The organism is Planomicrobium sp. CPCC 101079 (assembly GCF_007859275.1).
GTDB lineage: Bacteria > Bacillota > Bacilli > Bacillales_A > Planococcaceae > Planococcus.
Genome location: NZ_VOHC01000004.1, coordinates 1 through 57671, shown reverse-complemented (window position 1 = coordinate 57671; position 57671 = coordinate 1). Strand labels below are relative to the sequence as shown.

General features: G+C 44.6%; 58 protein-coding genes and 1 riboswitch (1 of these 59 running past the window's edge). Of the genes, 41 read left to right on the top strand and 17 right to left on the bottom strand.

Going from position 1 to position 57671, the window contains the following annotated elements; genetic code table 11:
* From FQV28_RS02085 to FQV28_RS02045, 10 genes are all read left to right on the top strand, one after another.
* Nucleotides 1-484 carry the 3' portion of a thioredoxin family protein gene (locus FQV28_RS02085; RefSeq protein ID WP_146493952.1) on the top strand. Its footprint begins 77 nt before the window's first position, so only the last 484 of its 561 coding nucleotides appear in the window; its start codon lies beyond the left edge, outside the window; it ends in the stop codon at nt 482-484.
* 116 nt (nt 485-600) lie between these two features.
* Nucleotides 601-1569 carry a diacylglycerol kinase gene (locus FQV28_RS02080; protein ID WP_146493951.1) on the top strand — a complete coding sequence of 323 codons (969 nt, stop codon included), beginning with the start codon at nt 601-603 and terminating at the stop codon, nt 1567-1569.
* A gap of 412 nt (nt 1570-1981) precedes the next feature.
* Nucleotides 1982-3334, top strand: a complete 1353-nt coding sequence (locus FQV28_RS02075; protein ID WP_146493950.1) for a cytochrome ubiquinol oxidase subunit I — start codon at nt 1982-1984, stop codon at nt 3332-3334.
* Entirely contained in the window at nt 3331-4359 is a 1029-nt protein-coding gene (locus FQV28_RS02070; protein ID WP_146493949.1) for a cytochrome d ubiquinol oxidase subunit II, read from the top strand. The genes FQV28_RS02075 and FQV28_RS02070 overlap by 4 nt, the downstream gene beginning before the upstream one ends.
* Before the next feature lie 29 nt (nt 4360-4388).
* Nucleotides 4389-4499 (top strand): cytochrome bd oxidase small subunit CydS family protein, encoded by a 111-nt coding sequence (gene cydS, locus FQV28_RS19690; RefSeq protein ID WP_483312753.1) that lies wholly within the window; start codon nt 4389-4391, stop codon nt 4497-4499.
* Nucleotides 4500-5123: 624 nt separating this feature from the next.
* Nucleotides 5124-6488: a 23S rRNA (uracil(1939)-C(5))-methyltransferase RlmD gene (gene rlmD, locus FQV28_RS02065; RefSeq protein ID WP_146493948.1), complete on the top strand. Its 1365-nt coding sequence runs from the start codon at nt 5124-5126 to the stop codon at nt 6486-6488.
* 147 nt (nt 6489-6635) lie between these two features.
* Nucleotides 6636-7613, top strand: coding sequence for a tRNA dihydrouridine synthase (locus FQV28_RS02060; RefSeq protein ID WP_146493947.1), 978 nt, complete (start codon nt 6636-6638; stop codon nt 7611-7613).
* 243 nt (nt 7614-7856) lie between these two features.
* The gene (locus FQV28_RS02055; RefSeq protein WP_146493946.1) at nt 7857-8621 is read left to right on the top strand and encodes an ion channel; all 765 of its coding nucleotides are present in this window, start codon (nt 7857-7859) and stop codon (nt 8619-8621) included.
* Between the two features lie 143 nt (nt 8622-8764).
* On the top strand, nt 8765-8917 hold the full coding sequence (locus tag FQV28_RS02050; protein ID WP_146493945.1) for a Fur-regulated basic protein FbpA: 153 nt from the start codon (nt 8765-8767) through the stop codon (nt 8915-8917).
* Nucleotides 8918-8982: 65 nt separating this feature from the next.
* Entirely contained in the window at nt 8983-10437 is a 1455-nt protein-coding gene (locus tag FQV28_RS02045; RefSeq protein ID WP_146493944.1) for an amidase family protein, read from the top strand.
* Nucleotides 10438-10470: 33 nt separating this feature from the next.
* Here the strand turns inward: FQV28_RS02045 and FQV28_RS02040 are convergent, their stop codons facing one another.
* Nucleotides 10471-11328: a TetR/AcrR family transcriptional regulator gene (locus tag FQV28_RS02040; RefSeq protein ID WP_146493943.1), complete on the bottom strand. Its 858-nt coding sequence runs from the start codon at nt 11326-11328 to the stop codon at nt 10471-10473.
* A gap of 164 nt (nt 11329-11492) precedes the next feature.
* Between FQV28_RS02040 and FQV28_RS02035 the strand changes: the two genes are divergently transcribed.
* The 4 genes from FQV28_RS02035 (at nt 11493) to FQV28_RS02020 (ending at nt 16378) form a co-directional block, all read left to right on the top strand.
* On the top strand, nt 11493-12962 hold the full coding sequence (locus FQV28_RS02035) for an MDR family MFS transporter (protein WP_146493942.1): 1470 nt from the start codon (nt 11493-11495) through the stop codon (nt 12960-12962).
* A 102-nt stretch (nt 12963-13064) separates the two neighbouring features.
* A complete protein-coding gene (locus FQV28_RS02030; protein ID WP_146493941.1) occupies nt 13065-14219 on the top strand; it encodes a DEAD/DEAH box helicase in 1155 nt (384 codons plus the stop codon).
* Nucleotides 14220-14221: 2 nt separating this feature from the next.
* Entirely contained in the window at nt 14222-15451 is a 1230-nt protein-coding gene (locus tag FQV28_RS02025) for an aminopeptidase (RefSeq protein ID WP_146493940.1), read from the top strand.
* Nucleotides 15452-15463: 12 nt separating this feature from the next.
* Nucleotides 15464-16378: an SGNH/GDSL hydrolase family protein gene (locus FQV28_RS02020; protein WP_146493939.1), complete on the top strand. Its 915-nt coding sequence runs from the start codon at nt 15464-15466 to the stop codon at nt 16376-16378.
* Nucleotides 16379-16425: 47 nt separating this feature from the next.
* On the opposite strand, the gene FQV28_RS19105 is transcribed toward FQV28_RS02020, so the two are convergent.
* Nucleotides 16426-16566, bottom strand: coding sequence for a hypothetical protein (locus tag FQV28_RS19105; RefSeq protein ID WP_186763759.1), 141 nt, complete (start codon nt 16564-16566; stop codon nt 16426-16428).
* Nucleotides 16567-16636: 70 nt separating this feature from the next.
* Nucleotides 16637-17707 (bottom strand): M20 family metallopeptidase, encoded by a 1071-nt coding sequence (locus FQV28_RS02015; protein ID WP_146493938.1) that lies wholly within the window; start codon nt 17705-17707, stop codon nt 16637-16639.
* A gap of 112 nt (nt 17708-17819) precedes the next feature.
* A riboswitch (TPP riboswitch) is annotated at nt 17820-17919 on the top strand.
* A gap of 104 nt (nt 17920-18023) precedes the next feature.
* Between FQV28_RS02015 and thiT the strand changes: the two genes are divergently transcribed.
* Entirely contained in the window at nt 18024-18599 is a 576-nt protein-coding gene (gene thiT, locus FQV28_RS02010; protein WP_146493937.1) for an energy-coupled thiamine transporter ThiT, read from the top strand.
* A gap of 262 nt (nt 18600-18861) precedes the next feature.
* A complete protein-coding gene (gene map, locus FQV28_RS02005) occupies nt 18862-19611 on the top strand; it encodes a type I methionyl aminopeptidase (RefSeq protein WP_146493936.1) in 750 nt (249 codons plus the stop codon).
* Between the two features lie 15 nt (nt 19612-19626).
* On the opposite strand, the gene FQV28_RS02000 is transcribed toward map, so the two are convergent.
* Nucleotides 19627-20349, bottom strand: a complete 723-nt coding sequence (locus tag FQV28_RS02000; protein WP_146493935.1) for a DUF3810 domain-containing protein — start codon at nt 20347-20349, stop codon at nt 19627-19629.
* Between the two features lie 216 nt (nt 20350-20565).
* On the opposite strand from FQV28_RS02000, the gene FQV28_RS01995 reads away from it, so the two are divergent.
* The 3 genes from FQV28_RS01995 (at nt 20566) to FQV28_RS01985 (ending at nt 23482) form a co-directional block, all read left to right on the top strand.
* Nucleotides 20566-22365, top strand: a complete 1800-nt coding sequence (locus tag FQV28_RS01995) for a M3 family oligoendopeptidase (RefSeq protein WP_146493934.1) — start codon at nt 20566-20568, stop codon at nt 22363-22365.
* Nucleotide 22366: 1 nt separating this feature from the next.
* The gene (locus FQV28_RS01990; protein WP_146493933.1) at nt 22367-22915 is read left to right on the top strand and encodes a GNAT family N-acetyltransferase; all 549 of its coding nucleotides are present in this window, start codon (nt 22367-22369) and stop codon (nt 22913-22915) included.
* An 84-nt stretch (nt 22916-22999) separates the two neighbouring features.
* Nucleotides 23000-23482, top strand: coding sequence for a DinB family protein (locus FQV28_RS01985; RefSeq protein ID WP_146493932.1), 483 nt, complete (start codon nt 23000-23002; stop codon nt 23480-23482).
* 532 nt (nt 23483-24014) lie between these two features.
* Here the strand turns inward: FQV28_RS01985 and FQV28_RS01980 are convergent.
* From FQV28_RS01980 to FQV28_RS01970, 4 genes are all read right to left on the bottom strand, one after another.
* Nucleotides 24015-24578, bottom strand: a complete 564-nt coding sequence (locus tag FQV28_RS01980) for a beta-class carbonic anhydrase (RefSeq protein ID WP_146493931.1) — start codon at nt 24576-24578, stop codon at nt 24015-24017.
* A gap of 103 nt (nt 24579-24681) precedes the next feature.
* Entirely contained in the window at nt 24682-25689 is a 1008-nt protein-coding gene (mreBH, locus tag FQV28_RS01975) for a rod-share determining protein MreBH (RefSeq protein ID WP_146493930.1), read from the bottom strand.
* A gap of 215 nt (nt 25690-25904) precedes the next feature.
* Entirely contained in the window at nt 25905-26069 is a 165-nt protein-coding gene (locus tag FQV28_RS19100) for a hypothetical protein (RefSeq protein WP_186763758.1), read from the bottom strand.
* A gap of 86 nt (nt 26070-26155) precedes the next feature.
* Nucleotides 26156-27388 carry an aminopeptidase gene (locus FQV28_RS01970; protein ID WP_146493929.1) on the bottom strand — a complete coding sequence of 411 codons (1233 nt, stop codon included), beginning with the start codon at nt 27386-27388 and terminating at the stop codon, nt 26156-26158.
* 208 nt (nt 27389-27596) lie between these two features.
* Here FQV28_RS01970 and FQV28_RS01965 point away from each other — a divergent pair, with 208 nt between their 5' ends.
* Nucleotides 27597-28904, top strand: coding sequence for an FAD-dependent oxidoreductase (locus FQV28_RS01965; RefSeq protein WP_146493928.1), 1308 nt, complete (start codon nt 27597-27599; stop codon nt 28902-28904).
* A complete protein-coding gene (locus FQV28_RS01960) occupies nt 28901-29887 on the top strand; it encodes a class I SAM-dependent methyltransferase (protein WP_146493927.1) in 987 nt (328 codons plus the stop codon). Before FQV28_RS01965 ends, FQV28_RS01960 begins: the two co-directional genes overlap by 4 nt.
* A 194-nt stretch (nt 29888-30081) precedes the next feature.
* Here the strand turns inward: FQV28_RS01960 and FQV28_RS01955 are convergent, their stop codons facing one another.
* On the bottom strand, nt 30082-30303 hold the full coding sequence (locus FQV28_RS01955; protein ID WP_146493926.1) for a DUF1128 domain-containing protein: 222 nt from the start codon (nt 30301-30303) through the stop codon (nt 30082-30084).
* 154 nt (nt 30304-30457) lie between these two features.
* Nucleotides 30458-31819 (bottom strand): alanine/glycine:cation symporter family protein, encoded by a 1362-nt coding sequence (locus FQV28_RS01950; protein ID WP_146493925.1) that lies wholly within the window; start codon nt 31817-31819, stop codon nt 30458-30460.
* Between the two features lie 197 nt (nt 31820-32016).
* On the opposite strand from FQV28_RS01950, the gene FQV28_RS01945 reads away from it, so the two are divergent.
* Nucleotides 32017-32577 carry a YtxH domain-containing protein gene (locus FQV28_RS01945; RefSeq protein ID WP_255472761.1) on the top strand — a complete coding sequence of 187 codons (561 nt, stop codon included), beginning with the start codon at nt 32017-32019 and terminating at the stop codon, nt 32575-32577.
* 65 nt (nt 32578-32642) lie between these two features.
* Nucleotides 32643-33500: a YihY/virulence factor BrkB family protein gene (locus tag FQV28_RS01940; RefSeq protein WP_146493924.1), complete on the top strand. Its 858-nt coding sequence runs from the start codon at nt 32643-32645 to the stop codon at nt 33498-33500.
* Between the two features lie 52 nt (nt 33501-33552).
* On the opposite strand, the gene FQV28_RS01935 is transcribed toward FQV28_RS01940, so the two are convergent.
* Complete coding sequence (locus FQV28_RS01935; RefSeq protein WP_146493923.1) at nt 33553-33753, bottom strand: SE1561 family protein; 201 nt, start codon at nt 33751-33753, stop codon at nt 33553-33555.
* A gap of 483 nt (nt 33754-34236) precedes the next feature.
* Between FQV28_RS01935 and FQV28_RS01930 the strand changes: the two genes are divergently transcribed.
* Nucleotides 34237-35430, top strand: coding sequence for an MFS transporter (locus FQV28_RS01930; protein WP_146493922.1), 1194 nt, complete (start codon nt 34237-34239; stop codon nt 35428-35430).
* 44 nt (nt 35431-35474) lie between these two features.
* Here FQV28_RS01930 and rlmD (FQV28_RS01925) read toward each other — a convergent pair whose 3' ends face one another.
* A complete protein-coding gene (gene rlmD, locus FQV28_RS01925) occupies nt 35475-36839 on the bottom strand; it encodes a 23S rRNA (uracil(1939)-C(5))-methyltransferase RlmD (RefSeq protein WP_146493921.1) in 1365 nt (454 codons plus the stop codon).
* 40 nt (nt 36840-36879) lie between these two features.
* Nucleotides 36880-37779 (bottom strand): TIGR01777 family oxidoreductase, encoded by a 900-nt coding sequence (locus FQV28_RS01920; RefSeq protein ID WP_146493920.1) that lies wholly within the window; start codon nt 37777-37779, stop codon nt 36880-36882.
* A gap of 93 nt (nt 37780-37872) precedes the next feature.
* On the opposite strand from FQV28_RS01920, the gene recX reads away from it, so the two are divergent.
* Genes recX through FQV28_RS01905 form a run of 3 tightly spaced genes read left to right on the top strand, consistent with a single transcriptional unit; the run spans nt 37873 to nt 39266 of the window.
* Complete coding sequence (recX, locus tag FQV28_RS01915; protein ID WP_146493919.1) at nt 37873-38679, top strand: recombination regulator RecX; 807 nt, start codon at nt 37873-37875, stop codon at nt 38677-38679.
* A complete protein-coding gene (locus FQV28_RS01910; protein ID WP_146493918.1) occupies nt 38672-39004 on the top strand; it encodes a YfhH family protein in 333 nt (110 codons plus the stop codon). Before recX ends, FQV28_RS01910 begins: the two co-directional genes overlap by 8 nt.
* Before the next feature lie 4 nt (nt 39005-39008).
* Nucleotides 39009-39266 (top strand): YfhJ family protein, encoded by a 258-nt coding sequence (locus FQV28_RS01905; protein ID WP_146493917.1) that lies wholly within the window; start codon nt 39009-39011, stop codon nt 39264-39266.
* A 194-nt stretch (nt 39267-39460) separates the two neighbouring features.
* Here FQV28_RS01905 and FQV28_RS01900 read toward each other — a convergent pair whose 3' ends face one another.
* Entirely contained in the window at nt 39461-40441 is a 981-nt protein-coding gene (locus tag FQV28_RS01900) for a metal-dependent hydrolase (RefSeq protein ID WP_146493916.1), read from the bottom strand.
* A 128-nt stretch (nt 40442-40569) separates the two neighbouring features.
* Between FQV28_RS01900 and mutY the strand changes: the two genes are divergently transcribed.
* The 9 genes from mutY to nikC all read left to right on the top strand — a co-directional run bounded on the left by mutY (nt 40570) and on the right by nikC (nt 50626).
* The gene (gene mutY, locus FQV28_RS01895) at nt 40570-41640 is read left to right on the top strand and encodes an A/G-specific adenine glycosylase (protein WP_146493915.1); all 1071 of its coding nucleotides are present in this window, start codon (nt 40570-40572) and stop codon (nt 41638-41640) included.
* A 2-nt stretch (nt 41641-41642) separates the two neighbouring features.
* The gene (gene fabL, locus FQV28_RS01890; protein WP_146493914.1) at nt 41643-42389 is read left to right on the top strand and encodes an enoyl-[acyl-carrier-protein] reductase FabL; all 747 of its coding nucleotides are present in this window, start codon (nt 41643-41645) and stop codon (nt 42387-42389) included.
* Between the two features lie 103 nt (nt 42390-42492).
* Nucleotides 42493-43038, top strand: a complete 546-nt coding sequence (gene ntdP, locus FQV28_RS01885) for a nucleoside tri-diphosphate phosphatase (protein WP_106534784.1) — start codon at nt 42493-42495, stop codon at nt 43036-43038.
* A 59-nt stretch (nt 43039-43097) separates the two neighbouring features.
* Complete coding sequence (locus tag FQV28_RS01880; protein WP_146493913.1) at nt 43098-44843, top strand: ABC transporter ATP-binding protein; 1746 nt, start codon at nt 43098-43100, stop codon at nt 44841-44843.
* Nucleotides 44844-45004: 161 nt separating this feature from the next.
* A complete protein-coding gene (locus FQV28_RS01875) occupies nt 45005-46024 on the top strand; it encodes an ABC transporter ATP-binding protein (RefSeq protein WP_146493912.1) in 1020 nt (339 codons plus the stop codon).
* The gene (locus tag FQV28_RS01870) at nt 45999-46982 is read left to right on the top strand and encodes an ABC transporter ATP-binding protein (protein WP_146493911.1); all 984 of its coding nucleotides are present in this window, start codon (nt 45999-46001) and stop codon (nt 46980-46982) included. Before FQV28_RS01875 ends, FQV28_RS01870 begins: the two co-directional genes overlap by 26 nt.
* Before the next feature lie 67 nt (nt 46983-47049).
* Nucleotides 47050-48633: an ABC transporter substrate-binding protein gene (locus tag FQV28_RS01865; RefSeq protein ID WP_370455097.1), complete on the top strand. Its 1584-nt coding sequence runs from the start codon at nt 47050-47052 to the stop codon at nt 48631-48633.
* Nucleotides 48634-48716: 83 nt separating this feature from the next.
* Nucleotides 48717-49721 carry an ABC transporter permease gene (locus FQV28_RS01860; protein ID WP_146493909.1) on the top strand — a complete coding sequence of 335 codons (1005 nt, stop codon included), beginning with the start codon at nt 48717-48719 and terminating at the stop codon, nt 49719-49721.
* A gap of 17 nt (nt 49722-49738) precedes the next feature.
* Nucleotides 49739-50626 (top strand): nickel transporter permease, encoded by an 888-nt coding sequence (nikC, locus tag FQV28_RS01855; protein WP_146493908.1) that lies wholly within the window; start codon nt 49739-49741, stop codon nt 50624-50626.
* Nucleotides 50627-50660: 34 nt separating this feature from the next.
* Here nikC and FQV28_RS01850 read toward each other — a convergent pair whose 3' ends face one another.
* Complete coding sequence (locus FQV28_RS01850; protein WP_146493907.1) at nt 50661-51746, bottom strand: FUSC family protein; 1086 nt, start codon at nt 51744-51746, stop codon at nt 50661-50663.
* A 46-nt stretch (nt 51747-51792) separates the two neighbouring features.
* The gene (locus FQV28_RS01845) at nt 51793-53079 is read right to left on the bottom strand and encodes a glutamate-1-semialdehyde 2,1-aminomutase (protein ID WP_146493906.1); all 1287 of its coding nucleotides are present in this window, start codon (nt 53077-53079) and stop codon (nt 51793-51795) included.
* 119 nt (nt 53080-53198) lie between these two features.
* Between FQV28_RS01845 and bcp the strand changes: the two genes are divergently transcribed.
* The 4 genes from bcp to perR all read left to right on the top strand — a co-directional run bounded on the left by bcp (nt 53199) and on the right by perR (nt 55756).
* A complete protein-coding gene (gene bcp, locus FQV28_RS01840; RefSeq protein ID WP_146493905.1) occupies nt 53199-53675 on the top strand; it encodes a thioredoxin-dependent thiol peroxidase in 477 nt (158 codons plus the stop codon).
* 18 nt (nt 53676-53693) lie between these two features.
* The gene (locus tag FQV28_RS01835; RefSeq protein ID WP_146493904.1) at nt 53694-54635 is read left to right on the top strand and encodes a D-2-hydroxyacid dehydrogenase; all 942 of its coding nucleotides are present in this window, start codon (nt 53694-53696) and stop codon (nt 54633-54635) included.
* A gap of 2 nt (nt 54636-54637) precedes the next feature.
* Nucleotides 54638-55192, top strand: a complete 555-nt coding sequence (locus FQV28_RS01830) for a cob(I)yrinic acid a,c-diamide adenosyltransferase (RefSeq protein WP_146493903.1) — start codon at nt 54638-54640, stop codon at nt 55190-55192.
* Nucleotides 55193-55312: 120 nt separating this feature from the next.
* A complete protein-coding gene (gene perR, locus FQV28_RS01825) occupies nt 55313-55756 on the top strand; it encodes a peroxide-responsive transcriptional repressor PerR (protein ID WP_146493902.1) in 444 nt (147 codons plus the stop codon).
* A 102-nt stretch (nt 55757-55858) separates the two neighbouring features.
* Here the strand turns inward: perR and FQV28_RS01820 are convergent, their stop codons facing one another.
* Complete coding sequence (locus FQV28_RS01820; RefSeq protein WP_146493901.1) at nt 55859-56206, bottom strand: YgzB family protein; 348 nt, start codon at nt 56204-56206, stop codon at nt 55859-55861.
* Between the two features lie 186 nt (nt 56207-56392).
* Between FQV28_RS01820 and FQV28_RS01815 the strand changes: the two genes are divergently transcribed.
* Nucleotides 56393-57259 carry a nucleotidyltransferase-like protein gene (locus FQV28_RS01815; protein ID WP_146493900.1) on the top strand — a complete coding sequence of 289 codons (867 nt, stop codon included), beginning with the start codon at nt 56393-56395 and terminating at the stop codon, nt 57257-57259.
* The last annotated feature ends 412 nt before the right edge of the window (nt 57260-57671 follow it).

The window sequence follows — 57671 nt, the reverse complement described above, 5'->3', positions numbered from 1 at the left end:
AACAACCTATTCAATCTATGAAAAATTCGAGCTTCCGGAAGATCCGGAGTTTATCAACCTTCTAAAAGAAAAACAACCTAATGTGCTGGTCATTACAGAAGATTGGTGCGGTGACGCAATGATGAACAACGCAATTCTCCGCAGAATCGCTGAAGCGGCCGATCTTGAAGTGCGCTGCGTTTACCGCGATCAAAACCCGGAATTGATGGATCAATACTTGACGAATGGCGGGCGTTCGATTCCAAAATACATCATCCTTTCAAAAGAAGGAGAAGTGCTGGGACATTGGGGGCCGCGTGCTCCGAAAATCCAGGAATTTGTCATGGAGAAAAGATCGACATTGCCAGAAAAAGACGATCCGCGCTATGCTATCAATCATGAAACTATGATTGGTGAAATTTCTGATGCGTTCACTTGGAACACAGAATTCTGGCAAGCTGTCTATGAAGATTTGCGCAAAACATTTGTAGAAGCGTTAAGATAAAAGCAGTAGAGTAGAAGCGGAAAATGGGCCGGCCAGTAGTCGGCTTTTTTCTTGGGAACTTTTTATAGTTCTTTTCTGTCTTATTTTTATAGAACGATCAGAAAGGCTGAATTCGCATGAAACGTGCACGCATTATATACAATCCTACTTCCGGGCGCGAATTGTTTCGCAAACATTTGCCCGAAGTTCTAGAAAAGATGGAAAAAGCGGGATATGAAACGTCATGCCACGCTACAACAGGAGAAGGAGACGCAGTTTCCGCTGCAAAACTTGCGGTAGAGCGAAACTTTGACTTGGTTGTGGCGGTTGGAGGAGATGGGACATTAAACGAAGTGGTATCCGGTATTTCCAAATTTGAAAAACGCCCAAAAATCGGGTTGATTCCCATGGGAACAACGAACGATTTTGCGCGCGCCGTTCACATCCCCCGCGATATCAACAAAGCGGTGGACATAATTTTAGAAGGCGAGTCGATTCCTGTAGACGTTGGACTGATGGACAGCGATCGTTATTTCATCAACATTGCTGGAGGCGGCAGGTTAACGGAATTGACATACGAAGTGCCGAGCAAACTAAAAACGGTATTGGGGCAGCTGGCCTATTATTTGAAAGGGATTGAAATGCTTCCTTCCATCCGGTCGTCAAAAGTCCGGATCGAATACGACGGCAATGTTTTTGAAGACCAAGCGATGATGTTTTTGATCGGCTTGACCAATTCGGTCGGCGGCTTTGAGAAACTGGCTCCAGACGCCAGCATCAACGACGGCAAATTTACCTTGATGATTTTGAAAGAAGTCAATATGGCTGAGTTTATCCGCTTGGCTTCGCTTGCGCTGCGCGGTGAACATTTGTCGGATCCTCATGTGATTTACACGAAAGCGAGCAAAATTTCCGTCACTTCCGAAGAAACCGTCTTGCTCAATCTGGACGGAGAATACGGCGGCATATTGCCCGCAAGGTTTGAAAACCTTTGCCAGCACATTGAAGTGCTAGTGCCTATTTCTTCGATCAGTGAAAAAGACCGGAAACAAGACCGTCTTGATGAAGAAACCGAGTTAGATTCATATGAAGAAACAGCATTTTAATAGTTAACGTTAAAAGACCAAATCAATACCGGATTTGGTCTTTTCTTATGCCTTCTTTAATTCTTTTAATGAATGTCGCTATTCATAACAAGCATATTATAGAAGAAAAAAATCAAGCAATACACAAATTGCAGAGAACTTTTCCAGTGCAATAGCTGCCGAAAAGATAGCGGAAATACAATTTAAGCCTAGTTGGCAACCGGTTTTGACCCTTGCACCAAGTTCTGTATTTGTCCATAAAATGAGCTTCTTTTCATGTAAGTGTTCGGGTGGGATGTCACATGTTATTCAAAGATGACGGGAAAATATAAGCTTTATGGAGCATAGCAGAAGTTTCAGTAACTATGAATGAGGTACAATAAGGGTAGTAAAAGGATGAGCTTGATAAAAGTTTTTGAAAGGGGACAAACAAATGGGATTCGAAGAAACAGCTTTCTTGAGTCGCATCTTGACTCTGATGACGCTGTCGTTCCATATACTTTATGCAACAATCGGCGTAGGGGTTCCGCTCATGATCATGATTGCCCAGTGGGTGGGAATCAAGAAAAAAGATGATCATTATATTTTAATGGCACGTCGCTGGGCGCGCGGATTTGTCATTACAGTGGCTGTAGGGGTTGTGACCGGGACGATTATCGGATTGCAATTATCACTGCTTTGGCCAAACTTCATGCAAGTGGCGGGCAATGTAATCGCCTTGCCGTTATTCATGGAAACTTTTGCGTTTTTCTTTGAAGCAATTTTTCTTGGCATTTACTTGTACACATGGGATCGGTTTGAAGATCAGCGCAAGCATTTGCTGCTGTTGATTCCAGTTGCACTGGGAGCAGCTGCATCTTCGGTCTTCATCACGATTGTCAACGCGTTTATGAACGCTCCACAGGGATTTGAAATGTTGAATGGGCAGCTTATTAATGTACAGCCGCTGCTTGCAATATTTAACCCTGCGATGCCGACAAAAGTCGCGCACGTTGTGGCTACAGCTTTCATGACTTGTGCATTCTTGCTAGCTTCCATTGCCGCTTTGCGGATTCTCAGTGGATCAAAGCATGTCTACCATAAAAAGGCGTTATATTTGATGATGAAATTGGGCTTAGTATTTTCAATCGCCACTGCGTTGATCGGCGATTTCTCCGGTAAATACTTGGCTGAATACCAGCCAGAGAAACTGGCTGCGGCAGAATGGCATTTTGAGACGGAAGCCAATGCCGGATTAGTAATGTTCGGGGTTCTTAACGGGGAAGAAGTCAAGTACGCCATTAGAGTTCCGTATGCGTTGAGCATTTTGGCGCACGGCGTTCCGAGCGAAGAAGTGATCGGCATCAACGAATTGGCAGAAAACGATGTTCCAATTCCGCCTCTTTGGATCCATTATCTCTTTGACACAATGGTCACGATCGGCATGAGTTTGGCAGCCTTATCTTTTGTTTATGTAGTGGCTGCATGGCGCGGCTGGTCCTTTATCCAAGCGAAATGGTTCAGATTCCTGTTGTTGCTGGGCGGCCCATTAGCTTTAGTGGCAATAGAAGCCGGTTGGTGGTTCACTGAAGTCGGGCGGCAGCCATGGATTCTGCGCAACTTCATGACAACGCAAGAAGCGGCTACAACGAGCGGCAATGTTGACTTGATGATCATTTTGTTTGGCGGACTGTACATCATTTTGGGAATCGGGACGATTGTCGTCTTGACACGCATGTATCGCCGCAATCCGGTCGAACAGGAGCTGGCTCAGCGACAAGTACAAAAAGGCGGTGAGCAAGGATGACACTTGAAATTCTAGGGATAGCGGTCCTTTGGTTGTTCTTGTTCTTTTACGTCATTGTAGGGTCAATCGATTTTGGCGCCGGCTTCTTTAACGCTTATAGCGCGTTCACCAATAAACAGCATATTTTAACCAATATCATTCAGCGTTACTTATCGCCTGTATGGGAAGTCACAAACGTTTTCTTCGTGTTCTTCTTTGTCGGCATGATCGGCTTTTTCCCGCTGACGGCTTATTATTACGGAACAACGCTTCTGGTTCCGGCGAGCCTTGCATTGATTTTGTTGTCAATTCGCGGTTCTTATTACGCATTTGCGACATACGGTGCCAAAATCAACCACCGGGGCTATATTTATATGTATGGATTATCGGGCTTGCTTTTGCCGGCGTCTCTTTCGCCGGTGCTTGCCATGTCTGAAGGCGGCTTTATCAATATGGTCAACGACTCGCCGCAATTGGATTACTGGGCTTTGTTTACAAGCCCGCTGACTTGGAGCATCGTCGTGCTGAGTTTGACTGCGGTATTATATATTTCCGCTGTCTTCCTGACTTGGTACGCCAATAAAGCAGGAGATGAAAAAGCGACCGACTTGCTTAGGAAATATGCACTCGGCTGGGCGGCTCCCGCCATCATTACGGCGACGGGCATCATCATTGAATTGCGGACACATAACGCCGAGCATTTTGCACGCATCATGGATCTATGGTGGCTGTTCGGAATATCGTCCTTATTGTTCCTTGGTACCGTGTTCTTGATTTGGAAGCGAAGAAAATATGGATTGGCTTTTATCCTATTGGTCGGGCAATTTTTCACAGCCTTCTTCGCTTATGGGGTCTCCCATTATCCGTATCTTCTTTATCCGCACTTGACGATTTATGATAGTTTCACGAATGAATCGATGGCGATTTCATTGATCATCGCGTTTGTTGCAGGCTTGGGTTTATTGCTTCCATCGCTTTACCTACTCTTCCGCTTGTTCTTGTTCGATAAAGATTACGTAAAAGGGAAATCGGATTATCACGCCTGATTTTGGCGCTAAAGGAGGAGACCGTTATGCTGCAAGATTTCTTGATCTTTTATGCACCATTTTTAGTGTTATTCACATCTATCGCTTTTGGATTCTGGTTTTCGTTGAAAGATGGGCCAGCAACAAAAGATGAAAAATAATCAGCGAGGCTGTCCCGAAAGGTCATGAAAATGATTTTGGGGCAGCCTTTTTTCTGTTTCTAGAGAAGTTGCAGCTTAGAGGGAGAAAGTTGGAACTCAGACGAAAAAAGTTGTAACTCAAGGCCATAAGGTTGTAACTCGGCACTCAAAAGTCGCAACTCACCAGCCAAGGGAAAAATATCTAGCAGTTTCCTGGCTGTCGAGCCTAAACGGCCACTTCCGCTTTTCTTTTGTCCAGCTTTGGCGCCTAGCTCCTCAAGGTCACTTCGATTTTGTGGCTATAGCAGCCATAGCCACAAAACCTCCAGCGCTTGTCGGAGCTGACACAGGCGCCTCCGCCTTTCTTCGTGTCAAGGCTGCAGTGGCCAGGCTCTCGGGGCATAAGCCGTTCTGCTGCGGCGGCAACAGCCTCCTCGCAGCCCGTCTTATGCCTGTCGAGCCTAAACGGCCACTTCCGCTTTTCTTTTGTCCAGCTTTGGCGCCTAGCTCCTCGAGGTCACTTCAGACTGGAAGCAGTGGCAAAATGCGCCACAGCTACCAGTCTTCCAGTGCTTGTCGGAGCTGACACAGGCGCCATCGCCTTTCATGTGTTATAATACGAAAAGTTGAAATGGAGTGAACACTTTGAAACCAGTACAAAAAAATGATCGCTTGCTTGTTCATGTGGAAGATTTGACGCATGACGGTGCAGGTGTTGCTAAAGTAGAGGGCTACCCGCTTTTTATCCACGGCGCGCTGCCGGGGGAAGATGTGGAAGTCCATGTCCTAAAGACCTTGAAATCCTATGGCTTTGCCAAAATGCTCGAAATCAAACAAGCGTCACCTTTCCGAGTGACGGCTCCTTGCCCGGTCTTTGACACATGCGGCGGCTGCCAGATCCAGCATCTGTCTTATGAAGGGCAGATGACATTCAAACGCAAGTTAGTGCGCGACGCCATTACGCGCATCGGAAAGTTGCCGGACGTGCCGGTCCATCCGGTCAAAGGCATGGAAAACCCGTGGCGCTACCGCAATAAATCCCAAATTCCGTTTGGCTCTGATAATGGACGCGTAGTTGCCGGTTTTTATCAGAACCGTTCGCATGATATTGCCGATACCGACATCTGCATCATCCAGACACCGGAAGCGGATGCCATCATGGCTGCCCTGAAAAAAAGAATGCCGGAAATGGGCATTGAACCTTATGATGAGCAAACGCACCGCGGCATGCTGCGCCACGTCGTGGTCCGCAAAGGGCGTGCGACAGGCGAGATCATGGTTGTCCTTGTCACGAAGAAAAAGAAATTCCCGCAAGCGGAAAAAGCGATTGAACTGATCCGGACGCTTGTGCCGGAAGTGGTATCGATTGTCCAAAACGTTAACGGCGAAAAAACCAATGTCATTTTTGGCAATGAAACCATAACCCTTTGGGGCAACGATGTAATCGAAGACCGTATCGGCGATGTCCGCTTTGAAATTTCTGCTCGGTCATTCTACCAAGTCAATCCTGAACAGACAGATATTTTGTACGGCCAAGCGCTCGAATACGCCCAGCTGACTGGCGATGAAACGGTGATTGATGCATATTGCGGCATCGGAACGATTTCGTTGTTCCTTGCGCAAAAAGCAAAATTCGTGATGGGTGTCGAAATTGTGCCGCAGGCGATTGAAGATGCAAAGCGCAACGCAGAATTGAATGGCTTTACGAATACCTTATTTGAAGCAGGACCGGCGGAACAAGTGATTCCGCGCTGGTATACAGAAGGCAAGACTGCAGACGTTCTGATGGTTGATCCGCCTCGTAAAGGCTGCGACGAACAGCTGCTGCAAACCATTTTAAAACAGCGTCCGAAACGCGTTGTCTATGTATCCTGCAATCCCGCAACTTTGGCGCGTGACTTGCGCATCTTAGAAGATGGCGGCTACCGAACGCAAGAAGTCCAGCCCGTCGATATGTTCCCTCAATCCACGCATTGCGAAGCGGTGGCTTGGCTGGAACTAGCTGAATAACTATAATCTAAACATGTTTTATTAGGTTGTTTTTTATAGATGTCTAATTAATATTTGCTGAAGAAGTAAAGCGGAAAATTTAGAAGTGCGAACATGCCTCTTCTAAATCATCTGCTTTTGCTTTGGAACGGGAGGATATGAAATTTAATGAAAGAAAACTTTTGGCAAGACTTGCCGAAGCCATTTTTTGTGCTTGCGCCAATGGAAGATGTAACGGATGTGGTTTTTCGCCATGTAGTAAGTGAAGCAGGCCGGCCGGATGTGTTCTTCACTGAGTTTACAAACACAGAGAGCTATTGCCACCCGGAAGGAATGAAAAGCGTGCGCGGCCGTTTGCTGTTCACTGAAGATGAACAGCCGATGGTTGCACATATCTGGGGAGACAAGCCTGAATTTTTCCGTCAAATGAGCATCGGCATGGCAGAGATGGGATTCAAAGGCATAGATATTAATATGGGCTGTCCGGTGCCGAATGTTGCATCCAGAGGCAAAGGAAGCGGCCTTATACTCCGTCCGGAGGCTGCTGCAGAAATCATTCAAGCAGCAAAAGCAGGAGGTTTGCCGGTAAGTGTGAAAACGCGGCTTGGCTATACAGAGCTGGATGAGTGGCAAGACTGGCTAACGCATGTATTGAAACAGGATATTGCCAACCTTTCCATCCACTTACGCACAAGAAAAGAAATGAGCCAAGTGGATGCACATTGGGAATTGATTCCGGAAATTAAAAAATTGCGCGATCAAATAGCACCGAACACGCTGCTGACAATCAACGGCGACATTCCTGACCGCGAAACTGGGCTGAAGCTTGTTGAACAATACGGTGTGGATGGAGTAATGATCGGGCGCGGTATTTTTAAAAATCCGTTTGCCTTTGAAAAAGAGCCAAAAGAGCATAGCAGTGAAGAACTTCTCGGTCTTCTCAAATTGCACCTCGATCTCCATGACAAATATATAGAAGAATTGCCGCGGTCAATCGCTGGGCTTCATCGATTTTTCAAGATATACGTCAAAGGGTTCCGCGGAGCAGGTGAATTGAGAAATCAATTGATGAATACAAAGTCGACGGATGACGTGCGTGCTTTGCTCAATAACATTGAGTCAGCCAATGTTGAGCAATTAATATAATTGCATGCACATGTTATTCTGTACATCCGATAGTTTGGCAACGCCCGGATTCAAGAAATTGTGAGGAAGTAGCTTGGCTCTAGCTTTTGAACTAAAAAAGAACGTGAGAATCGACAAGGATTCTCACGTTCTTTTTATTTTAAAAGAAAAATTAATAAAGCAAAAAATTGCCCGCGTTGTATACTAGAAGAAAAAGAGATTCTTTCCATCTTTTATGTACTATAAAAAAGGGGCGCGGGAACTATGATCATTCTAAAGAAATTGTATTTTCAAGCCACCAATCTTTCTTGGCTGATTTTAACTGCCTGTACGGTTGCTTTAATTATTTTTAGCACACTGCTATTGCCGCTGATTGAACCAGGAACTTTTACAGGTTATATGGACGCCTTGTGGTTTACAATGACGACCATGCTGACAGTGGGCTACGGAGATTTGTTCCCGTCGACAACAGGAGGGAGAATTTTTACGGTTCTTTTCTTATATGTGATCGGAATTGGGTTGTTTGCTTCGTTTATCGGCAAAGCTGTGGATAGTTTGACGTTATATAGACGGCAAAAGGAAAGAGGGGATTTGATGTTTGAAGGGAAGAATCATATTGTGATCATTGACTGGTCGCATAAAGCGGAAAATGCCATGAAAGAGATTTTGGAAAGAGACGAGAAAGTACAAATTGTCGTTATCGATACTATCGAAAAAGCGAAGCAAATCAATGAGCGTATCCATTTTATCCGCGGCAGGGCCACGGATGCGGATGTATTGCGAAAAGCCAATGCCCAGCATGCCAAAGCGGTACTGATTTTCTCTGATGACAAAATCGAGGACCAAATGCTTGCAGACGGCAAGTCGCTAATGATTGCCTGCGCTGTTGAGCGCATCTCACCGGGAGTGCATACGACGGTCGAAATTGAACGGGAAGAACACATCTTGAATTTTTCGCATATCAAAGTGGACAATTTTATTTTGTCGAACGCAACCATAGCCAAGCTGGCAGTCGACTCAATTTTATAGTGGATCATAATCATCAATTAAATATCGGACGTTCACAAAATTGTAGCTGATTTTAAGTTAGATTTTCCTTTTTTAGGTTTTAGGAAAAGGAAGAAGGGGGTAATAGATACATAGAAACATTGAACAAGGAGAGAAAGAACCTCATGGAAGAATTTATACCAGAATCGAAATTTGAAGATAAACGCAGCAGCATCATTGAAGACCTTGTCGCACAAAACGTCTTTAAAATTGATGGCCGACAGTTATATGAATTATCCTTATATGAATTGATGAAAACCTATACAGAAAAAAATTGAGCCGGTGCATTCCGGCTCTTTTCATTGGATAAAAATTTCACAATCCCAAGATCGGAGGAAATCGAATGCATCAAGAAAAATTGGAGGAATATCGTCTGACGAAATTAGATGAAATGGCAATTGCCGATATGCAGGAAGAACTTGCTGAAGGCCGCATTACATCAGAAGAGCTTGTCTTGATGTACCAGGAAAACATTTCTCTTCGCGACCAAAATACTAAGGCCATTTTGGAAATCAATCCCGATGCTGTGCAAATTGCACAAGCGCTCGATTTTGAGAGGAAATTAAAAGGGCCGCGTTCGCCATTGCACGGCATCCCGATACTAGTGAAAGATAATATGGACACCGCCGATAAAATGCATACAAGTGCTGGATCCCGGGCGCTGAAAGATCATTATGCATTAAAAGACGCTAAAGTGGTAGAAAAATTGCGCGAAGCGGGAGCGGTTATTTTAGGGAAAACGAATTTGACAGAATGGGCGAATTTCATGTCCGATAAAATGACTAATGGATACAGCTCAAGAGGCGGCCAAACGAAAAACCCGTACGGGGCATTTGATGTGGGAGGTTCCAGTTCTGGTTCTGCAGCTGCTGTCGCATCCAATCTGGCAGCTGCTGCACTTGGTACGGAGACATCTGGCTCCATTATCAATCCGGCTGTGCAAAACCATTTGGTCGGCATCAAACCGACAGTAGGGTTGATTGGGCGCACAGGAATCATTCCGATTTCCCATACACAAGATGTCCCGGGAGCGCTTGCCCGGACAGTGGAAGATGCAGTTGCGGTGTTCGCTTCGCTGATAGCTGTCGATCCGGAAGATGCCATTACTATTTTTGCTGAACCGTTTGAGAAATATGATTGGTCGATCCACTTTAAAAAAGACGGTTTGCAGGGGGTGAAACTTGGTGTGCCAAGAGGTTTGTTTGAAGACAGCATTTCAACAGAGCAGCGAACTTTGTTCGAAGAAGCACTCGAGCAATTACGGGCATGCGGCGCGCAGATCATCGACGATGTCGACCTCGGCGCTGACCAGGAAGATTTAGGGTTCGCGGTGCTGCTGCATGAGTTCAAGGCTGACCTCAACGCGTATTTGGGAAAATCCAATCCGCTGAATCCGATCCGGTCATTGGAAGATGTGATTGCTTTCAATAACAAACATCCCGAAGAGATGCTGCGCTATGGCCAGAATTTGCTCGAACAAGCGAGCATGACTACCGGTAAACTCAATGAGCGGGACTATATCGAAGCACTTGAACGCAACCGCTTTTTAGCTGCGGAACAGGGGATAAGTGCTACTTTAAAAGAGGCTGGCGCGGATGCTTTTGTGTTGCCGCAGGACTACGGCTGCAACGTAAATGCGGCAGCCGGTTTTCCAGCTATAGCGGTCCCTTACCGTTTATCGGAGACGAAAGAGCCATTTGGCCTCACATTTACCGCTCATGCATTCAGCGAACCAAAGCTGATCGAATATGCTTATGCATTTGAACAGGCGACCAAGGGGCGCGTTAAACCATATTAAAAGGCAAAGCCGAAACTCGGCTTTGCCTTTTAATCATTTTTGCAGCTGTTTCCATACTTGTTCAAGCAAAATAACAAGCGTCTTTTCATGTGCCGGATAATTTGCCAAGCTTGCCAAAACACTTTCACATACCAATTTCCGAGGTTCACTGCTGCCTAATTCCTCTGCTAAAAAAACGACAAGTTGCTTAGCATCAGCATCTTCTTCATCCAGCAGGTCAGCTTGCATTTTCAACTGAGCGCTCAATGTTTTCAGCGAGACCTCCTCAACTGGAGGGGCAGTAGAAAGTTTTTTTTCTTGGATGAACCGGTCTCCCGTTTCTATTTGCTTGGTGATGGTTGTATTCAAGCGTCTGATGATAAAATCGGCCAATTTTTCAATCGGAAGTTCTTCTTCAGAGCTAAGTCTCCAAAGATGGATCAATTGCTGGATTGAACCATGGATCATGCCCGCATTCTCCAGCGCATACGGTTCCGCTTTTTCGCCGAACAAATCGACTATCCGCGAAGAAATCCATTCCAGTTCAGCCACATATGTTTGTCTGGAAAAAATTTTGAGTTCTTCTTCCTGTGAATAAAATATGCTTTCGTATAGCGTGAATAAGTTTTTCTCCTGATTCAGCTGGATACGGATACATAATTGTTCAGCCAATACTTCCGGATCATTTGCCTTTTTGCCAACAGCGGCCGCCATTCGCTTTTGGCGGATTTCACTGCCGATGGATTCCATGATGGCAATCAGGCATTCGCTTTTTGACGTGAAGTAATTATAGAAAGTGCCTTTTGAGACGCCGGCTTCATCTAAGATATCTTGAATAGAAGAAGAGTTATAGCCTTTATTGATAAATAGTGAATAAGCGGCATTTATGATTTTCTGTTTTTTTAGATTCATTTTTTTCACCTTTGTACTATCAGTCTAGTCTTATCTTATCGTGTAATCCTCTTTGAATCAACTTTTTTGGACTGTCGGTATATTTTTGTTGATAATAATGAACAGGCGGTATAGAATAGTGCAATGAGGAAAAATACAGTTAGAAAGTACGGAGGAATAAAAGCATGACAGAACAGAAAAAACCGCCTTATGGCATTATCGCGATTCTCTTTACCGGGGCGTTCGTGACAATTTTCACCCAAACTTTATTGAACATTGCCTTGCCTAGAATTATGGCAGATTTGGAAGTTTCGGCTTCGACAGTGCAATGGCTTGTAACCGGCTATATGCTGGTCAATGGTATTTTAATCCCGGCAAGCGCCTTTTTTATCCAGCGCTACTCGAACCGTTCGATTTTCATTTTAGCGATGACGCTATTTTCATTAGGCACACTGCTCGCGGGAGTGGCACCGACTTTCAGCATCCTGCTTGCCGGAAGAATGATACAAGCTTCTGGGGCAGCATTGATGATGCCATTGTTAATGAACGTTATACTTGCCGCGTTCCCGGTTGAAAAGCGTGGATCGGCAATGGGCGTTTTCGGGCTCGTAATGGTAGTAGCTCCAGCAATCGGTCCAACACTTTCAGGGTATATCGTTGAACATTACTCCTGGCGTGTTTTATTCTTTATCATCCTGCCAGTCGCCTTAATTTCACTTGCCCTTGGGATTTTTAAATTAAAAAATTTAACCGTCCAAAACAGAAACATCTCTTTGGACAAAGTGTCAATCGTTCTTTCGAGCATCGGCTTCGGCGGCATTTTGTACGGTTTCAGTTCAGCCGGCACAATGGGCTGGGATGATCCAGCTGTTTACGGCACCATTGCGGTGGGCGTCATTTCACTTATCGTTTTTGTTTTCCGCCAACTAAAATTGAAAGAGCCGTTGCTTGAAGTCCGGATTTATAAATATCCGATGTTCGCATTATCATCGGTCATTTCAATTACGCTTTCCATGTCAATGTTTTCAGCTATGATTTTAATGCCGATTTATGTCCAGACAATCAAAGGCATCTCCCCAATCCAATCAGGGTTGTTGATGCTGCCGGGAGCACTAGTCATGGGCTTCATGTCTCCAGTTACCGGCCGTCTCTTTGACAAATTCGGTGCTAAAGTGCTGGCAATCCCAGGATTGGCGATTGTCGCGTTTACAACTTATCTTTTCAGTCAACTCTCTCTTGAAACAACTTACTTGGAAATTATGGCCATGTATACAGCCCGCATGTTCGGGATTTCCATGGTTATGATGCCAGTTATGACAAACGGTCTGAACACATTGCCAATGAAATCTTATCCGCACGGCACGGCCATTAACAACACGCTTCAACAAGTTTCGGGTGCTATCGGTTCAGCTTTCTTGATCACCATCATGAACACCCGCGCAGAATCGACCGGCAAGGAATTGGCAGCGAGCGGCGCGGCTCCTGAAACCATCATGAACAATGCGATGCTCGAAGGCATTAACTTCTCATTCTTTGTTTCGATGTTCATCGCACTTCTTGCGTTAGTGTTGGCTTTGTTTATCAAAAAACCGAATCGGCCAGTTACAGAAGCAGAAAAAGAAATTGTCTATCAGCAAAAAGAAGTAACAGAATGATAAAAAGGCTGGCCTTAATGGGCCAGCCTTTTTCAGGTCCAAAAAAGCGCTGCAGCGCCAAATATGATACACTAGATGCATCCAAAAGAAGGTGGAATCTACATGACTTTTATAAACGAACTCAATCCGATATGGCAGGAAAAATGGAACAAGGCTGGATTTGAAAATCCGATGCCGATCCAAGAACAAATGATCCCGGAAATGTTGGCTGGCAATGACATCGTAGCAGAATCTCCGACGGGATCCGGCAAAACACTTGCGTATGTTTTGCCGATTCTTCAGCGTGTGAACCCAGAAAAAGCATCTACGCAAGCGATGATCATTGCGCCGTCCCAGGAATTGTCGATGCAAATCGTCAATGTACTGCGTGAATGGACAGAAGGCACCGATGTAACGGTTACTCAATTGATTGGCGGGGCTAATATGCAGCGCCAGCTTGAAAAGTTGAAAAAGAAACCGACAATCGTAGTTGGAACTCCGGGACGACTAAACGAACTAGTGAAAAATAAAAAATTGAAAATGCATGAAATCCGAATTATTGTCTTGGATGAAGGCGATCAATTGATGGCTCGTGAACACCGCAACATCATGAAGGATTTGATCGAGAAAACACAGCACGACCGCCAGTTGGTATTGGTGTCGGCGACAATCACTGAAGAAGTCGAGCTGGTGGCGGAACGGCTGATGACCCACCCGACCCGCTTGCAAGTAACGCTTGACGATATGCCGATGCTCGGCAAGGTGACGCATTCATTTGTCAAAGTGGATGAACGCGACAAAACCGATTTGCTGCGCAGAATTTCTCATATTGAAGGCGTGAAAGCTTTAGCGTTCGTCAATAATTTGGATCAATTGTTGATGAAGGAAAACAAATTAAAGTTCCGCGATGCGAAAATTGTCGCGCTGCATTCTGAAATGAAAAAAGACGAGCGCAAAAAAGCGCTTGATTCATTCCGCAAAGGCGAAGTATCTGTGTTGATTGCGACAGAAGTGGCTGCTCGTGGATTGGACATCGACCAAGTGACGCATGTTATTCATGTGGATGTTCCACAGACGGTCGAACAATATCTGCACAGATCCGGCAGAACGGGAAGAGCGGGAGCAGACGGGGAAGTCTTGACGCTTTTGTCATATGCTGATGAACGCCACTATAAAAAATTTACAAAAGAGCTGCCTTCAAAGCCCGTACAAAAAGTGCTGCATGGAGGCAAACTGATTGAAGGATCCAGCAAAACAATTTCCGCAAAGGGGAAGTAATAATGACATTTGAAGAAAAATTGTCGCAATACGCAGAGCTGACCGTCTCCGTAGGATTAAATGTTCAGAAAGGCCAGCTCGTCGTCATTAACACAACGACGGATACAATTGACTTTACGCGCTTAGTTGTGAAAAAGGCTTATGAAGCCGGAGCAAAGACGGTTCAAGTAAATTACAGTGATCCGATCCAAACGAGAATCCATTATGAATTGGCACCGGATGAAGCATTCCAAGAATACCCGAAATGGTCGGTTGTTCAGCGGGACGAAGTGATTGATACGGGAGGATCTTTTTTATGGATCGATGCTGAAGATCCAGACTTGCTGACAGGCATTCCGGCCAAACGGTTAACTGATTCCCAAAAAGCTGCAGGGAAAGCATTGGAACGCTACCGCCAAGCTGTAGGCTCTGATAAAGTTGCCTGGTCTATCGTGGCAATTCCGTCTCAGAAATGGGCGGAAAAAGTTTTCCCGGGCCTTGAGGCTGAAGAAGGCATGCAAAAGCTCTGGGAAGCGATTTTCAAAACCGTGCGCATCGGTGAAGGCGACGCTGTCCAGTTATGGAAAGAACATATTGAGGCACTGGAAAAACGCGCTTCTCAATTGAATGAAAAAAAATATGCCAAATTGCATTATCAAGCTCCTGGCACAGATTTGGTTATTGCACTTCCTGAAAAGCACAAATGGCTTACAGGAGCCGCGGAAACGCCACAAGGCAATGCGTTCATCGCCAACATGCCGACCGAGGAAGTTTATACAGTGCCGGCTAAGTACGGGGTAGACGGACATGTACGCAATACAAAGCCGCTGGTTTACCAAGGCAATATCATCGATGGTTTTTCATTGACGTTCGAAAAAGGCAAAATAGTCAAAGCGGAAGCGGAGACTGGCCAGGAATTGCTTGATGAAATGATCAACGCGGATACCGGCGCTGCATATTTAGGTGAAGTGGCTTTAGTTCCGCATCATTCACCGATTTCGGACGCTAATATTTTATTTTTCAACACGTTGTTTGATGAAAATGCCTCTAATCATTTGGCGATTGGGGATTCATACCCAACGTGCTACGAAGGCGCCCGCGATTTGGAGCGCGCGCAGCTGGAATCAATCGGTTTAAATACCTCCATTGTCCATGAGGATTTCATGATTGGCAGTGAAAATATGGACATCGACGGCATTTATGAAGATGGATCGAGAGAACCGATTTTCCGGAACGGAAACTGGGCTTTTTAAGAGGTGAGCATAATGAAAAAAACATTAATGGCCGCGTTGCTGGTTTTAGCGTTGTTTAACGTGTCTCTCTCTGCGCAAGCGGCTATCAAAGCACCGGCTGTTTATGTAGCGCTCGGTGATTCTCTTGCCGCAGGGCAAACGCCGGATTCAAAAATCGACGCAGGGTACGCAGACTTGATCGCCCAAGAGCTGTCCCGGCATCAGCCGGTCGCTCTCTACACGAAACAGTTAGCGTTTCCGGGCTTTACAACAGAAGATGTGTTGGAGCGGATCAAATCAGAACAAGCGCAGGAAGTGTTAGCGTCTGCGAATATCATTACATTGTCTGCGGGCGCCAACGATTTGCTGCGCCTCATCCAATCAAACCCGGAAGAAGGGTCACTTGCGTTTCAGCAAATTCAAGTGGATTTTGCTTTGAACGAAGCACGCCTTAATATGGAAGCTATATTGGCTGAACTTAAAGAAAGAGCGCCAAATGCTGATGTTTATGTGATGGGGTATTATTTTGCTTATCCGCATGCACGTGAAAACCAAAAAGAAGGCACGGCCGTTCAGCTTGAGCGGCTCAATGAGATCCTGAAGAATAGCGCTAAAAAAGCGGGGGCTGCATTTGTTTCCGTTGATAAGGCATTTGGCAAAAACGCTACGAACAAAGTTCCGAGTCCGGGTGACGTCCATCCCAATCTTTTGGGGTATCAAGCAATGGCCAATGCCTTTTTAGATCATTACCAAAAAGGCTGGAAAGTGGAGAAACTGGAATTGCCGAAGCCGAATCCAATGACATTTGAAGAAATTCAAAAACAACAAGAACAACAACGGGAACAACAAGAGGGCCGGCCTTCTTCGATGGAAAGAACTTCCGCACGCCCTTCAGAACAAATGGTGAACGAGTACTTGGCCCTGAGGGAACCTCTGCAGTATATTTGAACAAGCAAAAGCCGCTCCGAATGGTTTCGGAGCGGCTTTTATGCGTTTTAGCGCTTTCGCTGGTCGGGTTTATATTGAGTAGTGTTTTGTGAGCTGCCAGCTTTTCGCTTATTCATGGCTTTGCGGATAATCGGGTAAGCGATTGGTCCATATTTAATGGCTGTTTTTACGATACGGCCTATTCCCATCATCATCTCTCCAATCCTAGTAAAGGTAATATACAAGTTCCCGAAAAAGAGGGGACGCAAACCTTATTTGTCAGGAAAGTGCTTGTATTAAGAGAATAGACTTATAGTCAAACAGGCTGGAAATGATTACATATTCCTCGTCTCCGTGCCAATCGGCACCAGCTGGCCCGAACTCGATAGCACCTTCGCCGCCCATAGCCGCAGCATAATAACGCGTATCGGCCGCGCCATGCTGGCCAAAAAGGACAGGTTCAGGGTACCCCGCTTTGCGAATTGCTTGCTGCAATGATTTGATATATGGATGTTCCGGTTTTGTGACTAAAGCCGGTGTAGTAATGTCTGCTTTTTGCTCCATGCCGACTTCGAGCTCTTTTGCAAGGCTAGCCATTTGCCCAACGATATCCTTTGGATCTTGGCCAGGCAAAAAACGGATATCGTAAGACACACGGCAAAGATCCGGTACCACATTGTATCGTTCGCCGGCATTGATGATTGCAAGATTGACCGATGGATAGTCAAAATAAGATGTAGATTCCCGTTGGAAAGGCAAAGTTGGCAGGTTGCTATGAAAGGTCATCGCGGACTCTATTGCGTTGCAGCCTTCCCATGGACGGCTTCCGTGAGCGGGTTTTCCTTTGAATACCAAGTCCATATGTAGAACGCCTTTTGACTGAAGACCGATTTTTAAATTTGTCGGCTCGCCGCAAATAACAAAATCTCCTGTAAATCCTTGGGCAACTAGCCACTCGGAAGTATTATGTCCGCCAATTTCTTCATCTGTTACGATATGCAGTTGAACAATGCGGGACAAAGCCGAAGGATCGAGCTCTACGAAAGCCATCATCATGGCTGCTACGCCGGCTTTCATGTCAGCAGATCCACGGCCGTAAAGGCGGCCCATTTTTTCAACCGGGATAAACTGGCTGTCGTGCCCTGGAACAACGTCGACGTGACCGTTCCATACAATGGTCTCGCTTCCTTGTCCTTTCTCGGCTGTAAGCATTAAATAGCCGTTATTGTTATGGATAGCGGCTTCTTGGCCGTGTTCTTTAAGCCAAGCTGCACAAAAAAGAAGCGCTTCATTTGCTCCGGATTTGGTATCGCTTTTGATTTCAATCAGTTTCTTTAAAAGTTCAATCATTTTAAAGCAGCGGAACCGGCTGCCTTCACCTCCTCCATGGAATATTTGCAAACTGTCTTGTTGCTTTCATCTGATTGCTTGGGTACAATGTTTATGTTACCTAATTTAATGTATACACCACAAGGGGAGCTTTTGCTGAGAGTGAACATTTTTGTTCTTACCCTTTGAACCTGTAAGTTAATGCTTGCGCAGGGATGTGGATGGAAACCTGCCCTTATGCGGCGTCAGGCTCTATCCTGACGCCGCTTTTATATGGAAAAAAGGTTTTATTCTGCTTTCCCTTCTGGTGTTGTGCAAAACACATAAGGAGGAAATCATGAGAGATAAACGCGTTTTGTTGATGATGGAGATTGCAATTTTTGGAGCTCTAGGATTTGTATTGGATTTTGTCGCTTTCAAGATGCCGCAAGGCGGTTCTGTAAGTCTAGTAATGATTCCAATCGTATTGATGGCGTTTAGAAGAGGCGTGCTGGCAGGCGTATTGACTGGACTATTGGTTGGCTTGCTGCAAATTGTTACCGGACTCATTTCGGTTACACCACTTTCTTTTGGATTTGTCGTCTTGCAAGTGATTCTGGATTATCTTGTTGCTTATGCAGTTGTCGGTTTAGCAGGGGCAACGCGCGGAACTTATTTGGATGGATACAGAAACGGGAGAACCGGCAAAATGGTTACAGCGATTGTTGCAGGAGTCTTGTTCGCTTCGTTCTTGCGCTACGTGGTCCATGTGATTACCGGAGTATTATTTTTCGGCATGTTTGCGGAGGGCAATGTTTTGATCTACTCGATTGTTTATAATGCTACGTACATGATTCCGGTCTTTTTGCTTGCAGCAGCGGTTTGTTCCGCTCTTTTTGCAGCTGCTCCGAAATTGGTCGACAGCAAAGCTTAATAAGAAAAGAGGACTATCATAAAGAGAGTCCTCTTTTCTTATGCTCCAAACCCCGGGGATCAGGCTGTCAGGATCACAAGCCAACTCGGCTGTGAGGCGAAGGAAACCATTTCGCCAAGCTGTCTTATGCCTGTCGGGCCTTGCTTGACCGCCTTCGCTTTTCTTTATTGTCCAAGCTAGGGCGCTTGTCGGGGCTTAACCGGGCACTTGCGCTTTTCTTATGGTATACTTTTTGCTAGAAAAGTTGAAAGAAGGGTATTCAATGATTGCAACAACTGAAAAAGATATTGAAATGTTAAAAAAAGCTGGCCAAATGGTCGCGAAAATCCGTGAAGAAATGAAAGCTGCGACAAAACCGGGCATTACAACTAGAGAACTTGATGAGCTCGGTGGACGGTTATTCAAAGAACTAGGCGGTGTATCAGGCCCGAAATCGGAATACGATTTTCCTGGCTACACCTGCATCAGTGTCAATGAAGAAGTAGCACACGGCATGCCCGGCAAGCGGGTCATCCAAGAAGGCGACGTCGTCAATATTGATGTTTCCGGTTCATATGAAGGCTATTTCTCGGATACAGGCATTTCCTTTGTCGTTGGTGATGGGCATCCAGAGAAAGAGAAACTTTGTGAAGTTGCCCTTTCCTCTTTTGAACGGGCCATGACCAAAGTCAAAGCAGGCGCGAAATTGAACCAAATCGGCAAAGCGGTCGAACGCGAAGCAAAAGATAATGGTTTGTTCGTTATCAAGAATTTGACAGGGCATGGCATTGGGAAATCCTTGCATGAAGCACCACAGCATGTGTTGAATTATTATGATGCTTGGGAAACGACCATTTTGAAAGAAGGGATGGTTCTTGCTGTTGAGCCGTTTATCTCTCAAAAAGCCGAGCATATTATCGAATCAGGAGATGGCTGGACATTTATCACGCCAGACCAATCATTAGTCGCACAAATCGAACATACGGTTCTTGTGACAAAAGGTGAGCCGATTCTTTTAACCAAATTGGATTGAATGTAAAAGGCCCGCTTAAGCGGGCCTTTTTTTGATCAGCAATATTCCGGTTGCGATAACGCCACTTAAGAATAGCGAAGCGGTTGTTACGAGCAGTTCATCGGTGCCATTTTTTACAGCGATGCCGATAAAGGCCCATATGAATACCAATGCAAGCGGAATGTCGTAATGGTGGAAACGAATGTGAAGGGCGATGGCCGTTGCGATTGTCAGCATAATGACTGTCCATAACGCATCGCTTAGCCCCCAGCCGCTCCAGTTATAATAAGTGAGGACATAGTTGATGTTGACAATTGTGGCGACGATGACCCAGCCAAGATTAATGGAAATTGGCATTCTTTCTGTCACTTTACGTTCTGTATTTTGATATTGCAGATAAAGTCCGGCAAGTGCCAGTAAATAGGCAATAATTGTTGCAATAGACCAACCGAAAAATTCATAATGCCATAAATACAGCCATGCCATATTAAAAACGGCGCTCAACGTAAAAAATAACGTAATTTTGGTTGAGGGAACTTCACCTTTTTTCAAGCGAATCCACCAGCCGATAATCCAGACGGCGAACAGTATATAAATAAGTCCCCAAATAGAAAAGACATAGCCGGCAGGTGTTATCAGAACAGGAACCCGATTGGAAATCTCTCCTGTTGTTTGGCCATTAATCGGCAAACTGTTTGCTAAAGCGTTGAAAATGACAATGCCCAAAAAAGCAAGAGTCATTACCAGTATACGAACCATTAGAGATCCCTCCTTAATATTCAGTATACCTGTCCTTATTCGGTTCAACAAATATCAATTTCCTAGAAAAACCCATAATACTAGTAAAAGTGAAAAAGTTGGAACAATATTCGATTGTTTTCCACTTTTCGGAAGCGGATTTTATTTCACCAAATTTCCAACAGTGATATACTTATAATTGTTTTTAGAAAATTAAGTTTAGTAGGAGGAAAGGCAATGACAGTTAAATTCTCTGAAGTCTGGGATTTGGATGTGCTGTTTCCAGGAGGCAGCAATTCTAAGGAACTAAGATTACATATGGAAAACGCTGGACCAAAATTGGATGAGTTTGAAACGTTGGCCCGAAATTTCCAAGTGCCGGCATCAAAAGAAGATGCAGAGCAAGTTGTTCGTCTGCTCGAAGAAGTTAAAAATACAATGCTTCATCTGCATCAATCCGATGCATTTATCGGTTGTTTGATGGCGCAAGATACTGAAGATAAAAAAGCGGCGTTGCTGCAAAGCGAAGCTTCATCGCTGGGCGCGCGTTTTCAATCAGCCGTACAAAAAGTCCAACAGGATTTAGCCAAGACAGAAGACGATGTATGGACAAACTTGCTGGAAGACCAATCGCTTCGCGAATTCGGCTTTTTGCTGAACGAATGGCGCGAAGAAGCGAAAATGCAGCTGTCTGAAAAAGAAGAAAACCTGATTACTGCATTGAGTGTGGATGGCTATCATGGCTGGAGCCAATTGTATGATATGCTCGTTGGCGAAATTAAAATCACGATGACAGTAGACGGAAAAGAAAAAGTTCTATCAGTCGGACAAGCAAACAATTTAAGCTCTCACTCAGATGCAGCTGTGCGCCAGGAATCGTATGAAAAGCTGGAAGCGGCATGGACTGAAAAAGAGGAATTCTTCGCTAAAACGCTGAATTCGATCGCTGGTTTCCGCTTAGCGGTATACGACAAGCGCGGATGGGAAAATCCGCTTCAAGAACCGCTTCATATTAACCGCATGAAAGAAGAAACTTTAAATGCTATGTGGGGGGCAATCAGCAAGAACAAGCAGCCTTTTGTTGAGTATTTGAATAAAAAAGGAGCAATGCTTGGAAAAGATGGCCTTGACTGGTACGACGTCGACGCTCCTGTAACGGAAAGCACTCAGCAATTTTCTTACCAAGAAGGAGCCGAGTTCATTTTAAAGCATTTCGAAAAATTTGGCCCAGAGCTTGCGAAATTTGCAGAACAGGCTTTTGAAAAAGGCTGGATTGAAGCGGAGGACCGCCCGAACAAACGCCCAGGCGGTTTTTGCACAGGGCTGCCGTTGACTGAAGAATCCCGTATTTTCATGACCTATAGCGGATCAATGTCGAATGTGGCGACGCTTGCGCATGAATTAGGGCATGCTTTCCATACGTATGCCTTGCGTCCTGTCCATTCATTGAACCGTTCATATGCAATGAATGTGGCGGAAACAGCTTCTACATTCGCGGAAATGATCGTTGCAGATGCAGCGGTGAAGAATGCCGAAACAAATGAAGAGAAACTTGCGTTGCTTGAAGACAAATTGCAAAGAAGCGTGGCATTTTTTATGAACATCCACTCCCGTTTCTTGTTTGAAACCCGTTTCTACGAAGAACGCAAAAAGGGTGTCGTTTCGGCAGAGCGCTTGAACGAACTGATGGAAGAAGCGCAGCAAGAAGGTTTTGCCGGCGGGCTTAGCTCAACGCATCCTCACTTCTGGGCATCAAAGCTGCATTTTTATATCACGGATGTGCCGTTCTACAACTTCCCGTACACTTTCGGCTATTTGTTCTCTCTTAGCATTTACGCAAAAGCGCTAGAAGAAGGAACTGGATTTGAAGAGAAGTACATGGCCCTTCTGCGCGATACGGCAATTATGACAGCTGAAGACTTGGCGATGAAGCATTTGGGCGAAGACATCACACAACAAGCGTTCTGGGAAAAAGGAATAGCTTTATGTGTGAAAGACGCAGAAGAATTCATCGCATTGACGTCTTCTGTGGAATGATATGAGTTTGCTATTTAATGGCCGGACATGTTATCTCCGGACTTTGGCTGTAGATGATGCGGAGGAGATGGTACAGCTGCTCCTCCGCAACCGGGATTACTGGGCCATCTATGAACCACGCCATCGGGACAGTTATTTTACAGTTGCAGTCCAGAGGGAAAAAATAAGGGAAGCCATTTACCAGGCGCGGGAAAACCGGGAATATAGTTTTGGGATATTCGAACATGGCTCCAACCGCCTGATTGGCCATATCTCAATGTACGGCATCAAACGGCTGCCTTTCTTGAGTGCACTCGTCGGATATTCAATTGATGAAGCATATATCGGGAGGGGAATAGCGACAGAGGCAGTTCGCCTTATAGTTGCTTTTGGATTTGAACAATTGCGCCTTCACCGGTTGGAAGCTTATGTATCCCCCCGCAATTTAGGCTCGATTCGGGTGCTCCAGAAGTCTGGATTTCAAAATGAAGGGCTGCTGAGGGAATTTCTGCACATCAACGGTATATGGGAAGATCATTTCCATTTTGCGCTGCTTGAGAGTGAGTTTTGAAAGGGGAAGGCCGCCTATAAAAGATGGTGGAAAGAAATAAAAAGATGGTTTTTTGAATAGGGACAAAGCGAAAGAAGGTGTGGGATGAATAAGGACAAGCTTTTTTCATATCATAAATGGGCCGCTTTAGCCTGTCTGGATCATATTCAAACTTTTGAAGAAGAAATTTACAGACGTGAAGGATTAAATTCATTTACTTCCATCCAAAAAACAATAGAACATATCCTCGGGGTGGAAAGGCTTTGGTTCTTAAGAATGCACGGCATTGAACAACCGGCATTCGAACGCTTGGACGTCTCGACAATTGAAAAAGCGAAAGAATCAGTTATGCTGCTGCATGCTGAAATGGAATTGTATTTTGCGTCTCTGCCGGACGAACACTGGCAGGAACTGTTGAAGTTCAAAAATACAAGAGGCGATGATTTCGAGAACACACGCGAAGAAATGCTGTTTTCACTTATAAATCATGCCACGTATCATAGAGGGCAAATCACTTCGCTTCTGCGCCAATTTGGCAAAGAAGGGACCTTGCTGGATTATTACTATTATGCACATAAAAACCGCTGAGAATTTCTCAGCGGTTTTGTTTTAATACTTGGGCAATTAAAGAAGTGTCATGATTGCTATTCCGCAATACATCTTCGCTTTCCGCGGGCTCGTGCCGAACTAACTCGGGACTGGCGCCCGAGTGGATTTCGGCCCTTCGCTATCCCGCAGGCGTCTTCGCTGTATTGCTCCATAGCCAAAGAGGCATAGGTAATGACGGAACAAGCAGCTTTCCTTAGCCGGTACAACCCTATTTAATTCTTTTTCTTCAATAGACACACCAAGTAGACTAACCAGTGTGAATGGTCGGAAGCCGGCGGAAGACCGACTGCTCCTGCAGCGCAAGCGCTTCGTCGCAAACGTACTGGCCGAACTCCTTTCGCCCAATACGCTTCCAGCGGGAACGCGAGCTGGTTGAGACCCTGCAGGAGCGAAAGCGCCGAAGCGGCTCAATGCTCGTCCGCGCCAAGCGTCCGGCTGAAGAGCAATGATTAGCTATCCGACTTCACCAACAAGCTAAAACCGCTGAGAATTTCTCAGCGGTTTTCATTTTTTATTTTTCGTTTCCATTCACAACCAAATCCAGTTTGCCGGTTCTTGGATCGATGACCAATCCATGAACAGGAACGGAACGGTCCATCAATGGATGGTTTTTGACCATGCTGACGCTGTGGCGAACGCTCTCGTTTACATTGTCAAATCCGCGCAGCCATTGTTCTAGGTTAACTCCTGAGTATTCGACCATTTCGATTGTTTCCTTATCAATTCCTCTTGTTTTCATTTTTTCGAGGACAGAATCCGGATCAATTGCTGACATGCCGCAGTCGTGATGGCCAATTATGTAAATTTCATCTGCCCCTAATTCATAAACAGCGACAAACAAGCTGCGCATAATTCCACCGAACGGATGATTGATGACAGCTCCTGCACTTTTTACAATTTTCACGTCTCCGTTTTTCAAATTCATTGCTTTTGGCAGCAGTTCGAACAAACGGGTATCCATACACGTTAATATAACGATTTTTTTATCAGGAAATTTAGTCGTGATAAATTGCTCGTACTTCTTCTCCGTTACAAACTCATCGTTATACGCTAAAATTTCTTCCAACATTGACATTGTGATTCCTCCTCGGCTTTCTTCTCCTATATTTTAATCTAAAGTTTAGAAAAAGACGAATGAAGAGCAAAAAAACCGAAAGCCACAAGCTTTCGGTTTTTCATTATCTCGAGATTCGTTCGAGTTTGTTCATCATAACTAGAGAACGTCCAGTGCCAATAGCAACAGATTCAAGCGGTTGTGGAGCAGTGTGGACTGGGACAGAAATTTCTTCTGAGAGCCATTGCTGCATGCCTTTTAAAAGTGCGCCGCCGCCAGAAATTACGACCCCTTGGTCAACGATGTCACCTGACAGTTCAGCAGGGCAATTTTCAAGAGTCGCACGAATGCACTCTAAGATTGATGACAATGACTCTTTCAACGTTTCCTGAATTTCAGTAGATGTCAATGTGACAACTTTCGGCAATCCTGTCATGACATCACGTCCACGAATTTCCAAGGTTTCTGCTTTATGTGGAATAAGGGCATAACCGATTTCTTTTTTGATTTTTTCAGCAGTAGGCTCTCCAATTAACACATTATAATGTTTGCGGACATATTGAATAATGTCTTCATCCATACGGTCGCCGGCTACTTTTACTGTGTTGGACGATACCACGCCGCCAAAAGAAATGATTCCGACTTCCGTCGTGCCGCCGCCGATGTCGACGATAACGCTTGCGATCGGTTCGCTGACTGGCAGGTCTGAGCCGATTGCAGCTGCGACTGGTTCTTCAATCAGATGAACGTTTTTAGCGCCGCTTTGCTTTGCAGCATCGTGAATTGCCCGGCGCTCTACTGAGGTGGCGCCGCAAGGAGTACAAATCATGACATTCGGTTTGCGGAATGCGCCTCCCATAATTTTCGCTGTTTTTTGCATAATAATTTTTAATAGGTCAGTGGTCACTTCGAAATCGGCAATGACGCCATCTTTGAGTGGGCGGACAACTCGGATATGTCCGGGTGTTTTTCCCATCATCGCTTTTGCATCTTCTCCGATTGCAAGCACTTTTCCTGTTTTTGTATCTAAAGCAACAACCGAAGGCTCGTTCAAAATGATGCCTTTCGATTTTGTATATACTAAAATATTTGCGGTTCCTAAATCAATACCGATATCTGTTGCAGCAAACATGGACAAACTCCTCCTATTATAAAACAAGTTCCTTTCGCATTTTACCATGGAAAAAACAGAGAAAAGAAGAGGGGAATTTTTTTGTAACATTACGAGGGACTTAAGGTAATTTTTTAGTGGGAAAAATGGGTATATAAATCTATTTTGTAATCGTTTTGAAATCATATTGTATTATTCTTGTTAAATATATGTCATTTTCAATAAAAAAAAGAGCGTTATAAACGCTCCTCTTTATATGCTTGATATGTCTTTTCAGGAATCGGATCAACATGCTCTGCATCATGCGAATGCAGTTCTTTTCCAAGAAAATGCATAAGTGTTACGAAAAACAAACCGATTACGACCATGAATCCAAGGGTGACTGTAATGCCATAAATCATATAGGATAACTCCTCTCCTGTTTATAATCATCAATAGTCATTATACCGAAAAACCAACAGAAAATTAAGTGTCGATTTTCAGAACCTTAAAAAGCCCAATTGCCGCCTCTGAAAATCGGCTCACGCGTTCCATCTTCCAATACGCCATCAATATCCATTTCGGCAGAGCCGACCATGAAATCGACGTGGGTGATGCTTTGGTTCAATCCGTGTTCTAACAGCTCTTCGGAAGACATCGTTTTCCCGCCTTCAAGGCAGAATGCATATGCGCTGCCGATGGCGAAATGGTTGGATGCATTTTCATCGAACAGCGTGTTGTAAAACAAAATGTTCGATGCTGAAATCGGAGATTGATGCGGAACCAGTGCCACTTCCCCTAGGAAATGAGATCCTTCATCCGAATCCACCAACTGCTTTAAGACTTCCTCTCCTTGTGCGGCTGTTATGTCTATAATTTTGCCGTTTTCGAAAGTGATCTTAAAATCATCAATGATATTGCCGCCATAGCTAAGCGGTTTTGTACTGGATACATACCCGTTTACGCCTGTTCTATGCGGAACTGTAAAAACTTCTTCAGTCGGCATATTGGCCATGAATGTATTTCCTTTTTCATTTACCGAACCTGCGCCGCACCAAAGGTGGCCATCAGGAAGAGCAACTTCCAAGTCGGTGTTTGGCGACGTGTAGTGAAGTTTTGTGTATTTTTTGCTGTTTAAATAATCGACTTTCGTGTGCAGTGTATTGTCATGGGTGAGCCATGCTTCAACCGGTTCATCAAGATCTGCGCGCACTGCTTTGAAAATCGCTTCCCATAGTGCTTCAACCTGTGCTTCTTCAGCAAGGTCCGGGAAAACTTTCGCTGCCCATGCTTTAGAAGGCGCAGCAATAACAGACCAGCTGACTTTATCCGATTGGACCATTTGGCGATATTTGCTTAAAGCTGTGCCAGTCGCTTTTTGGGCTGCAGAAATCCGTTTCGAGTCAATGCCTTTCAAAAGATCCGGGCTTTGAGAAACGATGCTGAGAAACGCTGCGCCCTGTTCAGCCAATTGCTCGCGCTCTTGAACTTTCCAGGCAGGAAATTCCGAAAATGAATCTTCAGGCGCCAATTCAAAGCGAAGACGGCTTGTTTCGTCATCGTTCCAATCGATATGGACTTGTTTAGAGCCGTTTTCATATGCTTTTTTTGCAATCAAGCGTACTAGAGGTGCAGCTTCAATGGATGCTGCGATATAAAGTGGTTGGCCGGGTTGGATATTGACCCCAACGTTTACAACCAATTCAGCATATCGTGATAATTTTTCATTAAAAGATGTCAATAGTATCTCTCCTCTCATCTTTTTCATAGTAGCAATATTCAATCATTCTCTGCAATGTATATTGGTGCATTTGAGAAAATAAATTTCAATAAGCGCTATCTGTTCAGCAAGACCAGAAGGGCGATGGAATTCACCCTGGATGCACAGTGCTATAAAATGTTTCCTGATGCTTGAAATGCGGGTACAGAAAAGGAAGGGGATGAGGAATATGAAGACAGACGTATTCATCAGCGGCGGCGGCATCGGTGGCTTGACGCTCGCACTCAAATTGGTGCAACGGGGAGTAGATGTTGTACTTGCGGAACGGCAGACAAAAGCACCCACTACCTATAAAGGCGAACTGCTGCAGCCAAAAAGCATGAAGGTTTTTGACGACCTCGGCTTCTTCACGGAAGTCCAAGCACGCTCCAACCAAATTAAAGTGTTGGATATGCTCGAGTTGTCTAGTTCATTGAAAGTTCTAGACCAATCCTTCATGGATTATAGTGTGCTACCTGGCAAATACAATGCCTCTTATATGATGCCTCATGAAGAGCTGAAGGCTTTAATGCTGGAGCTCGCCTCGGCCCATCATCAATTTCATTACTTGAAGGGAACTGTTTGCAAAGGCTTCACAAAAAAGACAGCATTGCTGCAAAGAGGAAAAGAACAATTCGAAGTGGAAGCCAAATATTATTTTGGTGCAGAAGGTCGTTCTTCTGTAACGCGGAAAGAGATGGGCATCGAAGTGAAGCAAACCACTTACAATCACCATTTTTTAACCGTATCGTTTCCTCGTGATGAAAAGTTTACAGATGGACAAATCGTTTCTACATACAACCGGTTCCTGGGCTTGTTTCCTTTGCCAAATGGAACGGTAAGAAGCGTTTATTTGATTCCGCAGGGAGATTACAAGCGGCTGAAAGAAAAACCAATTAGCCATTTTCATAAATTGTATACGAATTTAGCGCCGATTGTGGATGGCTATGTCCAAAAGTTGACGGACTGGAAAGAAATTCAGCTGATGATTCCGGTCATGTTCCACGCGCCTTCATACGTGAAAGAAAACAAAGCGATTATTGGAGATGCCGCGCATGCAGTGCATCCAATGGCCGGAGAAGGAATGAACATGGCTATCCAAGACGCGGACATACTGGGGGAGTTGACAGCGGATATGATCGAAAATGGAAAGACCGATCCGGCAAATTTAGCGTGGTACGAAAAAGTCCGCTATAAACGTGCAGATCATGTGCTTCAACTCAGCCATTTGGCAGCTTTGGCTTATTCGTTTCCATTCAAACCGATCAGTTTTATCCGGAAAAGAACTTTTGAACGAATGGAGGAAGATCCGATTCTCCACTTTAAGCAGATGCTGAACGTTTCTGGCCTTGGGATGTGGAAAGAAAATGTTCATGACCGCTTTATCCAAAGCGGACTCATGCCCATCCGGTCAAAGAAGCTGCCAATAGACATGAAAGAATTGAAATACTTTACAAGAGAAGATGATTACCCGTGGAAAGTGGAGGGACTCCTATGATAGACGTAATGAAGATGTTAAAAGCAAGAATGTATATGAAACGGAACGAGCCTTTTTTATACAGTTGGCATGCTTATGTTGGCTATGAACTGGATTTGTTTAAAGCATTTGAACGCCCGGTTACAAAATTTGATGTAGCCGATGCACTGCAGCTTGATGAAGCTTTGCTGGAGCAATGGGTCAGTGTCGGAGTGTCTATTGGCCATTTGAAAGAAGCTGGCAGAAACCGCTACAAGACGTGGAATGCATGGAAACTGCCAAAACCGAAAGGCCAGAACTCTTCAGGGGTTTTATTAAAAGAAATGATGGAATTGCATATTCCGACGTTGCTAAGCTATCCGGAAATGATGCGGGAAGGGAAACGCCGCCACTTTGATGAGGAGAAACATGCGCCGACCGTTGCAGAAACCAGCCGCTTGCTTGAAGTGCTTGCCATGCCGAAAATGGCAAAACAATTAAAAGAGAAAAAAGGCGGCAATGTGCTCGATATCGGATGTGGGGAAGCAGGCTATATCAAAAAACTGGCGGAACGTTTTCCGAGCACCCAATTCACAGGAATTGAAATCAGTCCGACAGTCACCGAAACGGCAAAAAAACTGACTGAAGGAATGGCAAATATCAAAATCGAAAATGCGGATTTATGGAAATATGTCCCTGAAAAACCGCAAGATTTGATTTTGATGAACAATGTTATTCATTACATCGACTTGGAAGATCGCCAAAAGCTATACCATCAGCTGGCAGGCTGGTTAAATAAGGACGGTGTGTTATCGATCGTAACGCCGATCGCTGGCAGCAGCGACAGTCCACCATTTGCCAATGTCTTTAACAGCTTTTTCTCTTCGTTCGATAATTTATACCGTTTGCCAACTACCGAAGAACTGGCAGAGTGGGGAGCAGAGGCCGGACTCACTATGCTCGGCATCCATACCGTCATAAAAGAAGGCAGCTGGTACATCGTGCAGTACCAGAAGGAAAGCTGAAATGGCTGTTCAGCCTCGACAAGCGCTGGAGGGCTTGAGGTTCATGGCGCTTTTTGCCACGAGCCTTAAGACCGAAGCGACTCGAGAGGCTAGCCATTGAAGCTAGACAAGAAGGAAAGCTGAAATGGCTGTTTAGCCAAGAAGTGAAAATTGTCCAAAGAAAAATCCCTGAAGAATCTCTTCAGGGATTTTTCTTATTTTCGCAAAGAACCCAATTCAGAAGCGATGGCTTCCATTTCGTTAGGGCTGAACGAGTCACGTTTTGCGACCATTTCGTAAAGTTCCCGCAAATCTTCATATTGGGAAGCATTGAAATGCTCAGGCTTCATGGCATCCACATTAACCATGCGCAGTTTTGCTTTTATTTCTTCAATCATGAAGGTGACATTTTCATTTGATGGTTTTGACAAATCCATGTTAAGTCCCTGCCTTTCAAAGGAGTAAGAACGGTTCTGCTAAAATGGGCATTGCTAGCCCGGGATAGCCGTTCGGTTCTATGGGCAATCAGCAGAAGGGGGACCCTCTGCTGATTAAGGTTTCACTTTATCATTCCATTATTCAAAACGAAAGTCAATTTCCAGCACGTGCTGCTGCTTTTTCTTCTTTGATTTTTGATACAATCCGTTTTGTTTCATAAACAATCACACCGGATAGCCCAAGCAAACCGATTAAGTTAGGCAGGGCCATTAAGCCATTCATGATATCAGAGAACATCCATACTACATCTAGAGAAACCGTAGCTCCGATAAAAACGACTGCAATGAACACAACTCGGTAAACAATTAGCAAGCTCGGATTCCGGAACAAGTACTGGAAACACTTCTCGCCATAATAAGCCCAGCCGATAATGGTGGAAGATGCGAAGAAGATTAAACCGATCGCTACTACAATTGGACCGACCGGCCCCAGGAATTGCTCGAATGCGGCTGTTGTCAGCGCCGAACCTTCCAGGCTCTTGTCAGTGTACATACCGGACATGACTATTGTGATTCCTGTAATGGAACAGATGACCAATGTATCGATGAATACTTGCGTCATAGAAACAAGCGCTTGGCGGCCAGGCAAATCGGTAATGGCAGCCGCTGCAGCAATTGGTGCGGAGCCAAGGCCAGCTTCGTTGGAGAAGACGCCTCGTGCAACACCATAGCGGATGGCAGCACCAATGGCGCCGCCGACAGCCGCTTCCCCTGTAAAGGCAGAGCTGAAAATCGTAGCAATTGCCGGCAGAATCAAGTCAAGGTTAGTAATCATGACAACCAAGCCTGCAATTAGATAAAATAATGCCATAACCGGCACAAAGTAAGAAGTGACCTTCCCAATGGCAGTAATGCCGCCTAAAATGACTGCACCGGCAAAAACCATTAAGATTAGGCCGGTAATCCAAGTAGGGACATTAAATGTATCGCGCACTACAATCGCGACAGAATTGGACTGGGTGCCATTGCCGATTCCGAATGCCGCAACCGCACCAAAAATAGCAAATAACACGCCTAACCATTTTTGTTTTAAGCCATGTTCCAAATAATACATCGGCCCGCCAGCCATTTGCCCTTTGGCATCGACAATGCGGTATTTAACTGCCAATACGGCTTCTCCGTATTTTGTGGCCATCCCGAAGAACGCGGAAAACCACATCCAAAATACTGCTCCCGGTCCACCAAGTATTACTGCCGTTGCGACACCTACTATATTCCCGGTGCCGACAGTTGCGGCCAAGGCAGTGGAAAGTGCTTGAAAGTGGCTAATGTCGCCTTGAGATGTTTTATCCTGGTTCTTTGAAAAAACCAACTTTAACGCATAAGGCAACATACGCATTTGCAACAGGCCGATCCGCACCGTTAAATAAATTCCTGTTCCAACCAATAAAATTAAAAGCGGCGGCCCCCATACAAAACTACTGATACTGCCTAAGATTGTTTCAATTCTCTCCATTTTCTCATCCCCTTTATCCTTCTATTGCAGCTTCTAATTTCCTATACTTTTCTCCCTTCTTAAGCTTTTATATTCCGAAATATTAGACAAAGAGTCAAGGATTTTTGAAAATAAAATTTACGAAGAGTTTAGAATTCAGCAGATTAGGGAAAAAATCCAAAGAGACGCAAGTACTATATTATTGGGAGGAATTCAGGATGAGCCAAAACAAATTGATGACAGGTATTTTAGTAGGGGCGGCAATGGGACTTATTGTTTCATTATTTGACCGCAATACACGCAACGACGTGGTGCAGAAATCTAAAAAATTGGGAAGCAATGCACAATACTACGCAACCAATAGAAAAGAATTGCAATCAATGGTTCAGCAGCAAGCTGGCAAAATGCAAAATCTCTATTCACGCATTTCAGAGGATGCTTCTTATGTAGGAGAGAAAGTGAATGAGTTAAAAGGGTTGACGCCACAAGTCAAAGAATTGGCTATGGAAACGAAAGAAGCGTTTGTGGATACAAAAGAAGCTGTCATCGATAGCAAAAATGATGTGTTGTCAGCTGTTAAACAAGACGATCCTTCGCCTTCTACAACATTGACTGATGGTGGAAGTTCAACTTCTTCATCAAACTCTGGCGGATCTTCATCAGGAACAGGATCTTCATCTACAGGCGGGAACTCAAATTCGTCGTCGAATAACAATAGAACTTCAGGATCGAATACTAGCGGAAGTTCAACATCTTACAACTCTGGAAAAAACTCATAAGCGCCATTAACTCCGGAGAAGATGAAAAACGGCACCAATCGGAAGAACGGCTGAACAATTTGCATATGTCTTATGATGTTCGGACCTTTTCCGGTTTTTTCAAAGAAGTGAATAAAAGGATTTACGACGTCGACGTAATGGGAGTGGGAGCGCAATTAGCGTTCTTTTTCCTGTTGTCGATCTTTCCTTTGCTCATTTTTTTGGTGACGTTGGTGCCTTATTTGAATTTGTCAGAAGATCAAATCTATCATTTTATTGAAGAAGTGGCTCCTCACGAAGTATTTCTCCTGATTGAACAGACATTGAGTGATATTTTAACGACACAAAATAACGGCCTTTTGTCTTTCGGGATACTCGCGATGATTTGGGCAGGGAGCATTGGAATGAATGCGCTGATCAAATCATTAAACAGTTCTTATGGCGTGGCCGAAAGACGCCCGATTTGGGTAGCGCAAGGCATGTCGATGCTGAACACCTTATTGATGATGCTGATTTTAGCGGTTGCGCTTGCTTTGCCGATTTTTGGCAGGCAAATTGGCCTCGTCATCTTTTCGTATGCAGGATTAGAAGAAGGGTTTTTGGCGACATGGAACGCGCTTCGCTTCACTATTCCAGGGCTTATTATTTTTGTCCTTAGTTCCGTTATTTACTGGGTTGCTCCAAATGTTCGGCTGGATTTTGCCAGCGTATTGGCTGGAGCAGCGTTTACCGCAGTCGGCTGGCTAGGTGTTTCTTATATCTTTTCCATTTATATTAACAACTTGGCGATTTATTCACCGACATTCGGCAGTATCGGCGGTATGATTATTTTGATGCTATGGCTGTATGTGTGCGCTATGCTGTTAATGATCGGTGGACAAATTAATGCGGTCATGCAAGGACGCCGCGACCTTAAGGCGACGGAAGAAACTCAAGAGAGTTAAAAAAGAATCCCTTAAGCATCTCAAAAGATGCTTAAGGGATTCTTTTTTAACGTTATTCCTGTTTTTCGTCGACTGGAGTAACGTTAAACTGCTGCATTTTCTCATCCAGCTCATCAACCATGGCGATCAAGCGGTCAATATCTTCAAGTTCTGTATTTTCCGGTTCAATTGCGTCCAAAACTTCCAAAAACATATTCAAGCGCTCTTTCATGTAAGTCACTTGTTCCTGTTTATCTGTAATGCCTTTGCCCATTCGGTACACCTCATTTCGCATGTTAATAGTAGCGGATAACAGGAAGAATATCAACACTTATAGGCAATAAGAGAGAATTTTAACAAACAGTAGTTAGAAAATTTACTTTATTCAAACTTTATGTTAATGTTAACTTAACATAAAGAGAGAGGGGATGAGCAGAAAACAAATGCTTGCTGATCTCGATTTACGAAGGAGGGAGTTTTTACATTCAAACGGCAGCATGGCCTAGAATGGTATTATGAAAACACAAATGGATATTGTTATAACTTAAAGGCTCATCCGCATTCTGATATTTAGAAACGGACAGAGCCTTTTAATAATGATTAAAAATTTTATAAACCCCTTAGCTTTGCAATTGCTTTTCCTCTCAAATTGTCTTCGTTGATTTCTAAATAGAAATTTATAATCCTCCCGCTCCTTATGTTAAAATCATATTTAACTGGAATTTACAGAAGAATGTGGTTTGTATAGGAGGACCTTATGTCGTATTTTTTAAAAAGTGAACGAGCGCGTTTTTGGGTTTTGGTGACAATAGTCTCCATATCCGGGTTTTCGCAAGGCATGTTGTTGCCGTTGATTGCTGTTATTTTTGAACAAGACGGTGTTTCTTCAGCCTTAAACGGATTGAGTGCTACGGGTTTATACATAGGTACGCTGGTCATTGCCCCATTCATGGAGCCGCAATTGCGTAAGTTTGGATTTAAGCCGTTGATCTTAATCGGCGGAGGATTAGTAATTGTGTCGCTGCTGGCATTTCCGTTATGGAAAAGTGTCGCATTTTGGTTTGTGCTGCGCGTATTGATCGGCATCGGAGACCAAGCGCTGCATTTCTCGACGCAAACGTGGATAACGAGCACTTCGCCGCAGCAACGTCTTGGGCGCAATATTGCCATATACGGCATGTCGTTTAGCGTCGGTTTTGGAGCAGGGCCGCTTTTTGTGCCGCTCGTTAATATTTTTGAGCCACTGCCATTCATTGTTTCAGGAATTTTGTGTTTGATTGCATGGTCTTTTGTATTTTTACTGAAAAATGATTTTCCGGAAGTGACATCCGGTGGCGCCCACTCATCTAAAGGAGTAATAGGCCGTTTCCAAGCAGCTATCGCAATCGCTTGGATCGCTTTTTTGCCGCCTTTAGGATACGGTTTTCTCGAAGCTTCGTTAAATGCCATTTACCCGGTCTATGCGTTGCGGCAATCGATCGATGTTGCTTTAGTGTCGATCATCTTAGCTGCTTTCTCTGCAGGTGCGATTGCGACGCAGTTGCCGCTGGGTGTTTTGAGCGACCGGCTGGGCAGAAAAAATGTGTTGATCCTTGCGCTCGTTGGCGGAGCTGCGATGTTTGGGGCAGCTGGCTTTTTTGAATCAAACGCTTGGCTGACAGTCGCTTTTTTTGCAGCTGCGGGCATGTTTGTCGGTTCGACATTTTCCTTGGGCATTTCATTTATGGCGGATTTGATGCCGAAAGAACTATTGCCGACGGGAAATTTATTGTGCGGCATCGCTTTTAGTGTCGGCAGTTTGGCTGGCCCGTTTCTAGGCGGTGTTTTCGTCGAGTACATCGAAAACTTCAGCTTCTTATTGCTGATTTCGGCTATGCTGCTCTTTATCGGTTTTATCATTGCCTTCAAAGGCAATCAGAAATCGCAAGAGTCTCCCGTATCACAAGAATGAATAAAAAAGGCGCAGGAAGCGATTTTGCTTCCTGCGCCTTTTCGTTATTTTAATACGAGTTTTGTGACTGCTTCTACTTGTGCCGTTTGCGGGAACATATCAACCGGCTGAATGTATTCAATGCGGTAAATTTTCGTTAATTGCTGCAAATCTTTAGCCAATGTCGATGGATTGCAAGAAGTGTATACAAAACGTTTCGGTTTTACTTTCAAAATCGTTTTCAATAACGACTCCCCAAGCCCCGTACGTGGAGGGTCAACTGTCAATACGTCAGGGACGAAGCCTTCATTGATCCACGTCTCCAGCCATTTTTCTGCAGTGCCCGTTACGTATTTGGCGGTGACGCCCATTTTTTTCGCGTTGGCTTTTGCATCCACTACGCTTTCGTGGATAACGTCCATGCCACGGAGTTCTCCTGCACTGTCGGCGAGCCATAAGCCGATGGTGCCAACGCCGCAATACGCATCAACCACTGATTCCTTGCCCGATAATTCAGCCGCCCGTTTGATTTCATCATACAGTTTGACGGTCTGGACTGGATTGAGTTGGAAGAAAGCGCGAGCTGACAAATCAAAAGCCAGTTCGCCCAGTTCTTCATGGATTGTATCTTTGCCGTAAAGTGTGATAGTTTCATCTCCGAAAATCAAAGAGGTTTTTTCTTTATTGATGTTTTGGACAATTGACACCAAGTTGATATCAATTTGCTTCAGTTTTTCCAGCAATAGTTCCTTATGTGGGATCTTAGGGCGAGTAGTAATCAGTACAAGCTGAATCTCCCCGGTTTGGACTCCCGTGCGTACAACAATTGTCCGGATAATGCCTTTCATCGTCTTGCCGTCATAAATCGGTATTTTCAGCTCTTCAAGGATGCGTTTTACCGCATTGGTGATTACCGTCGTGTCAGGGTGCTGAACAATGCATTGTTCGATGTCAAGAAGCTGGTGTGAGCCTTCCGCAAACAATCCGGCGATCACTTTCGTCCCTTTCAAGCGTGTTTGGAATTGGCTTTTATTGCGGTAATACCAAGGGTCTTCCATGCCGATGGTATTTTTGATTTGGACATTTGTCCCTTTCAAGTAACGCTCGAGGGCTTGAGTTACAAGATCCCGTTTTTCCACCAATTGCTGTTCATAAGTCATATGCTGCAATTGGCAGCCGCCGCATGTCTCGTAGATAGGGCAAGGCGGTGTCTGCCGATAGGGAGACGCCTTTCTCAATTTCAAAACCCGCGCTTCCGCAAAATTGCGTTTGATACTGGTCACTTGTGCCGTAATTTCTTCTCCTGGCAGTGCTCCTTGGACGAATACGACATTGCGCTTAAAATAGCCGATGCCTTCACCGTTGATGCCAAGCCGCTTGATCGTTAAAGGAAATTTTTGTCCTTCTTCAAAAATAGGTTTTTCGTTCAATTTTTTCACGTCCTTCGATTAATCATCCTTTCATTATACCTCATTTGTATAGATCAGCCAGTGCGGGTTGCAAATGAGGGAAAGTGAACTCGAAACCGTGTTGCTGCAGGACCACTGGCAACGCTTTCTGTCCTTCTAAAACAAGCCTGCTTTTCTCGCCAAGCGCCACTTTAAGAGCGGCTGACGGAACTGGCATCCAGTGGGGCCGGCCGAGCGCTTTGGCGATTTCTTTGCCAAATTCTTTCATCCGCTGTGGGGTAGGGGCGGTAACATTAAAAGGGCCTTCAAGCGCTTTTGTTTCAATGGCAAATTGAATCGCGCGGGCGACATCGTAAACGTGGATCCAGGACAGCCATTGCTTGCCCGAGCCGACGGTGCCGCCGCCGAATAACTTGTAAGGAAGCGCCATGAGTGGCAGTGCGCCATCGTCTTTGCCCAAAACGATGCCGAATCTGCCGTACGCTACTCGGATGCTAAGCGCTTTCGCTTGGTCCGCGAGCCGCTCCCAGTCAATGACCGTTTTCGCCAAAAAATCGTTTCCGTAGTTTTTCGATGCTTCTGTGTAGGTTGCAGACTCAGAAGCTGGGTAGATGCCGACGGCGCTCGCATTGATCAATGCTTCAGGTTTTCGTTCTAAAGCGTTCAAAATCCGAAGCACCTCTTTTGTAGCGCTTATTCGGCTGTCATGAATTTCTTTTTTCTGCTCGTTGCTCCAGCGGCCGGCATTGATTGAAGCTCCAGCCAAATTGACAAACGCGTCCATGCCTTCGAGTTGTTTTTCTGGCTGCGCCCGATCTGTCAGCCATTCCACATAGGTAATGCCCAGCGACGATCTTTTTGGATGCCGTGTCAAAATAAAAATTTCCCACCCTTGCATATGCAGCAACCGCGTCAATTCCTTGCCGACAAAACCTGTGCCACCAGTAATTGCTACCTTCATTCCCATCGCCTCCATTTCCTATATTCTACCCTGAATCCATGCATTTAAGCCCGCACAAGGTGTATAATATAACAAGAAGAGAGGTGCCGGTTAATGCCGATTATTACAAAAATCTCCCAAGGTAAAAATAATCCTGAACGATACAATATTTTCTTTGAGGAGAAGTTTGCCTTTAGTGTAGATGAAGCGGTACTGGTCAGGTATCAGCTTACAAAAGGGAAAGAACTGGATCAGTGGACCATTGAAGAAATGGTGTTTGAAGACCAAGTTCGAAAAGCGTTCAATGCTGCCTTGCATTATCTTGGGTTCCGTATGCGGAGCGAAGGCGAAGTGCGTACAAAGCTGAAAGAAAAAGAGTACGGCGATGCCGTCATAGATGAAGCAGTGAAAAAATTGTATGAATTGAAGTTTTTAGATGATCGGGCGTTTTCAGAAGCGCTGATGCGGACGCAGATGAATTCCGGGAAAAAGGGGCCAAGAGCGATTCAGCAAGACATGCAGAAGAAAGGGATTGACAAACAAATGCAAAAAGACGTTTTGGATTCCTATTCAGAAGAAGAACAATTGGAAATCGCGAGAGGCCTCGCAGAGAAAGTTGCTGCGAAAGAACAAAAGAAAACGCCAAACCAAATCAAGCAGAAAATCTACGATTTCTTGATGAGAAAAGGCTATCCGCGTTCAGTGATTCAGCAAGCAGTCGAAGGGCTGGACTTGGAAAAAGACGATGAGCAGTGGACCGACAGCGTGAAAGATCAAGGCGATAAGTTATGGAGAAAGCATAGCAGTAAATTAACGGGGTATGACTTGAAATCGAAAGTCAAACAAGGTTTATACCAAAAAGGGTTTCCCAGTGAAGTGATCAGTGAATACTTAGATATGAAGGAGCAAGAAAATGACTGAACATAAGCGTTACAGCCAGATGACCGAACAAGAATTGCGTGCTGAAATAGCGCGCTTGAAAGAAAAAGCGAGAAAAGCGGAACAGTTGGGCATAGTAAATGAGTTTGCAGTACTGGAACGGAAAGCCATTATGGCAGCTGCTTATTTAATGGACCCGAATGATTTTAAAAAAGGCGAAGTGTACCGGATTGAAGGCGATCCGAATATGTACTTTAAAATTGATTATTTCAACGGGCGTTTTGCTTGGGGATACCGCCTCGCTGGCGAAAGGCATTTAGAAGCCTTGCCAATTTCCATGCTGCGTCCATTAAAAGAAGGGATGTAAAAGGATGAAAGAAACGATTGAAGAGCTGGTCGCGGAGTTGCGCGATAAAAACGAAAATTTATCCGAAGCAAAAGCCAGAGTGTGGATTGAATTGCTGGTTTCAGATTTCGAGGCTTCCTATGCAAAAGCGGGCTATGACTACCAAGGCACAGCTGTGGTAGAAAAAGTCGTCCGCCAATGGATCGAGAGCTATGGCGATAAAATCCACGAATTCGTTGGCCGCAACCCCAAATATGCACATCTGCTGAACGAACAAGAGTGATTGAAAAAACGCACACTATCGTAGTGTGCGTTTTGTCGTTTATTGAGTAATCCATTTTGCTCTATGTTACAAAAAAGAACCTCTAAAAGCTAAATGTTTGGCTGCTAATAGAACTTATCAGGCAGAGCAGCCATGGTGAAAATTTAAAAAATCTAAAAGCAATCCCAATTGAGCCAAGCTTGCTTTTAGTTTTATTAGTTCATACTAAAATCCAGTTTTTCTCTTAATTTATCTTCGCTGAAGATCCAGCCGGTGTAGGACTGGATAACTTTGCATTCGTGATTCAAGCGGGCAACGGCAACAAATGGGTAGTAGTCGTTGCTGCGGTAGCGCAAGTCGATCAAACGGACTTCGTAAACGCCGTCAATTTCACTGATTTCCCAACGGTAAAGAGGAGAAAAGGAAACAAACGCAGCCAAGTTTCTGTCTTTTAAAGCTGCCTGCATCAAGTTGGAAGTCGGCAGCGGGGTTTTCGGGAATTTGTCGTAAATATTGATTGACCGTCCATATGCCCGGCCTACATAATGATGGCGCTTAGAGTCTGCCGCGATACGCCATTGAAAAAAGCGGATGGTTGGAGCGACAATAATTTCTTCGGCGTCCGGAATGGTGTTGCGGACTGCATGCCGTACTGCTGACTGTACCGCAAAGCGGGCTACGTAATAAAAGAACAGAATGATGTACAAAATTGAAATCGTCCAAACAGGATCTGTTCCGAAAGCCCAGAACATTAAAGCGATCAAATGGGCGCCGAAAATAATCGGGTCAAATGTATTAATTACGCCAAGCGCAACCCATTTGTTCGAAAAAGGCCGGAGTGCCTGGGTGCCGTATGAATTGAATATGTCCACAAAGACATGGAGAAACACGGCCAAAAAAGTCCATAGCCACAAGTGCAGTATATTGGCTTCCTGAAAGATGAGCCCTAAAACAAAAGTTATCAATATCGGCCATATTAAGACAGCCGGTATGGAATGGGTAATGCCGCGGTGATGCCGGATATAAACGGCGTTATTCCGCAATTTTAGAACAGTATCGATATCAGGGGCTTGAGAGCCGATGATGGTTCCTGCAATTACCGCAGTCATGGTGATAGGATGGCCGGCTACTGCCGGATCTGCCATGGCAAGGCCGCCGAGGGCAATGCCCATGACAACGTGCGTGCCTGTATCCATTGCTTCATCCCCTTTCTTTATAAGTTAAATTTTGTCGGTAATCGTTATATTTTGTTAAAATAATAACATTCACTGATGGTGCTATAATACCCGAAATTCTTGGGGAATAATCTCCCCAACTGGAGGCAATGACAATCAATATTGACAAAAAGCAATTTCAACAAGATTTAATCGGCTGGTTTTTAGCGGAAAAAAGGGATCTGCCATGGAGACGCACGGCGGACCCATATCAAATTTGGATTTCAGAAATCATGCTGCAGCAAACCAGAGTAGACACAGTAATCCCTTATTATAAACGGTTTGTCGAAAAATTTCCCACATTGCATGATCTTGCAAAAGCGGATGAACAAGTCCTGCTGAAAGAATGGGAAGGGCTCGGCTATTATTCGCGTGCGCGTAACCTCCAGGCAGGTGTTAAAGAAGTAGCGGAAAATTACGGAGGCATCGTGCCGGACAACCGAAAAGAGTTCTCTTCGCTTAAAGGTGTCGGCCCCTATACGGCAGGAGCGGTCTTGAGCATCGCATACGGAATTCCGGAACATGCTGTAGATGGAAATGTTATGCGGGTCCTGTCACGGATTTTGTTGATCGAAGAAGATATTGCCAAGCCGAAGACACGCAAAATTTTCGAAGAAGCTGTGACAGAAATCATTAGCCACGATGATCCTTCATCATTCAATCAAGGATTGATGGAGCTTGGTGCTTTGATTTGTACGCCTACTTCACCGAAATGTTTGTTGTGTCCGGTACGTGAACATTGCACCGCTTTCCATGAAGGCAAACAGCAGGATTTACCGATCAAAACGAAAGCCAAGAAAAACAAGGCGGTACAGTATGCAATGGTCGCGGTCAAGTCAGTCGATTCTGTTTTAATGGAACAGCGGCCATCCGCCGGCCTGCTTGCAAATATGTGGCAGTTTCCAATGCTGGAACTGGCAAAAGAGGTGCTGCCGTTTGAAATCGAAGAAGAACTTTCCGAGAGTTTCAGCGGAAGAGTCGACGGTGTTGAAAAAATTACTTCTTTCAAACACGTCTTTTCTCATTTAACATGGAATGTGGATGGCTATATCGCCAAAGGAGAAAATTTAAAAATTCCTGCCCACATGAAATGGGTGACGGCAGCAGAACTCGACTTGCTGCCAATAGCAGGGCCGGTTCAAAAAATGAAAACGGCATTACAACTTAGAGGAGATGTATGATAATGGCAGAACAAAAAGTGGCATTGGTTACAGGAAGCAGCAGAGGGCTGGGCAAGGCAATGGCAATTGCCTTGGCGGAACAGGGATACGACATAGTTGTTAACTATGCCCGCAGCAAAACTGCTGCGCTTGAAACGGTAAAAGAAGTGGAAGCGCTAGGGCGACGTGCGCTGCTTGTGCGCGCCAATGTTGGAGATGTTGAAAAATTGCGTGCCATGTTTGAAACGATCAAAGAAGAATTCGGCCGGTTGGATGTGTTTGTTTCCAATGCAGCATCAGGTGTTCTTCGCCCGATCATGGAATTGGAAGAATCGCATTGGGACTGGACGATGAACATCAACGCAAAAGCCATGTTGTTCGGTGCGCAAGAAGCTGCGAAACTTATGGACAAAGGCGGGAAAATTGTCGGCATTTCTTCGCTTGGCTCAATCCGTTATCTTGAAAACTACACGACAATCGGCGTGTCAAAAGCGGCTGTTGAATCCATCACCCGCTATTTGGCTGTGGAACTCGCACCTAAAGGAATCTCAGTCAACACGGTTTCCGGCGGGGCGCTTGACACTGATGCGCTGAAACATTTCCCGAACCGCGAAGAACTATTGAATGATGCGCGCGTCAACACGCCAGCAGGGCGCATGGTTGAAATCGACGACATGGTCAAAACGGCGCTGTTCCTGATTTCAGACGCTGCAGACATGATTCGCGGACAGACAATCATTGTCGACGGCGGGCGTTCGGTCGTCCTATAATCCTTTGGTCCTGCCGCCTTATTACTGTATGTTTTCAGAATTGATTGATATAATGTTGAAATAACAGCAAATATAGGGCTTAGACAAGAAGGTGGGATGGTACATGGCGATTCCTGCAGAGGGAGAAACGATACAAATCCACAGCTACAAACACAACGGCCGAATCCACCGTGTCTGGCAGGAAACAACTGTACTTAAAGGAACAAACAACATTGTAATTGGTGCAAATGAGCGGACGATGGTAACAGAATCCGATGGCAGAACGTGGTTGACCCGCGAACCATCCATTTGCTATTTCCACGCGGAACATTGGTTCAATATCATATGCATGCTGCGTGAAGATGGGGTCTATTATTATTGCAATGTAAGTTCTCCATTTGTCTATAATAATGGATCGTTAAAGTACATCGATTATGATCTAGATGTGAAAGTGTTTCCGGATATGTCATACACGCTGTTGGACGAAGACGAATATGAAGAACACAAACGGCAAATGGGATACCCTGAAGTGATCGATCAAATCCTTCACCGCAATGTGGAAAAGTTGATCGGTTGGATTAAACAGCGGCGAGGCCCTTTTGCCCCGGACTTCATCGAAGTATGGACGAATCGCTATGAATTTCATAGGCAATACAAGATTCGTGAGTAAAATGAAAGCCTGTTGCTTGGCAACAGGTTTTTCATTTTGAAAAGATTGGAGTGAAAGCTTTGAACAGCATGAAACGCTATATGAAGTTTGTCAAACCGTACAACTGGCAAATTCTCTTAACTATATTGATCGGAATTTTGAAGTTCGCTATCCCGCTTTTTATTCCTTTGCTTATTAAAATCGTAATTGACGATATTATTGGGGCAGAGGCTTTATCGAACGATGAAAAGCTAAGACAGCTTTACATATGGCTCGGCGGTACAGCGATTCTGTTTTTTATCTTCCGTCCCCCCATCGAATATTACCGCCAATACTATGCCCAACTTGTCAGCAATAAAATCCTGTATGATATCCGCCAAGAATTATATGGCCATCTTCAGCGTTTAAGCTTGCGGTTTTATGCCAATACGAGAGCTGGGGAAGTGATTTCCCGAGTGATCAATGATGTAGAGCAAACAAAAAACTTTGTCATGATCGGCTTGATGAATTTATGGCTGGACTTGGCAACAATCTTGATCGCAATCGGCATCATGCTGACAATGGATGTGCCGCTTACACTGGTAACACTCATTGCGTTTCCGTTCTACGCTTTCAGCGTCAAGTATTTCTTCGGCCGTCTCCGTGACTTAACGAAAGAGCGTTCTCAAGCATTGGCGAACGTCCAGAGTTATTTGCATGAACGAGTCCAAGGAATCAGCATCATCAAAAGTTTTGTATTAGAAAAGCATGAGCAGAAAATTTTTGACTCAACCAATGACCAGTTTCTTGAAAAAGCGGTGGATCATACAAAATGGAACGCCAAAGCATTCGCGGTGGTCAACACCATTACGGATGTCGCGCCGCTTTTGGTAATTGGCTATGCCGGCTATCAAGTGATTCAAGGCGATCTGTCGGTCGGAACAATGGTTGCTTTTATCGCTTATATCGAACGCTTGTACAATCCGCTGCGCCGATTGGTCAATTCATCCACGACGTTGACCCAGTCTTTTGCTTCAATGGACCGTGTCTTTGAATTGATGGACGAAGATTATGATGTGAAGGATAAAGAGGATGCCCGCGATTTAAAAAACGTGGAGGGAAAACTGGAATTCCGCGATGTCTCTTTCCATTACAGCGATAGCACAGAAGCGGTGCTGTCTGATTTGAATTTTACGGTGCAGCCAGGAGAGACCGTTGCCTTTGTTGGAATGAGCGGTGGCGGAAAATCCACCATTGTCTCTTTAATTCCGCGCTTCTACGATGTGACGGATGGCAGCATCTTGATGGACGGCCACAATTTGAAAGATGTTACCACCCATTCGCTGCGGGACCAAATCGGCCTGGTGCTCCAAGACTCTATCTTATTCAGTGATTCGGTTAAGTCCAATATTTTAATGGGCCGGCCAGAGGCCACAGATGAAGAAGTGGTCGCTGCGGCAAAAGCGGCAAACGCTCATGAGTTTATCGAATTGCTGCCGCAAGGTTACGACACTAAAGTTGGCGAGCGGGGCGTCAAGCTCTCAGGCGGCCAAAAACAGCGTGTGGCGATTGCCCGGGTTTTCCTGAAAAATCCGCCGATTTTGATTTTGGATGAAGCGACATCCGCGCTGGATTTGGAAAGCGAATCGTTGATTCAGGATTCGCTTGAGAAGTTGGCGCATGACCGCACAACATTGATTGTTGCGCATCGTTTGTCGACCATTACCCACGCCGATCAAATTCTCGTAATCAATCATGGAAAGCTGGTTGAAAAAGGAAGCCACGATGAATTGATGAAGCGGCAAGGCATTTACCATGATTTATTTCAAGTTCAACATTTTGTTTGATAGTGTTTAAGCCCCCAGTTTTTTTGGGGGCTTTTTTGTATACATAGAATGAGTTTAAAAGTTGATAGTTTTAAAATACTATTGCAATCAACCTAATATTCCGTATAATTAAAATAAAATTAATTTTCCGTAAACTGTTTGAAGTAAAAAGGGGTGACGATGTGGGGGAACGCAAAACGATTTTGGATGTGAAAGGGTTAAAAACGACCTTTTTCACAGATGACGGAGAAATCCCGGCAGTAGATAATGTCAATTTTCACATACGAGAAGGGGAAGTTCTGGGCATCGTAGGAGAATCCGGCTGTGGAAAAAGTGTTACATCCTTGTCGATTATGGGCCTTGTACCGAGCCCTCCAGGGAAAATAACTGGTGGGGAAATTTTATTTCAGGATAAGGATTTAACCCGATTGCCAGAGAAGAAGATGCGCGAAATCCGGGGCAATGATATTGCGATGATTTTCCAGGAACCGATGACTTCTTTAAATCCCCTTTTTACAATCGGCGACCAATTGAGAGAAGCAATTAAAATCCACAAGCGTGATTGGTCAAAGAAGCAAGTCAATGACCGTGCGGTTGAAATGATGCGGTTGGTTGGATTGCCGCGCGCCGAAGACTTAATGAAAGAATATCCACACCAGCTCTCAGGCGGGATGCGGCAGCGGGTTATGATTGCAATGGCGCTGCTTTGCGATCCGAAAGTGCTTATTGCGGACGAACCGACTACTGCGCTTGATGTTACCATCCAGGCCCAAATCTTGACGTTAATCAAAAACTTGAATGAAAAATTGAATACGGCAGTCTTGTTGATTACCCACGATTTAGGCGTTGTGGCAGAAACCTGTGAACGGGTCATTGTCATGTACGCAGGAAAAGTCGTTGAAGAAGGTCCTGTCGAAACGATTTTCAAAGACCCGCAGCATCCTTATACACGCGGGCTGCTTCAGTCTGTTCCGGATATGCGGTTTAAGAAAGACCGCCTTTATTCGATTCCGGGAAATGTGCCAAAACCTGGGACGATTCATACGGGATGCAAATTTGCACCGCGCTGCGAGTTCGCCTTTGACCGCTGCATTACCGAAAATCCAGACTTGTACCAAACAGCGGACAACCACAAAACTCGCTGTTTCCTATTTGATCCAAAGGAGGCAACGGCGCATGACAGAACCGCTATTAAAAGTTGAAGGGCTTAAAAAGTATTTCCCTATAAAGTCCGGAATTCTCGGGCAAGTAAAAAACTATGTAAAAGCTGTTGACGATGTATCGTTTACTGTTGCTGAAGGTGAGACATTAGGGATAGTGGGAGAATCCGGTTGCGGAAAGTCAACGACCGGACGTATGCTCATGCGCTTATTGGACCCGACAGAAGGCAAAGTGTTTTTTGACGGCCAGGAACTTACCAAGCTTTCCAATCAGGAAATGAGAAAAGCGCGCCGGGATATCCAAATGGTTTTCCAGGATCCTTATGCTTCATTGAATCCACGGCATACAATTGAGAAGATTTTGATGGAGCCGTTGAATGTCCACAATATAGGCGATCCGAAAGAACGGAAAAAGAAAGTCCATGATTTTTTGGAAATCGTTGGCCTCAGCAGCTATCATGCCAAACGCTATCCTCATCAGTTCAGTGGCGGGCAGCGCCAGCGCATCGGCATTGCGCGGGCATTAATGACGAACCCAAAACTAATTATTGCGGATGAGCCTGTTTCAGCTCTCGACGTTTCGATTCAGGCTCAAGTATTAAACTTGATGCAGGATCTTCAGAAAGAGTTGAAGCTAACTTATATATTCATTGCTCACGATCTCGGCGTGGTCCGCCATATCAGCGACCGTGTGGGAGTCATGTATCTTGGCCAAATGGCGGAGCTCGCCAATAGCGAAGATCTTTACGAAAAGCCGCTGCATCCTTACACACAGGCGCTGCTGGCTGCTGTTCCTGTGCCGGACCCGGATTTTGAACGGGAGCAAGTCGTGATCAAAGGGGATATTCCAAGCCCCGCAAATCCTCCAAGCGGCTGCAGGTTCCATACGCGCTGCCCTTATAAAATGGACATTTGTGAAACAACGGTACCAATTTTCGCGGAAGTTGAAAAAGGTCATTCTGTAGCCTGCCATCTTTACAAAGAGTCCAGGCCGCAATGATAATAAAAAAAACACAAATGGAGGGGTCAATTTGGGAAATAAAAAGTTCTTGTCACTAGCATTGCTCATGCTGATGCTAATTTCGACAGCGCTTTACGGCTGTAGTTCAGGCAACAGTTCAGAAGGGGCTGAAAGCGGAGGTGCTGAAGGGGAATCAGCAGAGGAAAAAACGCTGATCTTTGGACGCGGCGGCGACTCTGTGTCACTTGATCCGATTGTCGTAACAGACGGAGAATCTTACAAAGTTACAAAAAACATTTTTGATACCTTGGTGAACTTTGGTGAACAAGATACAGAAATTCATCCAGGATTAGCAAAAGAATGGACAGCTGCTGAAGATGGTTTGACGTATACGTTTGTCTTAGAAGAAGGCGTCAAATTCCATGATGGCACGGATTTCAATGCAGAAGCGGTTGTTAAAAACTTCGAACGCTGGGCTGCAGGAGATGCTGATAAATTTCCTTATTACGGTTCAATGTTTGGCGGCTTCGGTGATGAAGAAGGACACGTGATCGAATCCGTTACCGCAACTGGCGATTACGAAGTTGAATTCAAATTAAAACGCCCGCAAGCTCCTTTCTTGAAAAACTTAGCGATGAGTTCTTTCGGAATTGCATCACCCACTGCTTTTGAAGAAGCTGGAGACAAATTCGGCGATAGCCCAGTCGGTACAGGGCCATTCAAATTTGTCGAATGGAAGCGCAATGATACAGTGACAATCGAAAAGAATGCGGATTATTGGGTTGAAGGCGAACCGAAATTGGATCGTGTCATCTTCCGTTCAATCCCGGACAACTCAGCTCGTCTGAATGCATTATTGTCTGGTGAAATCGATTTGGCTGACGGCATCACGCCATCAGACGGTGAAACTATCGAAGGCAATGCCGATCTTCAATTGTTCGAACGTCCTTCCATGAACGTGGGTTACTTGGGGTTAACGAATACACGAGAACCGTTTGATGATCCGAAAGTGCGCCAGGCGATGAACCATGCAATCGATAAGCAAGCCATTGTTGATGCATTCTTCGAAGGGCGAGGGGAAGTTGCTAAGAACCCGATGCCGCCAGTAATCAACGGCTACAATGATGACATTGAAGGATATGAATACGATCCTGAAAAAGCAAAAGCGCTATTGAAAGAAGCAGGACTTGAAGATGGTTTTGAAATGGAACTTTATGCAATGCCGGTTCCGCGTCCGTATATGCCAGATGGACAAAAAGTAGCGGAAGCAATCCAGAAAAACTTGGCGGATGTTGGCATCAAAGCTGAAATCGTATCGTTTGAGTGGGCTACTTACCTTGAAAAGGCGGCGGCAGGAGAAGCGGATGCGTTCTTGCTCGGCTGGACAGGCGATAACGGCGATGCTGATAACTTCCTTTATGTACTGCTTGACCAGGACAATATCGGTTCGAACAACTACACATACTATGAAAACCAAGAATTGCACGATATCTTGATTCAAGCTCAAACAGAAGTAGATGAAGACACGCGCAACGAATTGTATAAGCAAGCACAAGAAATCATCCACGAAGATGCACCATGGGTTCCACTTGCGCACTCAACGCCATTGCTTGCCGGCGGTAAAAATGTAGTGAACTTTAAAGCGCATCCAACAGGTTCTGACAAATTATCAACTGTTGATTTGCAGTAAGCATTCTGAGAGGAGAGGTCAAATTGATTTCTCCTCTTTTTTCTTAGTTTTTACATAATGTAAGAAAGTGAGAGGTGGAGAAAATGCTTAACTATATCGGAAGGCGGATTTTCCAACTTATTCCTGTTTTGTTGGGGATGACATTTATCGTCTTCTTGATCATACGGGCGATACCGGGTGATCCTGCTCAAGTCATTTTAGGCCAGCAAGCATCCGAAGAAGCGATTAAAGCATTAAGAACGACACTCGGTTTAGATAACCCATGGTATATCCAATATTTTGAATACCTGAAAGGGCTGTTGACCGGTGATTTAGGGGAATCGCTGCGCACCAGGACACCTGTCGCAGATGAAGTATGGCCGTACTTAGCGGCGACGATTGAACTGTCTGTATTCGCCATTATTATCGCTGTTATTATCGGCATTAACGCTGGCATCATTTCCGCTTGGTTCCAAAATTCATGGTTTGACTACTTAGCGATGATCATTGCATTGATTGGGGTTTCCATGCCGATATTTTGGCTTGGTTTGATGAATCAGTGGATTTTCTCAATCGAACTAGGAGTTCTTCCGACGACGGGAAGAGAAAATGTCCGTGATCCGGTAGAGGTCATTACACATTTTTACTTGATTGACACGTTGATCCAAGGGGATTTTGCACAATTTTCCATTGTGCTCAAGCATCTAATTCTGCCTGGCACGGCATTGGCGACGATTCCGATGGCGATTATTGCACGTATGACCCGATCGAGCATGCTTGAAGTTATGCGTTCCGATTATGTACGGACTGCACGTTCAAAAGGATTGAAAATGTTCTGGGTGGTTTATAAACATGCACTAAAAAATGCCATCATCCCAGTTTTAACAATTATCGGCCTCCAGATGGGCTTGCTTCTAGGCGGCGCCATTTTGACAGAGACGATTTTTGGATGGCCAGGAATCGGCCGTTATATTTATGAGGCAATTGGATTCCGTGACTATCCGGTAATCCAGTCTGGAATTTTGATTGTCGCGTTTATTTTCGTCATGATCAATCTACTTGTAGATATGCTGTACGGCTTGATCGATCCACGTATTAAATACGATTAGGAAGGAGGAGAAGCAGAATGGCACAATCAGCTATCGATAAAAATGATGTGAACATGGAAAAAGTTGCTGGACCTTGGAAAGAGGCGTGGCGCGGATTCCGAAAAAGCAAAGTGGCGGTAGTCGGCATGGGAATTGTATTTTTCTTCATCTTATTGGCGATATTCGGTCCACTTTTTACACCGCAAGGGATCAATGAGCAAAATTTAACCAATAAGCTGCTGCCTCCTTCCGGCGAACATTGGATGGGCACAGATGATTTTGGACGAGACATATTATCGCGTATTGTATACGGCGCAAGAATTTCCTTATGGGTTGGGTTTTTAGCGGTAGTCGGTTCGGCCGTCATGGGCAGTATTTTAGGAATCCTTGCCGGCTACTATGGACGTTGGGTGGATACCATTATTTCCCGCATTTTTGATATCATGTTGGCATTTCCAAGCATTTTGCTGGCGATTGCGGTAGTATCGGTCCTTGGGCCGTCACTCCGAAATGCATTGATTGCCATTGCGCTGATCAACGTTCCAAACTTCGGGCGCTTGATCCGCTCGAAAGTATTGAGCATCAAAGAAGATGAATACATCATGTCTGCAAAAGCCATTGGCATGAAAGATAATCGGATCTTGTTTTCCCATATCTTGCCGAATTCGATGGCGCCGGTTATCGTACAGGGAACACTTGCTATTGCAACAGCCATCATTGAAGCAGCGGCGCTCGGCTTTTTAGGGCTAGGTGCACAAGCTCCGTCTCCCGAATGGGGGAAAATGCTGGCGGATTCCAGATCATATTTAACCAATGCACCGTGGACGATGATTTTCCCGGGCATTGCCATCATGCTGACTGTTCTCGGGTTTAACTTGATGGGCGATGGGCTGCGCGATGCGCTAGACCCGCGCATGAAATCATAAAAAAACGTGCCAGGCATTTGCCAGGCACGTTTTTTTATATGGTATTTTCCAATTCGGATCCTACTTCATCCGAATGGTAGTTCAAATACGCGATAATAAGAAGATCCAAATGCTCCAACTGTTCTTCGTAATCCAAAATCGCCGATAAAATATGCATCAAATGATAAGCCGAAAATTCACTCGTTGAATCTTCGTGCGCCAGATTAATCTCCCTGACAAACACGTCCATCACTTCGTAGCGTTTTAGAACGGAATCGGTTCCGGCTGTTTCACTATGTTCCGGCCTCAATTTTCCGACATATTTCATATATAGCTGTTCATGGTAACTCGCCAAACTTTCGAGACGTTCTTGTACCATCATATGAAAATGTTCAGGAAGGTCGGTCAATTCATTTTCATACCGGTGAAGCCGTTTAAGAACTTCCAAACTCTTTTTAGTAGTAGCAATCATTTGCCGGTATAAGACCAATTTTCGTCCTTTTACAAATTGCTGCTTTATCGTATAGCTGCGCTCATCTTTATAAAATGAATACCATTGATCTACCTTGTCCAGCTTATCAGCCAATTTGCCGATATCACTTTTAACAGAAGAATAGTCAGAGGCGTGGCGGATTGATACGCGTATCCAACGAATCACTTCTTCTGTTACTCCGTGGATGGAGGTAAACAAACGTGTTTCATATTTAGGGGGCAAAAAGATCATATTTACAATAAAGGCGGACAAAATACCAAGGAGAATCGTCAAAAACCGGAGTCCTGCAAATTGTAAAAACTGTTCTTGATGCGATTCCATTATGACAATAAGCGTTACGAGTGTTAAGGGAACCGGATTGTTAAGGTTTAATTTTACCATGAGGATAATGGCCAAGACAGCCGCCAATCCCACCGTTAAATAATTTGATCCAAGCGTTAATACGAAAATGATTGCAATAACAGCCCCGATTAAATTTCCGTATATTTGGTCTAAGACCGTCAAATATGACCGGTATACCGAGGGTTGGATGGCGAATATTGCAGATATTCCCGCCACGAAAGGAATTGGCAATTCGAGCCAATTAGCCAAAAACAATGCTAGGGAAATCGCTATGCCAGTCTTGAATATACGTGCGCCCAATTGCATGTGATTAAGCACTCCTTTCTTTTACAATGGCGGTTTTTTTCCCCGATTAAAGCTGTCGGAATGCTTCACGGACCGCTTTGATCGAAACTTCCACATCTTCTGTTGTGTGTTCGGTCGTTAAAAACCACGCTTCGTATTTTGAAGGGGCTAGATTGATTCCTTGATCAAGCATCAGCTTGAAGAAGCGCCCAAAAATTTCTCCGTCGGTTGCTTCAGCTTGTTCGTAATTTTCCACTTTTACATCGGTAAAGTAAATTGTTAAAGCGCCTTTTAAACGATTGACGGTGATAGTGACACCAAATTCTTCAGCTGCTGCAAGAATACCTTCTTCGAGCAGGCGGCCGAGTTCGTCCATTTTTTCATATACACCTTCTTCTCGAAGAACCTCGAGGCAGGCAATGCCAGCTTGGATAGATGCCGGATTGCCGGCCATCGTCCCGGCCTGATACGCAGGCCCGAGAGGGGCGACCGTGTCCATGATTTCCTTTTTGCCGCCATAAGCGCCAATTGGCAAACCGCCGCCGATGATTTTGCCTAGAGCGGTAAGATCCGGTACCAAGCCCAGGAGATCTTGTGCACCCCCATAGTGGAAACGGAAAGCAGTAATAACTTCGTCATAAATGATCAAAGCGCCTTTTTCTTTTGCGATGCGGTGAACTTCTTCTAAGAAGCCTTTCTTCGGTTCTACAATCCCGAAGTTTCCGACAATCGGCTCCACTAGGATACAAGCAATTTCTTCTCCCCATCTGTCCATGGCTTCTGAAAAAGCGGCTGGATCGTTAAAGGGGATTGTGATGACTTCTTCAGCGATCGTTTTTGGAACGCCAGCGGAATCCGGGGTTCCGAGTGTGGCAGGTCCTGAACCTGCCGCAACAAGAACCAGGTCAGAGTGGCCGTGGTAGCAGCCGGCGAATTTCATAATTTTTGTTCGGCCGGTATAAGCTCGCGACACGCGGATGGTCGTCATGACCGCTTCAGTTCCGCTGTTGACAAAACGGACCTTGTCCATGTTCGGCATTGCTTCTTTCAACATTTTAGCAAAAGTGATTTCGTGTCTTGTCGGAGTTCCGTACAGCAATCCGGTTTCTGCTGCATGCGTGATGGCTTTCGTGATGTGTGGATGGGCATGCCCTGTAATAATCGGGCCATACGCTGCCAAGTAATCGATGTATTTATTGCCGTCGACATCCCAAAAATAAGCGCCTTTTGCGCGTTCCATCGAAACTGGCGAACCTCCGCCTACTGCTTTATATGACCGCGACGGGCTATTGACTCCGCCGACGATATGCTGCAGCGCTTCTTCGTGCAGTTGTTCTGATATTGTGTAGTTCATTTTAAAGCCTCCTATTTATTGCTCTTTCTTATTGTAGACAATATTTTTCATTAGTGCCAAAGAAATTGAAACCTATCTTCCGCTTAGGTACGATAGAAGAAAGAAAAGGAGTGATGGAATTGGCCACTTTAGAAGGATTGCAAGCGCCAGCTTTCAGTTTGGCGAATGAAACAGGAGAAACGGTTACGCTGAAAGATTTTGCAGGAGAAAAATATGTGGTGTTATATTTTTATCCCAAAGACATGACGCCTGGATGTACCACGCAAGCCTGTGATTTTCGGGATGCGCAAGCGGATTTTTCTGAAATGAACGCCGTAATCCTAGGGGTGAGTGCCGATTCAGCCGACCAGCACAACAAATTCATTGAGAAGCACGGCCTGCCGTTCTCACTTTTAGTGGACGAAGACCATAAAGTGTCAGAGGAATACGGAGTATGGGTGGAGAAAAAGATGTATGGCAAAACATTTATGGGAATCGAGCGTTCGACTTTCTTGATTGACCCGACTGGCATGGTTATTAAAGAATGGCGAAAAGTGAAAGTGCCTGACCACATCAAAGAAGTTTTGAAAACTTTAAAGACGCTTAGCAATCAGTGAAAAGGGGAGAAAGCCAGCATGGAAGTTTTGTTTACATTCACACCAAGAACAGCACAACAGGAGACGCTCGAAAAAGAATTCCCGAATGTTGATTTTTATTTTGCAGATAAAGACAAAACCCGCTTGCCGACAGCAGAGGTTTTGGTGACTTACGGAGAAGACATCACAGAAGAAGATATCAACAAAGCCGAAAAATTGAAATGGATCATGGTGGCAAGCGCGGGAGTGGAAAAGATGCCGCTTGGAGCGATGAAAGAACGCGGAATTGTCGTGTCCAATGTCAAAGGCATCCATAAAACGCCGATGACCGAATCGGTGCTGGCTCATTTATTGGCACTGAAACGTTCCCTACCATTCATCTATGAGAGCCAGCAGAACAATGAATGGAACCGGAAGACCGGGGCATCCGAACTTTTTGGTTCAACTGCGTTGATCATCGGCCCGGGAGCTATCGGTTCTGAAATCGGCCGGCTGCTTCAAGCGTTCAATGTTCGGACCATCGGCTGCAACCGTTCTGGAGATGCTGCAGACCATATGGACGAGATGGTTTCATTTAAAGATATTTTGGAGAAGCTGCCGCAAGCGGATATTGTCATCTCCGTTGTGCCAAGTACAAAAGAAACAAAGCATATGCTGAAGAAAGAACATTTTGAAGCGATGAAGAATGATGCCATTTTTATGAATTTTGGACGGGGGGATTTAGTAGAAGACCGTATTTTACTTGAGGCGCTCCGAAATGGTGTTATTGGCTTTGCTGTACTCGACGTTTTTGAACAAGAGCCGCTTCCGCTTGATCATCCTTATTGGAATATGAAAAATGTCGTGATTTCACCTCATGCTTCTAGCCATTCAAAGAAATATGTGGATCGTGCATTAGAGATTTTTATTCCTAATTTGCATAAATGGCTCTTGGAAGATCGAAACCCAACAAATCTTGTTAATTTGGAAAAGGGGTATTGATGATGAAAATTTACACGAAAACGGGCGACAAAGGGATGACTTCCCTGGTTTACGGCAACCGGGTTGCAAAAAACGATGCGCTGGTTGAAGCTTACGGGACATGTGATGAAGCAAATTCGATGATTGGCTTGGCGGTAGGGCATATGGCTGAAGAATTTTTCGAAGAAAAAGAAGATCTGAACCAAGCTTTCCATGAAATCCAAACAAAGCTGTTCCATGTAGGAGCAGAACTTGCTACTCCAAGCGGTAAAGAGGTCAAATGGAAGCTGACTGAGCAAGACATCGAAAAGTTGGAGCAGTGGATCGATCAGTATGATGAGCAAGTTCCTCCATTGAATAATTTCATTCTGCCTGGAGGGCATCCAGCAGGAGCGGCGCTTCATGTTGCACGGACTGTCGTCCGTCGGACAGAGCGTGCGGCGATTTCGATTGGCGAAGGAGTCTCGCCGATTGTATTAGCTTATTTGAATCGTTTGTCTGATTTCCTATTTGTTGCAGCCCGATTTGTAAATCTCAAACTCGGCAAGAAAGAACAAGAACTTCATGACGGCAAATAAGACAAATAGACCGCTGGCAAGGCGGCAATATGGTGAATTCTTGACATGCACCCTCCTTTTTAAGTACACTATTTATAACGATTATAATGTAAGAATACTTATGAAGTGAGGTGCACAGCGATGTCTGAAGTGCAATTAAAAGACGCGCTTGATGCTTTGAAGTCAACAGGTGTAAGAATCACGCCCCAGCGCCATGCAATACTGGAGTATATGATTCACTCAACAGCACACCCGACAGCGGATGACATTTATCGCGCGTTAGAGAAAACTTTTCCAAATATGAGTGTAGCAACTGTATATAATAATTTGCGTGTATTCCGAAAAGCGGGACTGGTAAAGGAATTGACTTATGGAGATGCGTCAAGCCGTTTTGACTTTGTGACACATGACCATTACCATATGATTTGCAGCGACTGCGGCAAAATTGTCGATTTTCATTATCCAGGATTGGACGAAGTAGAGCATTTAGCTTCACACGTTACAGGCTTCCAAGTGGATTACCATCGCTTGGAACTATACGGCACGTGCCAAGATTGCATAGGAAAAACCGCTAAAGCACAATAACTGTGAGCATGGCTTCCATGCTCATTTTTATTTCGCGCTTTCTCGGCGACAATTGAAAAGCTCCACCGGACAAGAAGGGCCGGTGGAGCTTTTACGTTATAGTTAAGAATTTTTCTTATTATATTCTTCGCTGAATTCTTTTCCTTCAAGAGTAGGATCCATCGTTAATGGTTCGTTGCAATGCATGCACATGTCCACGCGCCCAAGCATTTTCGTTTGCTTACCGCAATTCGGGCATTCGACTGGAATGGTTTTCATTGAAAGCAGGCCGATCCAAGCATAAACACCTGTGCTTCCGATAACCGCCAGCACGCCCAGCAGCATAAAGATGACCATAACGGCCGGCTGGTTCTTAAAGTAGATGCCGACATACATAATAACGATTCCGATAAAAACCAGCGATAAAGCGAAAGTTCGGATTCGGTTAATTTTATTTTTATAAGGTTTCATTTATTCGTTCCTCCTTGCATCCATCATACTATATCATAATGGACGTTAAAAAGTGATAATGATTTTCGGATGAAGGAATCTAACAGAAATATGTCGAATTAGAGAATAAGGGGAAACGAGCTTTTTCATATTAAGTTTTAGACAACATGTGAGATTAAAAGTTAGCCACTCAAGGAGTGAAATTCAATGGAACAAATTCTACGGCCAATTTATCAAGAACGCGCCAGCCAAGAAAGTACCTTAGGCGTAGTGCTGATAGAAAAAAGGGAAAAAGTCAGTCCGATTACAGATACGTTCGATTCGGTGCTGCTGATCATCACAAAAGAAAACGATACATCTGTTTTCACTAAACATTACACATATCTGGACAAAAAAGCGGCGATGCATATCGTTACTGAAAAGCAATTGCGAAAATGGATATTGCTTGGAACCAATCGTAAAATTGTGGATTGGCTTTTTCGTGGGCGAATTATATACGATCGCAATGAATTTATGGAAAAGCTGAAAACGGAATTGAAAGACTATCCGTTTTATGGCCGAAAGATTAAAATGGGAATTGAATTCGCAAAGCTGATTCGGCGTTATTTAGAAGGAAAAGTGTTTTTTGAAGAAAAAAATTATATGGATGCTTATAATCATATAGTAGAATCACTTCATCATCTGGCTAGGCTCGCAGTTTTGGAAAACGGACTTCCGCCTGAAGTGACGGTGTGGTCGCAAGTCAAACAGATGGAACCATCTATTTATAAACTATATGAAGAATTGATCTTAAGCGATGAACCGATCCATAAAAGATTGGAACTCTTATTTTTGGCAAGCGAGTTTCATATTCACTCTCGCACGAACGATGGAGCCCAGCACATTAGAGAAGTAATGGAGAAGCAGGAAAGTTGGACAATCCAAGAGCTGCACGAACAAGAAGAGTTGAAAAACTATTCTTCGGACTTGGAAGTCTTTATTGAATATTTGGTAGAGAAAGATTTGATTTCGATTAAAGGAGTAAAGACGAAAAGCGAAGGAATCTTCCATCGTTATTATTATGTGAAAAGCTAAAAGGGAGTTTGGTGGTTTTTGAGCTGATTTCTATTAAGAAATCAGCTCTTTTTCATGTAAGAAAAGAGAGGGGAATAGCGGTATAACAATAATGAAATAACTTTGGTATAAGTAATTTTATAAGTGATTTAAATTTTTTTGATTTTATTGTTGACAAGTAAGAGGGATCCGTATTATGATAGTACACGTCGCTAAGGCAATTAAGTTTTTCGCAATAATAAAAAGTGCTTGACACTTAAAAGCAGCGATGTTAAATTAGAGGAGTCGCTTTTACAGGGCGAACAACATGAACCTTGAAAACTGAACAGCAAAACGTCAACAACAGTTTATTGGCGCGTTCCGAACGCGGCAATAAAATTTCTGCGATGGTTGCCTTTGGGCAATCGGAGCACAACCTACTGATCAAGCTTCG

Excerpts from the sequence above, each read along its gene's own strand:
- FQV28_RS02080 (WP_146493951.1), top strand. The coding sequence starts at position 601 with ATGAAACGTGCACGCATTATATACAATCCTACTTCCGGGCGCGAATTG.
- FQV28_RS02075 (WP_146493950.1), top strand. The coding sequence starts at position 1,982 with ATGGGATTCGAAGAAACAGCTTTCTTGAGTCGCATCTTGACTCTGATG.
- FQV28_RS02070 (WP_146493949.1), top strand. The coding sequence starts at position 3,331 with ATGACACTTGAAATTCTAGGGATAGCGGTCCTTTGGTTGTTCTTGTTC.
- FQV28_RS02060 (WP_146493947.1), top strand. The coding sequence starts at position 6,636 with ATGAAAGAAAACTTTTGGCAAGACTTGCCGAAGCCATTTTTTGTGCTT.
- FQV28_RS02055 (WP_146493946.1), top strand. The coding sequence starts at position 7,857 with ATGATCATTCTAAAGAAATTGTATTTTCAAGCCACCAATCTTTCTTGG.
- FQV28_RS02050 (WP_146493945.1), top strand. The coding sequence starts at position 8,765 with ATGGAAGAATTTATACCAGAATCGAAATTTGAAGATAAACGCAGCAGC.
- FQV28_RS02045 (WP_146493944.1), top strand. The coding sequence starts at position 8,983 with ATGCATCAAGAAAAATTGGAGGAATATCGTCTGACGAAATTAGATGAA.
- FQV28_RS02040 (WP_146493943.1), bottom strand. The coding sequence starts at position 11,328 with ATGAATCTAAAAAAACAGAAAATCATAAATGCCGCTTATTCACTATTT.
- FQV28_RS02035 (WP_146493942.1), top strand. The coding sequence starts at position 11,493 with ATGACAGAACAGAAAAAACCGCCTTATGGCATTATCGCGATTCTCTTT.
- FQV28_RS02030 (WP_146493941.1), top strand. The coding sequence starts at position 13,065 with ATGACTTTTATAAACGAACTCAATCCGATATGGCAGGAAAAATGGAAC.
- FQV28_RS02025 (WP_146493940.1), top strand. The coding sequence starts at position 14,222 with ATGACATTTGAAGAAAAATTGTCGCAATACGCAGAGCTGACCGTCTCC.
- FQV28_RS02020 (WP_146493939.1), top strand. The coding sequence starts at position 15,464 with ATGAAAAAAACATTAATGGCCGCGTTGCTGGTTTTAGCGTTGTTTAAC.
- FQV28_RS19105 (WP_186763759.1), bottom strand. The coding sequence starts at position 16,566 with ATGGGAATAGGCCGTATCGTAAAAACAGCCATTAAATATGGACCAATC.
- FQV28_RS02015 (WP_146493938.1), bottom strand. The coding sequence starts at position 17,707 with ATGATTGAACTTTTAAAGAAACTGATTGAAATCAAAAGCGATACCAAA.
- thiT (WP_146493937.1), top strand. The coding sequence starts at position 18,024 with ATGAGAGATAAACGCGTTTTGTTGATGATGGAGATTGCAATTTTTGGA.
- map (WP_146493936.1), top strand. The coding sequence starts at position 18,862 with ATGATTGCAACAACTGAAAAAGATATTGAAATGTTAAAAAAAGCTGGC.
- FQV28_RS02000 (WP_146493935.1), bottom strand. The coding sequence starts at position 20,349 with ATGGTTCGTATACTGGTAATGACTCTTGCTTTTTTGGGCATTGTCATT.
- FQV28_RS01995 (WP_146493934.1), top strand. The coding sequence starts at position 20,566 with ATGACAGTTAAATTCTCTGAAGTCTGGGATTTGGATGTGCTGTTTCCA.
- FQV28_RS01990 (WP_146493933.1), top strand. The coding sequence starts at position 22,367 with ATGAGTTTGCTATTTAATGGCCGGACATGTTATCTCCGGACTTTGGCT.
- FQV28_RS01985 (WP_146493932.1), top strand. The coding sequence starts at position 23,000 with ATGAATAAGGACAAGCTTTTTTCATATCATAAATGGGCCGCTTTAGCC.
- FQV28_RS01980 (WP_146493931.1), bottom strand. The coding sequence starts at position 24,578 with ATGTCAATGTTGGAAGAAATTTTAGCGTATAACGATGAGTTTGTAACG.
- mreBH (WP_146493930.1), bottom strand. The coding sequence starts at position 25,689 with ATGTTTGCTGCAACAGATATCGGTATTGATTTAGGAACCGCAAATATT.
- FQV28_RS19100 (WP_186763758.1), bottom strand. The coding sequence starts at position 26,069 with ATGATTTATGGCATTACAGTCACCCTTGGATTCATGGTCGTAATCGGT.
- FQV28_RS01965 (WP_146493928.1), top strand. The coding sequence starts at position 27,597 with ATGAAGACAGACGTATTCATCAGCGGCGGCGGCATCGGTGGCTTGACG.
- FQV28_RS01960 (WP_146493927.1), top strand. The coding sequence starts at position 28,901 with ATGATAGACGTAATGAAGATGTTAAAAGCAAGAATGTATATGAAACGG.
- FQV28_RS01955 (WP_146493926.1), bottom strand. The coding sequence starts at position 30,303 with ATGGATTTGTCAAAACCATCAAATGAAAATGTCACCTTCATGATTGAA.
- FQV28_RS01950 (WP_146493925.1), bottom strand. The coding sequence starts at position 31,819 with ATGGAGAGAATTGAAACAATCTTAGGCAGTATCAGTAGTTTTGTATGG.
- FQV28_RS01945 (WP_255472761.1), top strand. The coding sequence starts at position 32,017 with ATGAGCCAAAACAAATTGATGACAGGTATTTTAGTAGGGGCGGCAATG.
- FQV28_RS01940 (WP_146493924.1), top strand. The coding sequence starts at position 32,643 with ATGTCTTATGATGTTCGGACCTTTTCCGGTTTTTTCAAAGAAGTGAAT.
- FQV28_RS01935 (WP_146493923.1), bottom strand. The coding sequence starts at position 33,753 with ATGGGCAAAGGCATTACAGATAAACAGGAACAAGTGACTTACATGAAA.
- FQV28_RS01930 (WP_146493922.1), top strand. The coding sequence starts at position 34,237 with ATGTCGTATTTTTTAAAAAGTGAACGAGCGCGTTTTTGGGTTTTGGTG.
- FQV28_RS01920 (WP_146493920.1), bottom strand. The coding sequence starts at position 37,779 with ATGAAGGTAGCAATTACTGGTGGCACAGGTTTTGTCGGCAAGGAATTG.
- recX (WP_146493919.1), top strand. The coding sequence starts at position 37,873 with ATGCCGATTATTACAAAAATCTCCCAAGGTAAAAATAATCCTGAACGA.
- FQV28_RS01910 (WP_146493918.1), top strand. The coding sequence starts at position 38,672 with ATGACTGAACATAAGCGTTACAGCCAGATGACCGAACAAGAATTGCGT.
- FQV28_RS01905 (WP_146493917.1), top strand. The coding sequence starts at position 39,009 with ATGAAAGAAACGATTGAAGAGCTGGTCGCGGAGTTGCGCGATAAAAAC.
- FQV28_RS01900 (WP_146493916.1), bottom strand. The coding sequence starts at position 40,441 with ATGGATACAGGCACGCACGTTGTCATGGGCATTGCCCTCGGCGGCCTT.
- mutY (WP_146493915.1), top strand. The coding sequence starts at position 40,570 with ATGACAATCAATATTGACAAAAAGCAATTTCAACAAGATTTAATCGGC.
- fabL (WP_146493914.1), top strand. The coding sequence starts at position 41,643 with ATGGCAGAACAAAAAGTGGCATTGGTTACAGGAAGCAGCAGAGGGCTG.
- ntdP (WP_106534784.1), top strand. The coding sequence starts at position 42,493 with ATGGCGATTCCTGCAGAGGGAGAAACGATACAAATCCACAGCTACAAA.
- FQV28_RS01870 (WP_146493911.1), top strand. The coding sequence starts at position 45,999 with ATGACAGAACCGCTATTAAAAGTTGAAGGGCTTAAAAAGTATTTCCCT.
- FQV28_RS01865 (WP_370455097.1), top strand. The coding sequence starts at position 47,050 with ATGCTGATGCTAATTTCGACAGCGCTTTACGGCTGTAGTTCAGGCAAC.
- FQV28_RS01860 (WP_146493909.1), top strand. The coding sequence starts at position 48,717 with ATGCTTAACTATATCGGAAGGCGGATTTTCCAACTTATTCCTGTTTTG.
- nikC (WP_146493908.1), top strand. The coding sequence starts at position 49,739 with ATGGCACAATCAGCTATCGATAAAAATGATGTGAACATGGAAAAAGTT.
- FQV28_RS01850 (WP_146493907.1), bottom strand. The coding sequence starts at position 51,746 with ATGCAATTGGGCGCACGTATATTCAAGACTGGCATAGCGATTTCCCTA.
- FQV28_RS01845 (WP_146493906.1), bottom strand. The coding sequence starts at position 53,079 with ATGAACTACACAATATCAGAACAACTGCACGAAGAAGCGCTGCAGCAT.
- FQV28_RS01835 (WP_146493904.1), top strand. The coding sequence starts at position 53,694 with ATGGAAGTTTTGTTTACATTCACACCAAGAACAGCACAACAGGAGACG.
- FQV28_RS01830 (WP_146493903.1), top strand. The coding sequence starts at position 54,638 with ATGAAAATTTACACGAAAACGGGCGACAAAGGGATGACTTCCCTGGTT.
- perR (WP_146493902.1), top strand. The coding sequence starts at position 55,313 with ATGTCTGAAGTGCAATTAAAAGACGCGCTTGATGCTTTGAAGTCAACA.
- FQV28_RS01820 (WP_146493901.1), bottom strand. The coding sequence starts at position 56,206 with ATGAAACCTTATAAAAATAAAATTAACCGAATCCGAACTTTCGCTTTA.
- FQV28_RS01815 (WP_146493900.1), top strand. The coding sequence starts at position 56,393 with ATGGAACAAATTCTACGGCCAATTTATCAAGAACGCGCCAGCCAAGAA.